Here is a 57,671-nt window from a genome sequence, read left to right on the forward strand (position 1 = left end):
CCGACAAAATGAGGACTCTGCTTTTTTTGTTTTTCTGTAGTTAAGCGTTAGCTCCTGTAACAACTTTGTTGTTATATATAAGAACCAAACTGTTGTAATTCTTTATAAATTTTGCAAGTGCAATCAGCGGCCCCAAACCGATCAGGAATGCACCAAGGATTATCCACAGCAGATATGACGATCCCTTCTCCTTTACAGCTACTCCCTTTGCCATTCCGGAATCGTATAATTTCTGACCCTGCTGATAATACCATATCAACGGATATATACCTCCTGTGAACATGTAAAGTACAAGTGCCAAGCCCGGGCTTGTTTCCGCACTTTCGGCTGCTGTTAATGTATTGATGTCATTGGTCATCTTATAGACAAACACCAATCCATATATTCCGAAAGTTATAATGCAAAGCCCGATGTAACCCCAAAAAGAACGTTGCTTTAACATAATAAAACCTCCATAAAAATTTTTATATAGTTATAAATTGCTATAACTCCATGACAAATACCGATCTAATTTTACATTTTCTGCAGGCATTACTTTGAAATTATATTTTAAGACAAATATTGTGGTCAATAGGAATATATACTCAAAATAGCACTTATTGGTACTATATTTCCTTTTAAAAAAATTTTTTTATATTCGTAAAAATTGAAGGATATTCTATAATTTTACCGAATGTATAATATGGTACAATTTTTTCATATTACTCCAAACCATTATCTCCGATCAATAATTTTTTTTATAAATGCAATGTAATAAATAAATTATGAAAGGGTGTATGTTTTATGTCTGGTCTAAGTAATGCCACAAGCTTTGAAACTTTTGGAATCTGGTGTGTACTGTTGATTGCCTTTCTGGGATTAGGATATGCACTGATGCTTCGCCGTCAGGTTTTAAAGTATGACAAGGGTACCGAAAAAATGCAGGAAGTCTGGGGATCCATCAAAGGCGGCGCCGATGCCTATCTTCGCCGGCAGTTGAAATCAATCCTTCCCCTTATTGCAGTACTTACAGTACTTCTTTTCTTTTCAGTCTACATTGTTCCTCCCAGTGATGAGGCAACAAAAAGGTTTTCAAACTTAAATGCAGACCAAATTAAAATTGTAATCGGTTTTGCAAGAGCCATCGCTTTTGTCATGGGTGCGACCTTCTCTTTACTTGTCGGTCAATTCGGTATGAGGATGGCTGTTGAAGGCAATGTCCGTGTTGCTTCGGCTTCCAGAAGAAGCTTCGGAGAAGCGCTGAAAATAGCATACAGAACCGGTACAATAACAGGTATGCTTACAGATGGCCTGGGCCTGCTTGGCGGAACACTTATTTTTATCATACTTGGAATAGCTGCACCGGATGCGCTGCTGGGCTTTGGTTTCGGCGGAACGCTGCTGGCGCTGTTTATGAGAGTCGGCGGAGGTATATATACAAAAGCTGCCGATGTGGGCGCCGACCTGGTGGGTAAAGTGGAAGCCGGCATTCCGGAGGATGACCCCAGAAATGCCGCCGTCATAGCCGATCTGGTAGGTGACAATGTCGGTGACTGTGCCGGAATGGCAGCAGATATTTTTGAATCCTATGAAGTTACCATCGTTTCCGGCCTGATTTTAGGACTTTCGTTATATTCAATCACCGGAGAACTCAAATGGATAATCTTCCCTCTTCTGGTCAGAGGAATAGGAGTTCTTTCTTCAATAATCGGAACTTATCTTGTAAAAGGCTCCAAAAAGGGTGATGCCCTTAATTCAATAAACAGAGGTTTTTATACCTCGGCAGTGGTAAGTTTGGCATCTTTCGCTATACTGGCAGCCTTCTATATGAATGAATGGAGAGCTTTCCTTTGTGTTGGTGTGGGTATTTTACTGGCTGTTGCACTGGATGAGGTTACAAAACATTTTACAGATACAACCCACCGGCCTGTCAAGGAAATAGCCGGTGCTTCAAAAACCGGTTCGGCCACACTTATCCTGCGCGGACTTGCTGAAGGTTTTGAAAGTGCAGTATGGCAAACAGTTGTAATTGCAGTTACCATATTGAGCTCAGTACTTATTTTCTGGGGACACGATGTGCATTATGTCCTGTATGGAGTTGCAATGACAGGTATAGGTATGCTTACCCTTACCGGAAACAATGTTGCCATGGACTCCTTCGGACCAATTGCCGACAATGCAAATGGTATCGGTGAACTGGCGGGACTGGACAAGGAGTCAAGAAAAGTTATGGACAGCCTCGACGCTACCGGAAACACAACCAAGGCCATTACCAAGGGTGTTGCCATAGGTTCTGCCGTTATTGCTGCCGTTTCACTGTTCGGCTCCTTCCTCACCGATGTTTCAAAGATCCAGGTCGGTATGGGTGTTGATAAAACTATATTTGATACAGGTATAAGAATCTCCAGTCCTACCGTTTTCATCGGTATGCTGATAGGTGCCTGTATCCCGTGGCTGTTCTCCTCCCTCATAATCAATTCGGTTACAAGGGCGGCCTCTCTTATCGTCAATGAAGTCAGACGTCAGTTCAAGATTCCCGGACTTCTCCAGGGCAAGGTAAAGCCGGATTATCAAAAGGCTGTTGATATATGCACCGTAGCAGCTCAAAGAGAATTGCTGGGACTGGCAATCATTGCGGTAGTTTCTCCATTGGTAGTAGGTATCCTTCTTGGCGTCGAGGCCCTGGGAGGTTTCCTTGCAGGAGTAATTATTTCAGGTCAGCTGCTTGCAGTATTCATGGCCAACTCCGGAGGAGCATGGGATAACGCAAAGAAAACCATTGAAGACGGCGCCCATGGCGGAAAGGGCTCGGAGTGCCATAAGGCGGCTGTTGTCGGAGATACGGTCGGAGATCCTTTGAAGGATACGGCAGGTCCCGCACTCAATCCTATGATAAAGGTTATCAATCTCGTTTCCCTTTTAGCTGCACCAATACTCATACAGTATAAGAGCACTGATCCGGGTATGCTGGCAGCACTTGTAATCTGTGCCGTATTGATAGTGGGTGCAATTATTTATTCCAAGAAGGGCGGCTTCAAGAAAACCAAAGCTGCGGATAGTGAAAATATCGCTGCTTGATTATAAATAAAAAAGATACAAAATCCTTTGACGGATTTTGTATCTTTTTTATTTTTTAAGGAAGGAACATCCTGTATTAAATCAATTTAATTATCCTAAACTAGCATTAAAAAGAATTTATGTTTTAATGGACTTATCCGGCTCACGGTAAGTACCGTAAATGCATACATTTTGTGAGCCAGAAAGGCAAGGATGTTTCATGAGAAATAAAAGAAGAAACGACGGCTATGTTTCACAGAGAATAAACAATATTATTAACAGTATCCCAAACAATCCGTTTATAGGCTTCAGCAATACCATCAAACCTATAGATAGAATTGATCAGAATATCGATGATTGGTATGAACCGGAGTTTCACACCAATGAAAATCCCTATAAACCATGAGGGCTGTTGAAGTTATATCCGGGACTGCCGTGTGAAGTTTTGCCACCACTTGCTTTACACTGCAGCCCCATTTGTTTGTACACCAATATTGTTAAAATCACCAATGTATTATAAAATATAAGCTAATGTTAAATTTTAGAACTTTTATTACTTGTGAGGAGTGATTTCAATGACATGGAAAATAGAAACCAAATGTCTCCAGGAGGGCTATAAACCGGGAAATGGAGAACCGCGTGTTTTACCTGTATATCAAAGTACTACATATAAATACGACTCTACTGAGCATGTGGCAAAGTTGTTTGATCTGTCCGTGCCCGGACATATGTACTCAAGAATCAGCAATCCCACTGTGGAATGTGTAGAAAACAAAATTGCAGCCCTTGAAGGCGGCATTGGCGCAGTATGCACATCCTCGGGCCAGGCTGCCTCTCTTCTGTCCATATTGAATATTTGCAAAGCCGGTGATCATTTTGTATGCTCCAGCACCATATATGGCGGAACTCTTAACCTCTTCGACAAAAGATTAAGTGAAATGGGCATCAGCATCACCTTTATTGACCAGGACGCTTCGGAAGAAGAAATTCAAAAGACATTTCAATACAATACAAAAGCCTTATTCGGCGAATCCATCGCAAATCCCAAAATCAGTGTGCTTGACATTGAGAAATTTGCCAGGATAGCCCATAAGAATAAGGTGCCGCTAATAATAGACAATACTTTTGCTACGCCAATGCTGCTCAGACCTTTTGAATATGGCGCAGATATCGTAATTCATTCAACTACCAAATACATGGATGGCCATGCCCTGTGTGTCGGCGGCGTCATTGTGGATTCCGGCAATTTCAACTGGGAAAGCGGCAATTTTCCCGGCCTGACGGAACCAGACGAATCCTATCACGGTATGATTTACACCCGCGACTGCGGCAAGGCTGCTTATATAACCAAAGCCAGGGTTCAGCTCATAAGGGACTTCGGCTGCTATATGTCGGCCAATAATGCATTCCTGTTGAATATCGGGTTGGAAACCTTGCATTTAAGAATGGAGCGTCACTGCAGGAATGCAGAAAAAGTGGCCGGGTTCCTTGCGGGAAGTGACAGGATACTTTCAGTCAGCTATCCTTACCTGAAGGATGACCCATATCATGATATTGCCGGAAAATATCTGCCGGAGGGCTGCAGCGGTGTGGTATCGTTCCGTATCAAAGGAGGCAGGGAAGCTGCGGTCAGGTTTATGGACAAGCTGAAGCTGGCCGCCATAGTAGTTCATGTTGCCGACTGCCGCACAGCAGTTCTCCACCCGGCAAGCTCCACACACAGGCAGCTGTCCGACGAGCAGCTGGTACTGGCAGGCATTGATCCCGGCCTGATCAGATTTTCGGTAGGTATTGAAAATGTTGAAGATATTATAGAGGATATCCGTCAGGCTCTTGAGGACTAAAAAAATCCTAGGCTGCTGGAATATTAAATGTTATAATCATTTTAGATGTTACAGACCATCAGGAATGCACTAAACTGAAGTGTGATAAAATAAGTTGCAATCAACATTGCAGCTTATTTTTTGAATTTTGTTTAATTTAGAAATTTGAAGAGTTATCATCTCATTTAAAAATAGGAGTTTAAACTAAAATGCCATTTGACGGAATAGTAACAAAATGTATTGTTAATGAATTGAATGATTTGCTGGCCGGAGGCAGAGTAGAAAAAGTATTTCAGCCCGAAGCAGACGAAGTTGTCCTTTTGGTTCGTTCAAAAAGCCAGAATTACAGGCTGGTTGCAAGTGCAAATGCAAACTACCCCCGCCTTCATATTACGGCTTCACAAAAAGAAAATCCCCAGACCCCTCCTGTTTTCTGCATGCTCATGAGAAAACACCTGTCAGGCGGCAAGCTGCTGGACATAAGCTTTCATGATTATGAGAGGGTAATTTCCATTAATATTGAATCTGTAAATGAACTGGGTGATCTGTCTGTAAAAAGAGTTGTAGTTGAAATAATGGGAAAGCACAGTAATATCATTCTGCTCAACAGCGAAGATAAAATAATTGATTCGGTAAAGCATGTGGACAGTGATATCAGCAGTGTCAGGGAGGTAATGCCTGCCAGGCCCTACTTCCTCCCTCCCGCTCAGAATAAGGAACTTCCGGAGAATATTGTTCCGGAACGGGTTTTTGAACATCCATTGGTTTCGGAGGCGAAACATGTTGAAGGCTTATTGTTAAATCTCATAAAAGGGTTCAGTCCCTACACCTGCCGTGAAATTTGCCGGGCTGCGGATGTGGCTCCCAAAACACCGGTTGCTGCTTTAAGCCATGCCGACAAGGATAATTTGATTTCAGCTTTAAAAAACTATCTTGCTCGGATAAACAACAATGGCTTTGAACCCTGTATAATCTATCAGGATAAAAATTTCCTGAAACCTCTGGACTTCTATTGTTTTGTTCCTGAACAGCCGGCAATATACAAAAAATATGAGCTTTTGTCCGCAGCGCTGGACGAATTTTATTCCCTGCGGGATACAAATGAGCGCCTGACTCAGAAAATGGGCGATATTGTAAAAGTGATTAAAAACGGTATAGACCGCTGTGAGAAGAAGATTGCCCTTTTCAATGACAAATTGCGCGAGGTTTCAGACAGGGAAAAGCTTCAGCTTTTTGGAGAACTGATTACAGCCAATATCTACTGTATTCCCGCAGGCAGTGAAACTGCACGGGTTTTGAATTATTACAGTGAAAATGAAGAATATATTGAAATACCTCTAAATGAGTATAAATCCGCCCAGGAAAATGCCCAAAGGTATTTCAAACAGTATACAAAGGCCAAAAGCACCTATTTAAATGCAACCCAACAGTTGAAGGATACGTTTTTGGAATTGGAATACCTCCAAAGTGTTCAGACTATGCTGGAGAATTGCAGCAGCAGACAGGAAATTGACGAAATCAGGCAGGAGCTCACAGATCAGGGATATATCCGGGCATCTGCCAGAAACTCAAAAAAGAAACAGGACAAACCCTCCTCCCCTCTGGATTTTACCTCAAGCGACGGGTTTCAGATACTGGTGGGCAAAAACAATAAACAAAACGATCTGCTGACTTTAAAGTTGGCGGCTGCAAGCGATATCTGGCTTCACACAAGGAATATTCCAGGCTCACATGTTATAATAAGAGCAGAGCGGCGTGAAGTGCCTGACTCAACATTACTGGAAGCTGCTATTTTAGCCGCCTATCACAGCAGTGCAAAAATATCTTCCAATGTACCGGTTGACTATACCCTTGTCAGGAATGTTAAAAAACCAAACGGAGCCAAACCCGGAATGGTTATTTACGAGAACTTTAAAACAGTTAATGTAACACCCGGGGAAGAAAAAGTATTTAAAATTACTCAAAATAAAATTAATTTTTAAAAATACGTTAAGGGGGAATTTGAATGATTTCAAACAAGATCAGCAACAGACTGGCTAATTCTTCAATGATACGGGCCATGTTTGAGGAAGGTGCAAGATTAAAAAAAATATACGGAGCAGACAAGGTTTACGATTTTTCTCTTGGAAATCCAGACCCTGAACCGCCTGCAGAAGTTAAAGCCGCTCTCCGGGAGCTGGCCAATTCCAAAGAGCCGGGTATGCACCTTTATATGAACAATGCGGGTTATACCGAGGTAAGAGAAACCATAGCCGGTAAAATCAACAGGGAAACCGGACTGCAGCTAACCTTTAACAATGTGGTAATGACTGTGGGAGCCGGCGGAGCTCTTAATATAGTTTTAAAAACTCTTTTGAATCCTGATGAAGAGGTTATAATTTTTGCACCCTACTTTGTTGAATATACCTCCTACATTGATAATCACGGAGGAAAAGCAGTAATAGTAAATACCGATTCAAGGACTTTCTTACCCGATCCTGAATTGTTAAGATCAAAAATCACACCCAATACAAAAGCTATTCTCATCAACACTCCCAACAATCCTACAGGGGTTGTTTACGGTGCTGATATTTTAAAGGCTATTGCAAATGTACTTGAGGAAAAAGGAAGAGAATACGGGCATACTATTTATATAATATCTGACGAACCTTACAGGAAGCTTGCCTATGACGTTAATATACCAAATATATTGACTATATACAGAAACGCTATCATGATTGACTGTTTCAGCAAATCACTTTCGCTTCCCGGGGAAAGAATGGGTTATATAGCTGCAAATCCGGAGGCAGAAGATATTGATACCCTTATGGGAGGACTTATATACTGCAACAGGGTTCTGGGATATGTCAATGCCCCCGCTCTTTTCCAGAAGGTCATAGCAAGGACAATTGATTCCACGGTTGACATCAATATATACAAAGAAAGAAGAGATTTGTTGTATAATGGGCTGACAAACCTGGGCTACGAATGTGTGAAACCTGACGGAGCCTTTTATCTGTTCCCCAAATCACTTATTGCCGATGATGTGGAATTTAAAAACAGAGCAGTCAAGTACAACCTGCTCATAGTTCCGGGCTCAGGATTCGGCTGTCCAGGCCATTTCAGACTGGCTTACTGCGTAAGTCTTGAAACTATAAAAAACTCCCTGCCTGCTTTTGAAGCCCTGGCCAAAGAGTTTAAATAATTTTTTATGGGTACTCCCTAAAGAACAGAATTCTTTTATAATTTTTGATTAGTCAATCCCCTTCACATGAGGGCCTATTTCGAATTAATGTTCTTTAGGGTCAAACCCAAAAAATTTACAATAACAGACGAATTTTAAATTACGCCGGTAATGTCAAAGGAACCCGGAGTTTTAAACCGAATATGCAGATTAATTTATTGAAACATTGAAGAATGGATAATCAGCATATGTCCTTCCCACGTTGTAAATAACCGCTGTATTTGTCCTGATTTTGAAAAAGCAAATATCATTGATCTAATATTAGCATTTTTTGCCATGACTTGTAAATCGGCCAACAGCATCCCAGCAAAATTTTACACATTTTAACAATATATTCCACCCACTGCACTCAGGATAACATTTTATGATAATCAACCCATCTCAGTATAGTTTAAACCCCAGGTCACCGCATATTTATCCTTCAGAACTGCGTGATGGGCTCCCCAGAAGGTCTTTTGCAGTTCAAATATAATGATTGCATCCTCTTTGGACAGCTCGGCATATACTTTTTCTATCTGTTCCCTGGAATCCAGCTCCAAAACCAGTTGTACATTCGTATGCTGGGCCCTTTCACCAAACAAATCAGTGAAGTACATTATGCAGTTTGGAGCAATATGAAGCTCCGAATGCATTATCTTTCCCTCATGCCCTTTAAACATATCACTGTTATCGGCAGTTTTGACCATTTTTATTTCACCGCCGAATACCGATTTATAAAACTCCAGAGCATCCCTGCAATTTTCTACCGATATATTTGGAATTATACTTTTCATCAATACCCTCCTCTTTATAATTATCAGCAAATCAACTATATATTATGGTATATATTTTCGTTATATATTTCGTATTTTTTGATCTTCATTATATCTTTTCTTCAGCCGTCTATTTCATATCCATAGCCAGTCCATCTCCATACGCGGCCTGACTGAAAATATTTTCGGCTTCCACCAGGGGTATACCCGCTATATTTATATTTTCAACAACGCTTTCTCCTATTTTCTTGTTACTGCATTCAAACAGGTATCTCACAGCCTGGGGTTTAAAGCCTAAAAGCCTGGCTCCGACCGTATCTGCCGCAACCGGATCGCAGCCCGCCACAACCAGCCCCGTATGCCGGGCAATTCCCTTTGAAGGCCCAGTTCCTATCATTGCAGGACTTGCGCTGATGATGGACAAGTCAATGGGAACCTGCTGGGCCATCGCCGATATGAACCCATGGAGCTCAGTGTGTATTCCAAGATTTTTCTTGGGCTGCCCGTGTTCATCAGCCGGAGGCCACCCCAGTGCAATGTTCTTTATTGCCGCAGACATTGTAGCCTCCTCATGCTGCTTTAACTGTGTAAATGAAATTAAAACAGTCACCTCTTCAAATAGTTTATTTAAATTGGTTGCAGTGACAATCGGGTGATTCAAATTAATTCGTACAAAAGGCCCGTGATTCAGATCGACAAACTCTACGCCCTCGTCTGAAATGACCTTTCCAAATCCAACAGAATCCATGACGTCCTTTGTTTCCCCGTCTGCTGTTCCTGTGGCAACTACTATTCTTTTCGGATTTCTGTCCTTAATCATCCTGATAATCTGTCTTAAACTCTCAGGCCCCACAACGGTTGCAGAATCAGGCTGTTTCTTATTCACCCAGTTGGGCGTTATAACCACTACGTCGCTGCTGTTTATAGATTCGGTTATTTTCAGCAGCTCAATTGCCTGTTTGATAGCTGCAGCCTCATCGCTGTTATGTGTAATGGCTACATTTGAATTATTCCATTTTCTCTGCCTCATACTGATTCCTTTCCAACTGCTTTTAGGCTTATTATTCCCAAAATGGTCAAATAAATGAGAGGATACTGGAATAAATTAACCTACTGTGCTAATTGAAATTTTGTTTTGCTTTGCAGATTGATTTAATCATAATCAACTGGTACGCGAGGACAACTTCATGAAATAAGATGCACAGTTAAAAACAATTACGGTAAATTGTCGACGAAGGTAAAGTGGTTTTGACAGCAAAGCAACAGGACGTTGCTTTGAGCTTCAAATCGAGACAGGAGGTCGAGTTTGAGCGACGGCAAAACCGCTTTAAATGAGGCGATACAATTTTCGTAATTGTTTTGGGGGCATCCTTATTTCATGAAGTTAGTACGGAAGTTACCAGTTGATACGAAAAAATTACAAAGGTAAAGATGAATTAGGGATTACTATATAATTTCACAGATACCGTGCTATAATTCTGACCAGTCTTGCAGGGAATTCCTTTAAATCAGTTATGTCTAAAAATCTTTCTTTCCCATATATCCGACAGATAACATCTTTATCCTGTCCGATTGCAGCAGCCAGAAATTTAACTTCCTTACGTTCATATTCGGCTATTGTCTGCTGCATGTCCATAACTGCATACTCTCCGGTATATTTGTCCATTGCTTTGGGCTGACCGTCACTGATGCTGATCAATAATCTGGTATTTTGAGTTAGCGTATTTAATTTTTCTGCAATTATTCTAAGGGCCATTCCGTCCCTGTTATTACTTCTGGCGCTGATCCCCATGAGCCTGAACCGGTCGGCAGAATCCACCCGGTCAATACCGGCATATGCAAAAACCGACATTTGCTCCAATTTGGATGCATCAGCCGTGTCACCGTAAATCAATATGGGAATACGGCATGCCTGACAAAATTCATATACGGCCAGCACTGCACGTTTTGCCGCTTCAAGTCTCCCAAAAGCCGACATGGATGCGGATTCATCAATTCTGAGTCCCACTGCCAGGGACGGAGCTTCGGTGGGAGGACGCTTTTTGGCAAAATACTTTAAATCCCGGTAGGCCAGACTGCCGGCCTGAAATTTGCTGCCATAATAGTGACTTCCCGAAAATTCAGAGGTGATTTCATGTTCCAGCAAGGGAAGTGTTTTTCTCACAATCTCCGAAACAACCGGCATAAGCTCCTTGCTTAATTTAAAGTATTCCTGCTGATTCTCCGGGGTATAATCCGGACGGTGGACAATCAATTTTACTCCTTTATGAATGGAATTGGAAACAATCTCTCTTGCATCCTGATTCAATTTTCTGCGTATCTCTTTCTTCTCTTTTTCTTTTGAAATTTTCAGCATCATGTCGGGGTCTGCGGGATGATATCCGGGTAAGCCCTCCTCGCCTAAATCCGTACTTTCCTCACCGTCCGATTCATTTGGAAAATCATCCGGGGTTTCAAAAGAGCTTTTTTCGCTGTCGGCAGACTTCTTTAATAATATTCCGGTTTCATCCTTGTCACCGCCATGGTCAGCCTGCTTGTGGTCTATTTGGTCCCAGGTCCGTATCTCAAGAGCTTCTGAATTCAGTTTTTTTTTATGGATTTATCAGCTTCCTCTAAATCTTCAAACAAGCCATCACTTTTAAGTGCTTCCTCCAACAGTTTTATTTCTTCCGAATCTGTTGTTATTTTATAAATTACTTTGTGATAAAGTGATTCTCTGACCGAAGCACCTCCCGCAACCGCATCCACCCAGTAAAAAAATGAACGCATACCGGCAACCCCCTTGATGGCATTGGTACGGGCTGTTCTGTCCAGAAGAATGATCACATCTGCCAGTACGTCCAGCATCTTCTGATTTCTATAATTTGTTTTGGCAGCAGCACGTTCTATCATGACTTCCTTTGCAGGCAAATCCATCTTTTCGGTGTGCTGCACCCTGTCCCGCAGTGCTTCATTCAAGGGCCTGCATCCTGCATAACCGCGGTTGGTCGTAATTACAGCTATGAAATCAGGATGTCTGCGAATTATTTCTGTAGGAAGATTTATACTTCCATCGGGCTCCAGGGCCGAGTTAAGCGCCATTAAAACAGCGGCATCCCGAATGACGGTAGGCTCTTGTATTTCAAGCAGATAGCCCTTTTGGTAGGCCCTTACAATTTCCGACGGATAAAAACGGTACTCAATAACATCTCCCTCTGAATTCTCAGCAGCCAGTTTCAGCAATTGTTTCATTTTTAAAACAGCCTGTTCCCGGGTAACACCAAACACATCCATCAATATTTCGGTTGAACTTTTGAAACCGTCATTTTCATATAATGCCTTTAAGGCTGTTTTATCCTGAGACTCCAGTTTTTCCAGCCTTTCAGCTGAAATAACCGGCAGGATGGCTCCAATAATATCGGATTTGTCCATATCGGCAAAACATGTGACTTTTGTATAAGGCAAGCCAAAATCAGCCGACAGGGCTTTGGCCAGCTGAGTTTTGCCGGAACCTGCATCACCTTCCAGCAGGATATTGGCAATTTTCATTTCACCCCGGTCCCAGTTCCGTTTTATCTCCCTGCAAATGCGGAACTCTTCCTCACTGACCTTGTGAGACCGAGGCTTCTTCCAGATCAATTCTTTTTCAACCTGTGTCAATTGCCTTGACGGAGACAAATAATATTCCCGGTCAATGTATTCACATTCATGTTTACATTCATTTTCTCTTATATTCAAAACACTTCCCCTTTCCAACTGCCGCACTATAACTTTATTAGCAGCAGTTTAATTGATAATTACTTATTTAGTAAATTAGTAAATTACTAAATAAGTATAATATGTTTAATAAAGATATGTCAATTATTTTGAGAAAATGTTTTTATTGAGGATTTAAAGCTTGACAATTGACTTTTCAAGGCTTAAGAGTGATAATGTCTTTATATTTGGGACAACTTTCAATAAGAGGAATATAAATGTTCAAACTAAATGGCATCTACCGCCCTGTTACAGCCCAGCCTTTCTTAAGTGACAAAACATATATTGAACTGCAGCCCTGCAAAGCATTAAGCCCTTATGTCTGCTGTTTTTGGGGTACGCCGGAGCACTCCCCTGAGACTGCTTCCGCAGGGGAAAGGATTATCCTTGTAATACCTGATACCTGTATGGATATAATCTTTTATGTAAATATGGATAAAAGTGAGGTCAATGCTCTATTTGCAGGGATAAGTGACAATACCTTCCAGGATAGGACACAGGCCGGCACAGCCTCGATTTCCTGCTTTGCCATAAGGTTTTACTGCTGGGCCGTACCGCTGTTTTCCCATGAGCCCATGAAACATGCCTTTAACTCCTTTGTGGATACCGATGTATACTTTAAAAACTTTAAACGGGATCTGCAGGATATATTAATTGATAATACATTAATTACAGACAGGGCCGCAAAGGTTGAACAATATCTCATTAAAAAACTCGACTCGAACAAACAGAATAATAATGTAATGAACGCTGTTTATAAAATATTGGAAGCCAAGGGCACACCGACTTCTGCTGAAATTTCCGGCTACGCTGCTGTGGGCCAGAGGCAGCTGGAAAGACTGTTTTTGGAATACGTGGGTGTTTCGCCACAAAAGCTTTCAAAACTTGTCCGTTTCCAATACCTCTGGCATGATATTTTATTTGACGGAAATTTCAATATGCACGACAGTGTCTGCAAATATACATATTCAGATCAGTCGCATTTGCTGAACGACTTCAAAAGATACCACACTCTTTCTCCCGGTGACGCAAGAACATTTGCATATAAAACAAGGTAATGTCGGATTTTTTCAATACAGACTCCCTTATTTTCAGTAAAATATTTATGAGGTGATATTTTATGAAAAAACTTTTATTAAAAGACTATTTGGAAATCAGATCATGGATATACCGCAATGCAAGGCAGATCGATCTGGCTGTATGGCGGTATTACTTTGAAAAAGGCAGCAAGGATGCGGTGCTGTCCGCTTTATCATTTTATCAGAATGAGGATGGAGGATTTGGACATGCTCTTGAAGCAGACAGCTGGAACCCAAATTCCTCTCCGTATACAACATTTTACGCAATCAAAATTTTAAAAGGCATTGGCTTTGACGACCTGCAGCATCCTGTAATGCGGGGAATATTCAAATACCTGGAAAGCAATGCTCACTGCTCTGATGACGGCTGGTACTTCAGTATTCCGTCAAATAATGATTTTGCCCACGCGCCCTGGTGGACCTGGGATACGGAAGCCAATGCCACTGAAAGTATAGGCTTGACCGCTGAAATAGTCAGCTTCATATTAATAAATGCCCATAAAAATTCGGAATTGTTTAATAAGGCACTGAGCCTTTCGGAAAAAATTATCAGCAAGCTCGACACAACAGATCAATATGGTGAAATGGGTCTTGGCGGGTATTGTGCATTGCTTGATGCCATAGAGCGGGCAGGGTTAACAAATCGTTTTAACCACAGCCTGCTGTCCGAAAGAATAAAAAAGCTTGTACATAATATCATTGAAAGGGATACGTCAAAATGGACATACCATACCCGGAGACCTTCGGATTACATACATTCACCCGCGAGCGTCTTTTATAAGGAAAACGAAGACATCGTACAAACAGAGCTTGACTATCTTATTGATACAAGACCGCAGAATGGTGTCTGGGATATTACCTGGAGCTGGTTTGAAAATAATGAAAAATACGCAAAGGAATTTTCAATTAGTGAAAACTGGTGGAAAGCAAGTGTGGCTGTTGAAAAACTAAACCACTTGAGGAATTTTAACAGGCTGTCCCAGGAAATCAATAACTGACTGGAATAAATGAAGCCTTTGCTGCTCAAATCGGCAGAAAACCAGTTTGAGCAGCAACCTGAAACAGGATGTTGAGTGTTTTGAGACATACCTTCATTTTTATATCAGGCTTATATATCTTTTAGTTTCAGGAGAACTGCCGAATTGAGAATAACGGCTACCGAACCGGCATTATGTACCAACGCACCGACAACGGGGTTAAGAATTCCGGTTATTGCAAGTATTACCGCAATAAAATTCAAACCCATGGAAAATGCCACATTCAATTTAATAGTTTTCATAGTCTTTTTCGATAATTTCAGCAGGTAAGGTATTCTCTGTATATCATCGCTTACCAGAGCAACATCGGCTGCCTCGACGGCAATGTCGCTTCCTATCCCTCCCATTGCCACTCCGACATAAGCTGTTTTTAGTGCCGGGGCATCATTTACTCCGTCACCCACCATACACACATATTCATTTCTCTTTTGACAGCTGATGATAGCATTCATTTTATCTTCGGGCAATTGCTGTGATTTTACATCGTGTATTCCGGTAAGCTTTGCCATATGATTTGCAGCATGCGAATTATCTCCGGTGAGCAATAAGGTGTTTACACCCAAGGAATGTATCCGTTCAACCATATTGCGGGCGTCAGCTCTTAGTGTATCCGATAATGCGATAAAGCCGGCAGCTTCATTTTCAACACCTATATAGATAATTGTACAGCCATCGTTAACATAATCCTGTGTTGATTTTAGAATTTCACTTGATATGGAAACAGCTTTTTCTTCAAACAACTCCCTGTTGCCGGCAATAACATGCTTATTGTCCACAGTAGCACTTACCCCTCTGCCGGGCAGCAGCACAAAGTTCTGAGGTGCAGGCAGTTCAGCCTTGTTTTTGGCCTGGTTCAAAACTGCACGTCCGAGAGGATGTTCTGAGTATTTTTCCGATGAGGCGGCAATTTTTAAAAGTTCATCTTCTGTAATATTTTGAGAAAAACTTCTAACCGCCACCACTTCCGGCTTTCCATGTGTTATGGTTCCGGTTTTGTCAAAGGCAATACGTTTTATACCTGAGAGGCGTTCCAGTGCATCACCCGTCCGGATCAGAATACCAAACCTGGTGGCATTGCCAATTCCGGCCATGATGGCAGTGGGAGTTGCCAGTACCAGAGCACAGGGACAGAATACTACCAGGATCGTCACTGCCCGTATTATTTCTCCTGTCACAAGCCAGGTAATTATTGCGGAGGTCAGAGCAATTACTACGATCCATGTGGCCCATCTATCAGTTAATGTTACAATCGGAGCCTTATTTGCATCCGCCTGCTCAACCAGCCTGATCATACGCTGCAATGAGCTGTCTTCTCCTACCCTGGTGGCTTTCATTTCAAAGGTACCGAATTGATTGATTGTTCCGCTGGAGACATCATCACCAATGCCTTTGTCCACAGGAAGGCTTTCCCCTGTCATAACGGATTGATTGATGGAGGTTTGTCCCGAGATGATAATTCCATCCACCGCCACGGTTTCCCCTGCAAGTACTCTCAAGGTGTCGCCTGCCTTTACCTGTTCGGACGGAACAACAGATTCAATCCCGTCCCGTATGACCCGTGCTGTCCGCGGAGTAATTGCAATCAGCTTTTCTATACCTTCACGGGCTTTGCGGACAGTCCTGTCTTCCAATAAAGCTCCTATTGTCATGATAAATGCAACTTCACCGGCAGCAAAAATTTCACCTATAAAAACTGAAGCAATCAACGCCATGGCAACCAGCACATCGGCTTTAATATCCAGTTCATAAACCAACCCCAAAAAAGCTTCCTTGATAATTGGGAATCCGCAAAGAACAATAGCTATCCAGGCCAAGTCAACCGGAATACTGCTTGATCTCACATTCAGAAAACTTAAAATGAGAGCTATGCCTGAGATTACAATAAAAATAACCGTCCTATTTTCTTCCTCGGAAAACCACCCTTTTATTTTATTCATAATTTACCCCTTAACTCATCCTTGCGAAATGTTCAACTGCCTTTGCAAATTCAGCTATGGTTTTGTCGGCATCACCATGTTCAATTCCATCCTTGACACAGTGCTGCAGATGTCCCTCCAGAACAACCTGACCCACCTTGTGCAGCGCACCCTTTGCAGCACCGATTTGAATGAGGATGTCTTCACAGGGAACATCTTTCTCAATCATTTCACTTATTGCATTAAGCTGTCCTTGTATTTTTTTAATCCTTGTCTTAAGATTTGGAATATCCATACATGCACGCATTGAAATACCTCCCAAGAATATAAATAATATATACGTATACCCGTATGGGTATATTATATTGATTAATGTTCATATAGTCAAGTGTTCATATGAATATATGAATAATTGGATAAAAAAACAAATAGCCTGGTCATCCAAATGCCAGTTATTATTTGCATGCTCGGCTGGAAAACAGCAAAATAAAATCCCCAAAGTCATTTTGAAAGACTTTGGGGATTTTATCAGTAAATATTAAAATATTGTTATTGACGGCTTAGTAATTCTCTTTTCTCACTTCGAAAAAGCTTTGTGGATGTGCGCAAACAGGACAAACCTGGGGTGCTTTTTTGCCCATTACAAGATGACCGCAGTTCCTGCATTCCCACATGGTTTCTTCCGATTTTTCAAACACCTTCTGCATTTCTACATTCTTAAGGAGTGCACGGTATCTTTCTTCATGAGCCTTCTCAACTTTTGCAACCATTCTGAACTGAGCTGCAAGTGCGGTAAAACCTTCTGCCTCAGCATCCTTTGCAAAACCCTCATACATATCGGTCCATTCGTAGTTTTCTCCTTCTGCGGCATGAAGCAAATTAGCTGCAGTATCTCCAAGCTCACCCAGGGCTTTGAACCATAATTTTGCATGTTCCTTTTCATTGTTGGCAGTTGCTTCAAAAATAGCTGCTATCTGCTCGTAGCCCTCTTTTTTTGCAACCGATGCAAAATATGTATACTTGTTCCTTGCCTGTGATTCGCCCGCAAAAGCTGCAGCCAGTATTTTTTTCGGTTTTAGTTCCTTTGATGTTCATAATATACTCTCCTTATTTTTATTATTTAATTTAAGCTTCTTTTTGAGCTGTTTATTAGCATTAATAAATTTCCGCATACCTGCCAAATCTTAATTCAACCTACAGACGCGCAATTGCTCCTTCTACTTTAACCTATCCATTTTTGCATTTATCGCAGATGTATCTCAAATTTAATTCATAACTCAAAATTTCAATACCTGTCTGCTTTTCCATATATTCTTTCAGGTCAGAAACCGTTATGTCGGTTAGCTCCCCGCAATTCTGACAAATAAGATGTTCATGCGGATGCAGTGATTTGTCATATCTGTCGGGCGCATTCAGAATGCTTATGCGTCTTATTTCACCTGCTTCGGTCATAAGGCCCAGATTCCGGTAAACAGTGCCTACCGCTATGGATGGCTGCAGCTGCTTTGCCTTCATATATATCTCCTCGGCCTTCATATGTTCCTCCGAAGATTTGATAATATCTAAAATTAGCATTCTATGCTTTTTCAAACTACCACCTACTTTATTAAGAATAGGAATTATTCTTAATAAAGAATATAATATTTTTATTGTTTTGTCAAGACTTATTTAATAATTTTTTTATATACAATAAACTAAAATTTACCCGGTTTTATCTTACCGATATTCCGAGCAAGCTTTTCAACCGCAAAAGGTTTGCCGTGGGCGGGAAATATCCGGCGTACCTTATGTGAAATCAACTTTTCCTAGCTTCTGTAGTATTCACGTATATCCGTAACGAATATTACACAGTACTTCGTACCTGCAAATCTTAAAAAATTAGCCGCTGCATCCCCTACTATGCAGTCACCGTCTTCAAAGACTATTGAAATTGAATCAATGGTATGTCCCGGTGTCTCGATAATTTTTCCGGCCAAATTAAGCCCTATATCTACCAGCCGTGTCTCTCCCATGATTTTAATGTCATTGTCCCTGGCTTCATATGGTTTAAATTTAAGATTATCTTTCTTGTTGACAGATTTTTTTAATACCAGTGACAGGTACAGCTGTTTTAATCCGATTAAAAATTCTACCCTTTTGTTAAGCAGACCGCCCCCATGTGTCCGGTCATTTTCGCCCTTTAACAGAAGGCTTTCGGCCTGGTGGGACATGACTACGCGTATGCTGCCGTTTACTTCCAGAATCTTATGTAAAAGCCCGCAATGATCGTCGTGGTGGTGGGTCAGTATGATATGGCTTATTTCCTGCAGGCCCACAGCAGCCTCAGTCAACCTTTTGCGGAATAAATCCCAATCATATTCATAGCCGGTATCCACCATGACATAATTCCTTTGATTTTTTATGAGGAAACAATTTGTTACACTTAGCTTTATCTCTATTATCTCCATAAAATTTCTATCCTTTTTTTGCAACTGTTATAAACGCTCTATTGCCTATCCTTTGCCAATTCTCAAATTTTAAGCCGCATTTGTACATGAGCTTTTTCATTTCCCCCTGTGAATACATTTTTACATCTCCATCGTTGCTAAAAGGCATAAATATATTTAGCAGCTGTCTTAGTGGCGGCGGCATCCAGGCATCTGCTATCACAATTTTTCCGTTTGGAGTTAAAACCCTTTTCATTTCCTCAAGAACAGCTAAAGGATGGGGATAATGGTGAAATGAGTCGGTACAGATTATCATATCAAATGCGGCACTGTCCCAGGGCAAATGCTCCGAGTCACCGCTCCGCAGGTCGGCACTGTTTCCAATGCGCCTTCGGGCTATATCCAGCATTTTTTCCGAAAGATCTATTCCTGCAATATCCACACTTTTTCTCTTAATAACCTCCAAAAGAACATTGCCTGTACCGCAGCCTACATCCAAGACACTTTTGAAATCATACTTGTTCATTGTCTCAATAACACTTTCATATAGTTTTCTGGCATGTTGACCATAATAAGTAGAATCATAATGATCTGCCTGTTTATCAAAGGCAATTTTTGATTTTTCCTTGCTTGTTATTGATTTATTCATATATTGCTCCCCCTGACCTGATTATTTAATACCTTCTGCAATCTTTTTCATAAGGCTTAGAAATAACTCGACCTCTTCATCACTTTCCAGGGTGCCCAGTATTTTATTCCACGTTATCTGCTCTGCCTTTTCATGTTCCTGATATAATTTCCTTCCTTCGTCGGTTAAAATCAGTCCAAAGGAACGCCTGTCTCTTTTGCTTATGGAACGCATAAGCAAATTGCGATTTTCCAAACGGTCGACAGCATTGGTCAACGTGCTGGCAGGAACCTGGAGCTGTTCACCTATTTCCTTTAAAATTACATCCGGACTTTCACCCACAATGCCAAGAATGCTTATCTCAATGCTGGTAACCCCTTGGAAGTATGTAGAATTAATTTCGACATTAAAATTGTTCATTCGTTTGTAAAAAAGATGCATCAAACTGTCAAGCATTTTAATGTGTTCTTTTTTTATTTCCATAATATCATATTACCTCCATCACATATTACCATATCGTAATATCTATATTACTATGTTATTCCATTAATGAATATTTGTAAATACGTTTTTCCTTTTTTCTAAAATTCCTGGAGCAGCAAAAAACCCGTCTTTTCAAACGGGCTTTTTGCGTACGGCAATCATATGGAGCTGTTACTGGTTGGTTGTCTGAGTGACAGCGGATGCACCTGAGCTCACATCAATGGAGTAGGAACCGCTTCCTCTGTAGGAAAGTATTCTGATCTTGTATGTTCCTGCCGTAGTCGGAGTATATTTGATAGTTTCCTGTCTGGTTGCTCCTTCGGAACTTGCTACCTGTGTACCGCTGGGATTGTACAGGAATATATCGAAATCCTGGGAAGATGTCCAGTCAGGTTGTATTAATGTAATAGCTACCGGATACTTTGTGTCGGGTATGGCAATTGTAAATTCATCATATTTATTTGTACCTGCAAGAGAATCAGCTTTATACAGGTGTATAGGAACCTCTATTCCGGTACCTGTAAAGCCGCCTGCTGCCTTAATAGCTGCATAGCTGTCCAGTCTGCCATAGCCGTAATCCAAATCCTGTCCTGCCGTTCCCCAGTCCTGTGCCGTGCCTGTTATATAGGCTACAACCTGAGCGGGTGTCAGATCAGGGTTGGCATCAAGAATTAATGCCACTGTACCGGAGGTGAATGGTGTGGCCATGCTTGTCCCGCTGTATGCCACATACTGATTTGTTGAATTGGCCTTTGCCGAAGTGATATTGACACCCGGAGCACTTATATCGGGTTTAAGTCTGCCGTCTGCGGTAAGCCCTCTGCTTGAGAAATCAGCCAGGAAAAACCCTTTCTCCCCCAAATCTCCGAATGCTGCAACTGTCAATGCCTTTGATGCCGCTCCCGGAGAACCGATGGTGGCCTTTCTCGGTCCGGAATTTCCAGCTGCGACTACAGGTACGATTCCTGCATTAAAGGCATTGTTAATTGCCAGGGATGTGGAATCGGTACCGTCGGAGCTTCCCGATGTCCCGAGACTTAAACTTATAATCCTTATGTTATATGTAGCTTTATTGGCTACAGCCCAATCGATAGCTGCCGTAACATTGCTCATGGTTCCGCTTCCGCCTGAGTCAAGGACCTTCAGTCCAATAAGAGCAGCACCCGGAGCCACGCCCTTGTAATTGGCATTGCCGTCACCGGTGCCTGCAACTGTGGCCGCAACATGGCTTCCATGGCCATTATCGTCATAGGGGGTTGTTTTATTTCCGACCCAGTCCTTCCATGCTATAACCTTACCGCCATCCAGGTCTACATGGTTTCCATCAATACCTGTGTCGATGACTGCAACTACAATGTCATTCTTTGTATACGTTGTCGGAGCACCGTCATGATCTCCGTCTATGCCTGCAAAGTCTGCTCTTGCCTTGCTGACGCCAAACCAGTTGGAGGCTGTATCAATTGTGGCATGTACCTCTTCATCATATTCCACCTGCTTGACCAGGTCGGACTTTTCCAGCTTGCTGATTTGATTTTTGGTCAGGTTTAATGCAGCTCCGGGTATAATTTCAAATTTGTGTTTGATTTCCGGATTTCCAAGCAGCTTTTCTATAGATGCGAATTCATCATCAGTGAGTTTTTTATTGAATACGACTGTAACAGGAACTTCATCACTGTCTTTTGCTTCGTTAATCTTCTTTTCCAGATTTACGAACAGTTTGCTGTTTGGACTTTTTGTGATTTCATAGGTTGGTTTCTCAACCTGGAAAACCTCTGTTGAAGGTTTGGCAAATACCAATGATTGTGTCCCTATTAATATAATTGTAAGTGAAAAAACAATAAAGGATTTTAAAATTCTGTTTTTCTTCATAGATATATCTCCTCTCGACTCTTATGTCTGGTTTTTTAAGTAATTTAACAAACTGTGAATTTAAAACTACAGTTTGGATACGTTTGGAGACCTGATTTTATTCATAGTTTCACCCGCCTTTTTTTATCAGCATGCCAAAAGACACGCTGCCAATAATGCAATAATCCAATACATACTTGCATTTTTTGCATCATATATAAAAACAGGATGGTGTTTTGCCGGAATTCATTACTGACGAATAAGCTTATTCAGACCTGTCGGATAACTGCGTCCAAAAGATCTTTCCTTTGAAAACTCTACACAGCATTGTGTAAAGGATAGTCGTACCCAATTGAGTTTGACTGAGAGAGAAAATGAATGAGCATGCTTTATTATTCATTTTTAATAATATAACATATATGTAAATATATGTCAATAGTAAAAAGTAAATTAATGGGAAAAATTGATATGAAACAAAGATAACGTAAATAAAATGTTATTTGGAAAGAGCAGGTTTCTTATTTAATACGAAAAAAACAGCTATGCTCGCAAACAAGGCCAGACATCCGCCCAGGACAAATGGGGCGGCCTGACCTGCGGCATCCCACAAAAAACCCGCGATGAGAGAAGCCGGTAACAGCCCTATCCCCACAATTGCGGAATGAAGTCCCAATGCGCTGCCTTTCAAGTGCGGAGGGGTGATTTCTGCAATCAACGCTCTTTCTCCCCCCGCAGTGAGCGCCGTATACACGCCATATATGGCAAATAGTCCCCAAAAGGCAAAATTCGAATTTGATAAACCGATTCCAAGATATACCGCTGCATAAAAGAAATATCCCGCACACAAGGTATATTTGCGCCCGATTTTATCCGACAGCTTTCCAACAGGATATGATAAAAGTGACGCAATAAGATTATATAGAAAATACAAAAGAATGGCCTCACGTTCAGAAAATCCGGCGTTATAAGCTCTGAGCAGGATGAAGGAGTTTGATGAATTTCCAAGGGTAAATATGAAAATAATGACTAAAAACATCTTTAATCTTTTATCCAGTGATCTCCATTTAAAATCCAGTTTTTTAACTTCCGTTGCTTTTTTGCCGTTTCTGACAAAAAGCACACATAAGGGTCCTATCAGAGCCGGAACTATTGAAATAATAAAAATATTGCGGAAGTTACTTTCATCAGCAGATACCATCAAGAAAAATGCAAGCAGTATACCGACAGAAGCTCCTAACATATCAAAAGCCTTATGTAATCCGTATGCTTTGCCAAAGTTGCTGTTTTCGGCAGACTCGGCAATCAGCGCATCCCTGGGTGCTGTCCGTATTCCTTTTCCAAAGCGGTCTATAATGCGTGCAATAAAAATCCCACCCCATGAGGCAGACATCAAAATAATGAATTTGTTGAAAAAAGAGGCCAAGTAACCCATAAAGGCTAATTGCTTTTTGTTATTGTACTTATCGGCAATCATACCCGAAAACAATTTCAATATGCTGGCCAGGCTTTCAGCAATACCCTCAATCACACCAATAATGGCAGGTGACGCACCCAGAACAGTACTTAAATACAATGGTAGAATCGGATAAACCATTTCGGTGCTTATATCTGTAAAAAAACTGACCAGGCCCAACAAAACAATATTTGATATAAAAAGCTTTTTCTGTGCCTTCTTCCGGGACATAATACTCACCCATTCTTCATTTACTATTTTTTATCTACTATTTTCATATGCTATTTTTCATCAAACCAAAAAATTTTGAAGGTCAATTTTTCAAGACCGCGCTGACGCTTATAGCTTACCCGTAAGTTTGCATCAGCAGGCAAAAAAATATCTTCCTCCAACTCAGGCAATAATTCACGTATATTTGTGCCATTGTCTTTCAGTTTCTCTATTGCCTGTCCTATCTGTGATAAAACTTCCGGAACTCGGGCTTTTGTGTCGGTTGCTACTCTAAATAGTTCCATCTGGTTTAAATAGTCAGTTGAAACGCCGGTGCCCAACCAGTCCAGTAATGCGCTTTTGCTGAATCTCCATTCACGGCCTATCTTTCTTGCCGGAATCCGTTCTTCCCGCAGCAACTTAATCATGGTTCGTTCGCTAACACCGAAGAGCTCCATTGCCTGTTCAAGATTTAGAATGTCATTTTCCATAAGCATCCTCCTTTACTATCACTTTTTTATTATTACACATAAGTGATGTTTAATCAACTTATAATATGAATATAACACTACTTTAACTGCAACATGCAAAAAAAAAGACATGCCGTATTTTTATGGCTTGCCTTTTTTATAAAAATTTTTTGTGTGAAATTGTAAAATGAGTATAAAAATTTATTCAAACATCATACAGTCAACATAGCAGTCATTAAACTCCTTTGAAGCCGAAAGTTCTATATACCGTATCTTTTTGCTGATAATTACCGCGTCTGAAAGGCTTTCCGACGATAATAAAGCTTCAATTGCACCCTGTCCGGCGGCATTTCCAACCGATTGTATTTTCCCCTGCAGTTCTGCCGGAATAAGCCCTATTCGAATTGCACTGCCGATATTTAAATAAGTACCGAAACCGCCGGCGAGATAGACATTTTTAATATCCTCGAAGCTGATGCCCGCTTGCCCTACCAGTATATGAATTCCGGCAGCAATCGCCGCCTTTGCGTTTTGAAGCTCACGTATATCCTTTTGCGAAATTGCGATATCCCCCTCAAGCACAAAAACATTCATACCCTCAATTGTCATTATGTTTTCAGCCAAACCTGCCAGCTGTTCCGAATCCGGTTCCCACCCGGTATCCAGCCTCCCTGTTTCATCTATTATGCCTGCTTTCAGCAATTGGGCAACGCCGTCAACTATACCGGTACCACAAATTCCAACAGGCCTGGCATTCCCGATTGTGGTGTACCTTACCCCCGCTTCAAGTGTAATGCTGTTAATTGCCCCGCTTACACTGCCCATGCCATTTCTGATATTGGCTCCTTCAAATGCAGGACCTGCAGCCGAAGAACAGGCGTAAAGTCCGTCCCTGTTTCCAAGCACTATTTCTCCGTTTGTACCTATATCAATCATAAGAGACATCTCCGCCTGCCGGTACATTCCGGTTGAAAGCACAGCTCCTACGGTATCCGCACCAATGTAGGCCGAAACCGAAGGAAGTATGCACGCAATTCCAAATGGATTGATATCAAAATTCAATTCTTTTACATTTATTTTAAGAACTGAGGTTACGGCGGGTATGAACGGAGCGGCAGCAATATTTTTTGCCGGCACCTTGAGCAGAAAATGTATCATTGTGGTGTTCCCTGCAAAAGTTACCGCATACACCTCCTTGTTTGATATACCGGCTTCCTGGCACAACTCTTTTATACAGTCATTCAGTTTTCCGGTAATTAGTAAGTGCAGTTCCTCCAGCCCTTTATCATTATCGTTGGTATGCTGGATTCTTGAAATAACATCTGCGCCGAAGGTTTTTTGAGGATTCAGGAATGAATGTACTCCCACTCTTTTACTGCTGTTCATATCCAATAAATATACTGCTGCCGTGGTGGTCCCGATATCCACTGCCACACCATAGAGAGTTTTGGCCGTATTGCCTGCTTCAACCCCCAGCAGCCGGTTTCCGGATTTTATTAGTGTAATCATGTAATTATTCTGCCTGATCAGACCCGGAAGAACTCTTATGAGTTCCAGACTTGAACCGTCTGCATCCAAGCCGCCCAAAACCCGTTCAAAATCGGCGGTCTGATCTGACAAAGAGGGCTTTTCAAGCGTTCGGACCTCTTTTGTTACCAAGGGCGATAATGTTATCTGCCGCTGCCTGCCCTCAACTACTATTTGTGCCTGGGCCCCGGTATCCCGGAGGATTATTTCCATATCTGCTTCAACCTTACAGCCGCAGGAAAGCCTGTATCCCTCCTCCACGGCCTTAATTCCAAGTATTTTCATCTCATTTTGAGAGGCAGCGGGAAGCATTCCTGATGAAATTTTCACCTTGCATTTACCGCAGGTACCATTGCCATTGCATGCAGAATCAACTTCTATATTTGAGTTTCTAAGGAGTTCAAGTAAATTTTGACCGTTTTCTGCCGGTAATTCATATGACTTTTTATCTGTTTTAATTGTAACCTTTGGCATTTTTCCTCCAACTATTTTACTCGTATTTATTGTCCCTCCGCGGGCCTTCCGGTAAATACCTGTGACCTTGCACCGGCCTCATTTTATTATTTTGTCATCATAGGCCGGGCTTATGGATGAATTTGGCGGAACAACAAGCACTTCATCACTGTTAAACTCGCCGTTAATGATTCTTTCCATCAAAGAGGGACTGCCGGCAATCTCAATAAAATCCCACTTGAAAAAATCTGCCGATTTTTTTGTAAAGTCTCTATAATAGTCGTTATTATTGAAACAGTCCCAGGAAATAAACCCGGCACTTTTGTACTCTTTCATCCAGTTTTGTTCCATTTTAATTAGAAACTCTGCATTATCCTCACCATATCTCTCGGTATAATCCTTTAAAATAGCATTATATTTAATTTCGCCGGGCTGCCAGCCCCTTTCGATCCAGCCTGAAGAAAACCAGTAGATTCCGGGATATTTTTCAAAATAGCTTTTAAATTTTTCCTTAGAGCCAATAAATAAGGTTATGCAATCATGTGCTCTGGGTACCACAATGGGAATTTTACTGCTTGTAAGCCCCACTATCCCATTGCTGCATAAGCCATAGCCTAAAATAATGTAATCATAATGAGGACATGTATTGTAGTAATTATAAGGAAAGCCTTCATTGGCTCTGTCAATCTGAGCCTGAACCATTTCCCTCAGTCTGTCAGGAGTATCGTGCAGACCCTGATGTAAAAAGGTTATATCGACATAATGCTTCGACTTTGCGGCCAGGTATGAAATTTCTCTATTTAATACGTCACAGGCTATTACTTTTAGCTTTAACATATTGTTTTTCACCTTTAAGTTATTTATATATCTCAAATAATATCAAACTTTGACTTCATAGTGTAGGAATTATTTTTATAAAATTATATTTTAAGTATCACATATGATGCAAAAAAAGTACAATACAATCCGTGAACCTGACTATTATTTTCGGCAGAAGCGTTGTCCATCTTATTTCCAGCAGTGAAAAGCAAGCTATGGGTAGTTTATCCTCTTTCAGGAGTCCCGACTCCGTTTTACGTTTCGGTCATTACGCCACCGTTGACATGAAGTACCTGTCCCGTAACGAAGGAGGAATCCTCCGACGCCAGATAAACATAGGTCGGTGCAAGCTCAAAAGGCTGCCCGGCGCGTTTCATCGGCGTTTCCAAACCAAACGTTTTTACATATTCGGCAGAATAGCTGGATACAATGAGTGGGGTCCAAATCGGTCCCGGTGCCACAGCATTGACCCGGATACCCTTCCCAACCAATTGGAGCGATAATGAACGGGTGAACGATACAATGGCACCTTTTGTTGATGAATAATCGACCAGCAAAGGGGCACCTGCATAAGCTGTTACCGATGCTGTTGATATAATGGAGCTCCCCGGCTTGAGGCAAGGAAGAGCGGCCTTCGTCATGTAGAAATGCGGAAAAATGTTGGTTCTGTATGTATTTTCGAGTTGTTCGTCAGATATGTCCAATATGCTTTCCTGAGGAAACTGGACCCCCTGGTTCAATACAAGCACATCAAGCCTTCCATACATGGCCAGCGTCCTTGTTACCACTTCTTTGGAAAAAGCGGGCTGGCGCAGATCGCCTTCAATAAGCAGGCAGCTTCGCCCGTAGTCCTCCACCATCTTCCTGGTGGCTTCGGCATCTGTGCGTTCATATAAATAAACAATTGCCAAATCCGCCCCTTCTTTGGCAAAACCGATTGCTACGGCACGGCCAATACCGCTGTCACCTCCGGTAATGATGGCGACTTTCCCTGCCAGTTTTCCGCTGCCCTTGTATTCGGGATTGTCGGATATTGGAACCGGACTCATCAAATACTCTAAACCGGGCTGCGTATCCTGATGCTGAGGCGGAAAAGTGATGGGCACCTTTTTACATCGCGTCTCATAGCTATAATATGGATACATCGGGATCATGGTAAATCCTCCTTTTTAATTCTTATGACCTTGGAATGATCTCCTGTTCCGGAGCGGTCAAGGCCATTTTGAATTCTGAATTAGCTCTCATAAAGGCTAAAGTATTTTATGCAAACTTTTATTCTATTGTTACTTATTTATTTATGCTATTTTGAAAAGTGAATTTGACAGCAAAAAACATCTTATCCGCAAAATCAGCGGAAAAGATGTTTTTTATCAATACACGGCTAAATCTTAATCCTGTCTCAATGCAATTATCGGATTTAGGCGGGATGCCCTGTATGCTGGGAATATTCCAAATATTAATCCAACCAGTACAGCAAACCCAAAGGAAATACCTACTACATTAAATGAGTATGCAAAGTTAAATCCCAGAAGACCGGCCGATTTTCCCAGTCCCAGACCGGCCGCAATCCCGATAAACCCGCCCAGAAGGCTTAGTACAAGAGCTTCAATTAAAAATTGTATCAATATATTTCCTTTTGTTGCTCCTAGAGACTTTCTAATACCTATTTCCTTTGTTCGTTCAGTAACTGATACAAGCATTACATTCATTACACCAATACCGCCTACTATAAGAGAAATACTTGCAATTCCGCCCAGAAGCAGTGTCAATGTATTCTGAATTGATGACAAACTGTCCAGCATGGATTGCTGTGTGGATACCTCAATATCGTCACTTGAGGCATTCAAATTTGACTTAAGATAATTCTCTATGGATAGCTGTGCCAAACTCACATTATTCTCATCAGCAGCTTTTATATAAAGTGAGGTTATATCATCTGTCCCAGTAATGTATTTTGAAGTGGTTATGGGCATCAACACCATGTTATCTGCATTTGTGCCCATTGAAGAACCCTGGCTTTCCAGTTCACCGATTACTGTGTAATTGTCACCTGCTATTTTGATAGTTTTACCGACAGGACTTGAATATCCGAAAAATGTCTGGCTCAATTCAGACCCGATAACACATACTTTATTCTTATTATCCAGGTCTATAAAGGAAATTCCTCTGCCATAGGAAAGCTTGTAACTCCTTATTCCCAGATAATTTTCATCTACTCCCAGAACAGATACCATGCCTGCAGTCGTGGTTCCGCTGGAAACATTTCCGTTGACACTTGTATAAGGTGCCACGCTTTCAACACCGGAGAGCTTATTAATATCTCCAACCCTGTCATATTTAAGTTTATCCTCGGTATTAATTCTGACAGTAAGGACATTTGTACCCAGTGAGGATACCTGCGATGTAACATTTTGGGTTGATCCGGTTCCTATACCTACAAGAACAATAACCGAAGATATGCCTATGATCAGTCCCAGCATTGTAAGAGCTGACCTTAATTTACTGCTCCTGATATTTTTAAAAGCCAGCTTGATTGTCCTAACAAACAACATATTTATCACCTCGTTTCATCTATAAGCTGTCCATCAACAATACTTACGCTTCTCTTCACCTGTTTTGCGATTTTGGGATCATGTGTTATGAGCACAATTGTCTGTCCGCGCCCATTCAGCTCATTTAATATTCCCATTATTTCCAATCCGGTTTTCTGATCCAACGCTCCGGTCGGCTCATCGGCAAGTATTATCTGAGGTTCACAGGCCAGAGCCCTGGCAATTGCAACACGCTGCTGCTGTCCTCCTGAAAGTTCCTTGGGAGTATGCTTCTCTCTTCCCTTCAACCCTACCTTATCAAGATAGTTATATGCTATTTCCTTTGATTGCTTCGCCGAGAGACCCCTGTACATTAAAGGCACTTCTACATTTTCAACTGCATTTAATTTAGATAAAAGGTTGAAATTCTGAAAAACAAAGCCTATTTTCTTATTTCTGATATGTGCCAGCTCTAAATCATTTGAATTATTTATATCTATTCCATCAAGAAAATAATCACCGTCATCGGGTACATCCAGACAGCCTAATATATTCATTAATGTTGATTTTCCAGAACCCGAAGGCCCCACTATTGAAACGAATTCGCCTTTATCCATATTAAACGTTACCTTATTCAATGCCTTCACTTCTGTATCACCCATCTGGTAAGTTTTAGTTATTTCCTTCATTTTAATCATTCATGTTCACTCCTTAAGTTATCTGCATCTAAAGTACGGATAAAAATTATTCGATTATTTTAATTTTGAGGCCTTGCCATATTGCCTCCGCTCATTGAACGGCTGCCGCTGCCATTCCCATTACGGCCCTGCATTCCTCCATTTGTGCTAAACACACCGCCTTCAATGCCACCGAAACCAGACATCATTCTGGTACTGCTGCCTGACTGAACTGTATATTGAATTACATCACCTTCAGATAATCCGCTTACTATTTGAACATAAGCCTGGTTGGCAAGTCCAAGCGTTACCGGGACAGATGAAGCGCTTCCATCGCTGTTTACCAGCATTACAGACGCATTATCCCCTGACCCCCTTACTGCTTCTATTGGAACGGCAACCACTCCTGTCACACTTTTAACTGTTATATCCACAGCAGCTGACATACCTATTTTAACGTTGGTTGTCTTATCAAGTTTTATTGATATCTGAAATTTTGAGCCGCCATTGTCATAGGTTCCTGTTTCAGAAATGCTTGTAACTTTTCCTGAATATTTTGTATCGGGAAATGCATTAATTGTAATATCTGCGCTTTGACTCACCTTAATATTATTCAGGTCAGTTTCGTCCACAGACAAGTTTGTTACGAGGTTGTCGGTACTCATAATGACAATACTGTCAGTAGCTTTTGATGCATTCTGCTGATTGCTTTCGGTGTCATCGGCAATGGTAACTTTACCGATTACTCCATTAAAAGGTGCAGTTATGGTAGTTTCATCCGTATATGTCAAAAGTACTGCTCCCTTTTTTACAGCCTGTCCTTCAACAGCTTTAACTGTATCTATTGTCTTATCTGAATCGGCCTCCAATGTTTCCTCATCACCTGACACTATCTCACCCGAACCTGTAACAGATTGTTTAATATCCTGTGTATCCACCGTTAATGTCCTTGTTTGAGCCGAAGTTTGTCCGGCAGCTGTTTTGTTGTTTTTTGCGTTTACAATACCTGGAACCGTCAATACTCCTGCAATAATTACCACTAATAAAACAGCAATAGAAATTAATACCTTTTTACCTTTTTTATTTCTTGATTTCGCACTCATAATTTGCTCCTTTCACGGCCTGCCGCTTCGATTGCGGACTAAATTCAAAGTTTAGTTCAGTTGTTTTTATCTTAACTACAAATGTAATTATAAGTGCAAAACCTTAATCAAACTTTAAATAAACCTTAAGCAAACAATAAAAATTGTTACAAATTTTTGAACATATTTGAACATAAAAATAACGTATAAAAATTTAAATACGTTATCTTTAATGCTGCTTATTTTTACCCTTTGGATAATTTTATAGTAAATATGCTCCCCTTGGGCTCATTATGTGTGACTTTGATTGTGCCTCCATGCCTGCCCACAATCCAGTCGGCAATCGACAGCCCCAGACCCATGCCTCCCCTTTCCCTGCTGCGTGCCTTATCCTCTCTGAAAAAACGGTCAAATATTTTATCAATATTCTCATCGCTTATACCCATACCCGTGTCTGAAACCGTTATTACAGCTTTATTGTCCTTGATATTGGTATCTACTGATATCCTGTCCTTTTCATCGGTATACTTGAGTGCATTGTCCAAAAGAATAACCAGAAGCTGGTGTATCCGGCTTTTATCTGCATTGATATTCATCGGACAATGTAGATTTACTTCCAAAACCTTATTCTGGCTTTCGGCCAAATCCATATAGGGCTGACAGACCGTTTCAACAAGAGCATCCAGCGAAAACAGATCTTTGTGTATTTCGGTCATCGTAGAATCAGATCTTGCCAGTGTCAGCATATCTGTAATCAGCCTGGAAAGCCAGGAGGTTTCATCCAAAGCAATAGCTATGCTCTCCGATCTGTCAATTATTTTATCCTCCGGTGAAGTAAGAAGTAATTCCAGTGAGTTCTGAATTATGGTAAGGGGTGTTCTTAATTCATGTGACACGTTCTCAACAAACTCCACCTGCCTGCTCCAGGACTTTTTTACAGGCTTCATGGTTATTTGAGATAAAATCAGACTTGCCAAAATGGACATTATGCTAAAGATAATTACACCAACAATCAGAATAAACGAAGTATGCTGCAGCAAATTCCTCTCACCATCTGAATTTATTACCAGCTGCATATACAGTTCTTCACCGGCATCGGTCCCGACATTGGTAGTAATACTTCTAAAATAGTATTGATCTCTTATACTTATGGAAACAATACGGTTAAGTTTTTCTTTATCAAATTCTATATACTTCAGGTATTGATCATAATATGAGTCGTTTACACTCCCAAAATTTATGATGCTGCCGTCCCTGGCTCTTAAAATAGGTATTATTCTGGGACTTCTTATGTTTATTGCCGCATTGCCCCTTGGTCTTAAGCCTTCGTCAGGTCTTTTCAAATTAAAATTCTGATCCAGTACAAAACTTTTTATGGTACCAAGTGAGTTGTATAATTCAGAATCCAGCTTTGTATAAACTGATTCCCTTATCTGGGCGAAAATGATCAATCCAAACGAAATAAAGATAATTGTAAAGGCAATTAAATTATATTTCATGTTTTGCAGCTGCTGCCTTCGGATTATATTGTGCTCATTCATTCTCTTCTCCGCTGTCAGTAATCATATAACCAATTCCCCGCACTGTTTTAATATATTTATCATACCCGCTGCTTTTCAAAATTTTGCGGATATTACTGGTATAAACATCAACAACGGTCATTGTCGTGTCTGAATCAAAGCCCCATATCCTGTCAAATATCTGTTTTTTAGTTAGAATAGTGTTTTTATTGCTTACGAGATATTCCAGAACATCAAACTGCTTTCCCTGAAAAGCCAGTTCTTCATTCCCAACCCGTGCTGTTCTGTTGTTGAGATTTAAAGTCAGTCCCTTAAAACTTAGAATATGTTCCTTCAATGCTCCTTTGGAGCGTCTCATTAATGACTCAATCCTTACTAAAAGTTCCTGCCGGTGGAAGGGCTTGACAAGATAATCATCAGCTCCCAGCTTGAAACCTTTCACCTTGTCATCAATTCCATCCTTTGCAGTCAGCATGATAACAGGCGTTTTAATTCCCTTGTCCCTTAAGGCAGCCAGGACGTTGTAACCATCCCTTTTGGGCATCATAACATCCAGAATCACCACATCATATATATTCTGTTCTGCCAGATACAGCCCTTCTTCACCGTCAAAGGCCTGCTCATAATCAAAGGTACCGCCTATATTACTGCAAATTGCATTTGAAAGCAGCTTATCATCCTCAATCACAAGTGCACGCATAAATTCTTCTCCAAATAAGTTTAGTATGCGTTTTTCAGAGGAAAACATTCATTTACTACTGTTAATGCCCTCCCGTGACTGAATGAAATCTACTCTATAGCAAAGCACAGACTACTTTGCCTCGTCCTGCCTCAATTTCCCCAGAGCACCTCCAGGATGCCATTTGATATATTGCTTTGGTGTAATATTTTTTTTATTTTGCAGCATTATACTGAGGCCCTGCAGGACAATAATTTCAGCAATTATTGATGCTCTGGGGGCCCTGTTCAGGGAATCCCCCTCGTTAACAACCCCGGCAAACAGAAAAACATCCGAATTTTCAGCCAGCCAGGAATTTTTTTGTCCCGTTACACCTATAATCTTAGCTCCGTTGCTTTTTAGTGTCGAAACCGTCGCTTTCAACTCTGCGGTTTCTCCGCTGTTTGATATGGCTATTACGACATCTCCGTCCATTACCTGGCCCGATGAGCCGTGAACGGCCTCAGTACCGTGCAGTTCGTAGGCAGGTGTTCCCGTGGAAGACAGCAGGGATGCAATGTAGCCGGCAACATGCCCCGGCTTGCCAATCCCGGTAATATGAACCCTTTTTCCCTCTTCTTCGGCATCCCCTATCAAGCTGACGGCAGCCTCGTAAAAGTCATCGCCTATTTTATCTATTAAATCTTCCGTCTCGCTTATAACGGTAGAAAGGAAATACTTCAATACGTCCTTTTCATTCATAGCTGTTCCCGCCTTTGTTATAAATTATTTTTATGAGCTTCCATCAAAGCAAGCACTTCTGCCCTGAAGGGAAGTGACGGCTGTGCACCCATTCTGGATACGGTGATTGTGGCAGTATAGCTTGCAAACAAAATTGCTTCTTCCTCAACCATATCCGAGCATATTGCCGTACAAAACGCTCCGATAAATGAATCTCCCGCTGCGGTGGGATCCTTGACCTCCACAATATCAATACACGGCTGGTATATGAATTTTTCTGCATTTATCAGTGCCGCTCCGTTACTTCCCAGAGTGATGATTACATTTTTGACGCCTTTTTTTAAAAGCACTTCAGCAGCAGCCTTTATCGTTTCAGTATCCACACCGCTTTTCGAAGTGTTTACTTTAATTCCCGTGAGATCGGCGGCTTCATGTTCATTGGGGGATATGTATGTCAACTTTTTCAGGAGAGAATGGCTTAATGGCGCCGAAGGAGCGGAGTTCAGCATGATGGGAACATTCTTTTCATAAGCCATATCCGCAACTGCCTCATTAACTTCCATAGGAATTTCCAGTTGAAGCATCACCATATCATAATTTTCTATCTCATCCCTCAGAAATTCCACGTCTTCTGTTGTAAGTGCCATATTGGCACCCGGTATCAGCAGAATCCTGTTTTTTGATTTCTGCCCCTCCTTCAATTCCAGCATTATATTTCCTACACCCGTCGGTGCGTCCGGGTCCCTGATAACATGTCTTATATCTATACCGGCTTTGCCGGCTGAACCAATCAGCATTTCACCAAAAATATCCTTCCCTACCTTTCCCACCATCGTTACATCTGCTCCCAGTAAAGCCGCCTGTACTGCCTGATTTGCTCCCTTTCCTCCGGGTGCTGTGCTAAAATCAATACCTATTGTGGTCTCTCCTTCATTGGGCAGCCTTCCGGTGGTTGAAATAAGATCCATAATAAAGCTCCCGACTATGAGCAGCTTGGGCTTGTTTTCCATAAATTTGCTCCTTTCTTCGTACAGTTTCTGCAATCGATTCTACAAGGATCAGACTTTTAACTGCCCGGGATTGTCATGGGCAAAAACCTTTTTAAAGTTTTTTTCATTGAAGCCGTTGATGTCGGGCAAAGGAAGTCTGTCTTTCACCTGGGGCACAGGTATCTGTTTTTTATGAGGCTCGGTCTGATACCAGTATGCCGTTGATGAAATGTCATCACTGCGGTGGTTGTTATGTCCGTGTTCAATAGTCACTTTTATGCTTTTCCTGAATACGATGGGATCCAGAATATGATACCTGTAAGTGGATATTTTTCCGCCCCAGTTTGGACCTCCTCCCATGATCAGCCCGTGATACGGGGTGCATATTTCCTGCTGGGGGCACCATGCGGTATTGAAATAGTCTTCTGTTCCTGTCCCGTGAAGTGACGGCGGCCATTTCTCCCCGTCAATGAAAATCATATCGTCTCCCTCGCCATACCAGTTCCATTCCTTTGTAAATCTCAGGTTATGCACATTAAAGTTGCAGCCCACATAGTGTCCTTCTCCTTCTGCATCAAGAATTACATAGTTCCCTTCCCCGGTGGTATTTTTACCGCCGAATTCAAACTCTGCGTTATCCATATCCCTGTCCGGGACTCCGTCGGTGGGACATTGTCTTGACCAATGGGCGTGGAACCTCAAATCATTGGTTTTTATTTCACATTCCTCGTAATTCACATAGAAATAAAACTTTATGGCGTTATTTGCGTCACTTGTTATTTCTATTCTGGCCTCACTTTCAAAGGGCATGGGGAAAAAGCAGTTAAAGGCTTTACCGTCTTCCGGACTCATCATAAGATATTCGGAGGTAAAATTCCTTGTTATGCCGTGCCCCATTCCGAAAAAGTCACCTATGGGAACCTCTATACTTGGATTTTCCTCTTTGTCCCAGTATGCCCTGATCACAATTTTGCGCGGCAGGAACTCCTCTTCGGCTACTTCCATTCCGTCTGTAGCCATAGTCATCCAGATATGTCTTATATAGCCCGAACCTTTTACATTAAATATTTCAGTTGACGTACCCGGCAGCAGAGTATAGTAATCCTTGTTCCCGCCTGTTCTGTCATAGCTTGAAATTCTTCTGGTGGTACCGTTTTTCTTCTGACAAATACTTAAACTTCTGTTATCGTTAAGCATAGGATCCTCCATTTTTTTACCATTTAGTGTGTGAAATCGATTCCATATACATTTGAGATTATCCTGCCGGGCTGCTGCCCTTTAATTTATTGCAAATAACACTCAGAATTATTACAAATTTATATGGCTGATTTCTTTTGAATTATTGTTAAGAAAATTATGAACTGTTAGCCTAGCTGCACGCTTGAATCCCGGACTACCAGCCTGGGAAGCAATCTGACCCTTTTCTTTTCACTGCTTTCGTTCAGGATATTATCCATGAGTATCTGTGCGGCATTTCGCCCTATTTCCTCCTGCATCATTGCCACAGAAGACAGCTTGGGAGTCACCCTGATTGCCGATTGTGTATTATCCATGCCCACTACTGCCATATCGTCGGGTATCCGCAGGCCCGACTCCTCCAAGGCACTCATGGCACCTATGGCCATAAGGTCATTTGCTGCGACTATGGCAGACGGAAGGCTTTCCCGCTTTAACAATTCCCTTGTGCACATATAGCCTCCGCTTTCAGTGTAATTTGATTGCAGGATGTATTTCTCGTTGATCCTTAACCCCGCGTCAATAATCGCATCCCTGTATCCTAAAAAACGCTCGTGGCCGGTTTGTTCCTCCATATTTCCGCCCATAAAGGCAATTTTCTCATGTCCCTGCTTCAGTAAATGCTCGGTAGCCATTTTAATGCCAAGATAGGTATCAACATGAACATAGTCGAAGCTGTCATTTTTATGTGCAGATTCATACTTATTGGTTATGACCACCGGTACATTCAGAGAATTGATTGCCTTTATATTTTTTTCACAAAAATTGAAGGAAACCATTATCATGCCGTCTGCAATTTTTCCCTTAACATTTTGTATTGCCTTCAATTCCTCATCCAGACTGTGTTTTGTATAAATAAGTATCATGAGATAATCATATTTCTCAAGTATGCTGTTGACACCGTATATCATATCAAAATAAAAAGGATTGCATATGTCGGGTATTGCCAGAACTATTCTTTTTGTCCTTTTGGAGCGCAGCATCTTGGCTGAAGAATCCGGTATATAGTTCAGTTCCTGTGCAACTTTTTGAATCTGGCTTTTTGTTCTTTCATCACAATATCCACTGCCATTAAGGGCTCTTGATACTGTGGAAGCCGATACACCTGCTTTTTTTGCAATATCATATATTGTACTCATTCATATTACTCCCGTATCATTATAATTTGTCCTGGCTAATATCATTTATATAATACTATACCTTGCCTCTTCACTACAACAATACGGAGGATATTTACACCGGGTATCCAGGCTGCCGGCGGATGGGCTCCAGGTTTAAACCAATCCCGTGTTTTTACTTGAGCCCGCTCATTTTTATCCCTTCCACCAGATGCTTCTGCAGTGCAAAGAATATTATTATGATTGGTATTACGGTGATGACTCCGGAGGCCATGATTGCATTCCAGGGCGTATCCGAACGGCCTACAAAGTTTGCAAGAGCAACCTGGAGCACCCACATGCTTTGTTTTTGGGTTACAATTAAAGGCCAGAGATAATTATTCCAGTTTGCTATAAAGAATGCCACTCCCAAAGTCACGCTTATTGATTTTGACAAAGGCAAAAATATTTTTGTGAAAATACCCAGGTACGAGCATCCGTCTATTGTTGCGGCCTCTTCCAAATCATCGGGCATTGTTATGAAAAACTGTCTGTAAAGGAATATCCCGTATGCGTGCGGGATTGCCGGTATAATAATACCTTTGAATGAATTAAGCCAATCAAACTGCTTCATTAATATGAACAGAGGTATGGTAATCACGGAAAAAGGTATCATTAAAGTACTTATGATCCAAAGGAACATACCCTTTTTGCCAACAAAATCGAGCCTGGCCAATGCATATCCCGACATAGCATGGAATACCAGGGCTACCAGTGTTACAACCGTCGAAACAAAAAGAGAGTTTGAAAAATATCTCCCAAAATTCTCATTTAATGCAGTTGTATAGCCATCCATGGTAAATGTGCCGGGTATGATTTTCATATCAAACACATCTGATTTGGGCTTTACGGATGATATGAACATCATGTAGATGGGAAAAACCACCATTATTCCTAAAATCGCCGCAATTACGACTTTTGTAATATATATCTTTCTATTTCTTTTTGCTTCCAGTGTTTTACTCATCTGAATTCCCCTTTGTTATCCTTAACTGGATTAAACTAAATACGAATATGATGGCAAACAATACAAATGCCAGTGCAGATGAATATCCAACCTTCATATATTCAAATGCATTTTTATATATATAATAAACCGATACGTTGGTCGCATCAGCAGGTCCTCCGTTTGTTAAAATCTTGATTTGGTCAAAGACCTGAAATGAAGCTATGGTAGTAACTATGAGCACAAAAGTGTTTACCTCCTTCAGCAGGGGAAAAGTGATACTCTTGAAAACATGAAAAAAATTCGCCCCATCCAGGTATGCTGCTTCGTAATAGCTGACAGGAATGTCCTTCAATGCCGCCAGAAAAATTATCGAATAGTATCCTATAAGCATCCATGCCGAAATAAATGCGATACAAAAGAGCGCCTGTTTCGGGTTCCCCAAAAAATCCTGGGCGGGAAGCCCGATTGCCCTCAAAATATCATTGATGAAACCCCTCTGAGGGTCCATCATAAATCTCCATATAAGGGAGGCTACAACAGTAGATATGGAATATGGGATAAAATAAAGAGTTCTGAAAAATTCCTGTGCCGAGCCCGGAATTGAATTCACAAATACCGCAAGTAAAAGTGAGATGCAAAATACCATGGGCACAAACATTAATGTATAGAGAAGGGTAGTCCATACCGAATGCCACCATTGTCCATCCGAAAGCAGGTTTTTATAGTTTTCCAATCCGATATATTTCATTGGCTCCAAAACATTCCAATCATGAAAACTGACATAAAGAGCTATTAATATAGGGACAAATATAAACAGGGCTATACCGATGACATCAGGTGCAAGCATAAAATATGCGAACAGATTTTCTTTTACCTTTTTACTTTTTATACCATATTTTTTTCTTGTGGTCATTGTTGAAATTGATAAATTGTTCATGGTAATCTCCTCTGGACTGTTTTATACCGCCCCGGCCCCAACTGAACCGGGGCGGCATAAAATTACGTTTTCCTTATTACATGGCACCATTGTAAGTCTTCAGGAAATCAGCAATCTTATCATTTGCCTTTTTGGCTTCCGACTTTGGATCTCCATTATTGAACATAACATTCTGAAGTGCATCACCTACTGCATTTACGATTTCAGAAGGATATCTGGGCTCGCCCACTGCCGAATCATATATTTGATTGGTAAATACCTCTCTCAGACCTTTTGTGTAAATATCCTTACCGGCTTCAATAACTGATTTTCTCGGGGAGTAAGCGAATTTGACCTTTGTACACCATTCCAGAGGGATACTGGTATCCTCGGCAAATGCCCACATTGCAAATTTTGCAGCTGCATCGCTATTCTCACTTTTACCGTTTACCATAAGCTTCCATCCGCCGGCAGCTGTGGCAGCTTTGCCGCCCTCCGGAACCGGCAGCGGAACAAGACCTATATTGGTGTCCTGGTAATTGTTTTCGAGGCTGGCTACAGCCCATGTGCCGCATACCTGCATGGCAGCCTTGCCGCTTCCAAGGAGTGCAATTTCATTGGTCAATGGAATGGAAAGCTTTGAAGGTGCACCGGCCTTTATAAGATCTCCCCAAAGTTTCAATGACTTTTCAACACCTTCACCTTCAAAGGTAGCTGTTTTTGTGCCTGAATCTATGACATTGGCACCTGTCTGCCAGAGGAAGGGATACCATGTGAAATTCTGATAATAGCCTTTGCTCGGTTCAACTATCAAGCTTGCAATATCGCCTTTCTTCAACTTTTTAGTCGCATTTATAAGTTCGTCCCAGGTTTTTGGAGCCTCAAGCCCTGCGGCCTTGAACATGTCCTTGTTGTAATACAGGCCCAATAATTCTATTTCAAATGGAATTGCAACAATTTTTCCATCTACGGTTACCGCGTCAATGGCACTTGGCAAAAAGTCCTGTTTCATTTCATCAGTAAAGTATGATGTCAAATCCTTTGCTACGCCGCTGTTTGCATATTTCAGGAAATCACCCGGGCTCATTACGAATACATCCGGACCTGCATTGGCCGCAAAAGCAGTTGTCAGCTTTGTGCCCATGTAATCAGATTCGGGGAAATTCTCATAGGTGACCTCAACGTTTGGATTTACAGCCTTGTATTTCTCGGGCAGAGATGCCATAAACTCCTTTTCTGCGTTTGTATGGAAAGTCCAAAATGAGATTTTTGATTTTCCTCCAGAGCTTTCGGTTGAATTTACAGCGGTATTTGTGGTGTTTGAGGTATTTGTGGCTTTTGATGAATCATTTGAAGCACTTTGACCTGAGCCGCAGGCAGCCATACCCAATACCAGGCCTGCCGCAACTGCCAGGCTTGCCAATCTTTGCATGTTCCTTTTCATTTATTAAATCCTCCTTAAAGAAATATAATTTATTTCATCCAAATTATATTGCCTTTGGCAAAAAACCGTAATGTAACACTTCTTGGATTATGTAATCTATTTTTGGTAAGAATAAATGCTGCCTGATAAACCGAAAAAATTTTTTTTAAAATCATCAAAAAAAAAGGTACAAAATCTAAGATTTGTACCTTTTTTATATTTATAAAGTTTTTCTTTCATATCAGAATATCTGACTTTCGCCCCCAATATACCCGTGAATTTGGTCTTCGGCAAATTTGGCGATATCGTCTATTTTCTTGTCCGAATACATGGCATCCTGCAGAGCCTTGCTGATAGTGCTCGATATCTCCACCGAATATCTGGGCTCCGGTATGGATCTGGACATGACTTCCTGCATAAAAAATGTATTTTTACCCTTGTAGAAAATGTCCCTGTTGTTATCTATGACAGACTTTCTGGCAGGAACCTTTGAACTGGCCTCGGTACACCATTCCAAAGGCCTTGATGTATCCTCCCCCCACATCCATAAGGTAAACTTGACGGCATCTTGAGCAAACCTGCTATTTGAATTGACAGCCTGGTACCAGCCTCCGTATACGCTGACACTACTACCCCCGTCGGGATGCGGGACCGGAACTATACCATATTCAAGATCAGGATAATATTTTTCCAGCATGCGTACAGCCCAAAAGCCGCATATCTGCATTGCCGACTTTTCGGTAGCAAAGGGATAAATATCGGAGGGTATCTGCACACTGGTTTCCTGGGTATAATTATATTTGGCCAGGTTCCTCCATAGGCTTAATGCCTTTGCTCCCCTTGTTCCGAATTGTGTTGCTGCCATATAGCTGTCAGTTGAACCGGTGGTCTGCATGAGAAAAGTGTAAAAGATGAAATTCTGATAATCATTGATTTGAGTTGGCAGACAAATGCCGGATATAGCATCGGATTGCACTGTTTTCGCACAGCTTTCCAACTCGCTCCAGGTAGTCGGCGGCTTCAGGTGCTGCCTTTCGAAAACCTTTTTATTGTAATAAAGTGCCACAGGTTCCCTTTCTATGGGTATTCCCAGTACTTTTTTATTATATGTGGCAATCTCCAGGCTCTGAGGATTTAAATCCTTTTTCAGACCGTCGCTTATGAAATCATCCAGAGGCAGCATATACCCCGCCTTGGCATATTTGAGAAAGCTCCCTGCCGAAATCATGTAAATATCAGGTGCACTGTTGGTGGCAAATGCAGTAGGCAGCCTGTTGGTCAGATAATCGTTATACGGGATTACCTCGAAGTTTACCTGAATACCTGGATTTTCTTCATTCCACTGCTTGACCCATCTGCTGATTACGTAGTCCTCTTTATTTGATCTGAATTTCCACATCTCCAGATTTTTCACATTCTCGGTATGATCTGCCTGGGATATCTCAATCCTGGGTGAGCAGCCGGTAATATTGATAAGCAGCAATATAGCTGTCAGACAGGCGATACATCTTGATATTACGTGTTTAACCATTGTTAAGTATCCTTTCTCTGTATTCCGAGGGTGACATGCCGGTCAGCTTCCTGAAAACCTTTATAAAATATCTGGAGTTTGCATATCCCACCATTTCGGCAATGTCCTGGGTTTTAAGATCCACCTGCATCAGTAGGACTTTTGACTGATCTATCCTCACGGTGCTGAGATACATGGAAAAAGACTCTCCCGTTTCCTTTTTAAAAAGATCGCTCAGGTAGGATTCATTCATATAGAATTCCCTTGCAATCTGTCTTAAGGTTATATCATTAAAATAATTTGTATTGATATAGCTCTTTATATCACTGATAACCTTTCTGCAAGCCGTTTTATTCTTTTCATTAAAATATTCCGATATTTCCCTTGTATAAGTAATAAGCATGTCCTGGATATCATTTTTGTTATCAAGTCTGCTCAGCATTTTATACATCTCGTTTGTCGTGGGGAATTTCATTTTTTCAATAAAACGGTCTTTAAAAAGGTTATGCATGACTACTATGACAAATTCCATGATATGGCTTTTAAACTTAATGGGGTCCATATTTGAAATTTCAGCAACCTTGTCAACAAGCTCGGTCAAAATACCCACCGCCTTGTCAAAATCGGCAAACTGTAAGGCCTCAATATATTTGTGTTCGGTATCCAGTGGATACTCCGCCGAGCTTTTTTCAACATTCAGTTCATCAAATAGTATTATACTGTTTTTTTCATAAAACACCTTGTTTCTTAAGATATACAGGCATTCCTTAAAGGCAGCATTGATCCTGTCAGGGCTGCTGTAGCATTTGCTTATTCCGATTGTGATACTGTCGAGGCCGCTTTCAAGCAGTTCTCTATGTATTTCGCCTGCCACTGTCTTAATGTAAGCCGGGCTTTCATGGGTTTGGTTCAACAGGCAGCAAAAGCTTCCGTCGAATAAATCAACTATGCAGCCGCCTCTTTTATAAACTGAAGCCTGTACTTTTTGTCTATTTGCAGACAGCATATCCATTTCCTCTTCGGTTTCATGAAAAACTGAAATGGAAAAGTTGTCCAGCCTTATGATAAACAAAGCAAAGGTTTTGTAAAAGCATTCATTTTCCGGAACCTTTTTCGGTGAATGTCCGGGAGCTGTTTCATACAGCATGTCCATGAAAAATTTATCTTTAAGCTGCAGCAATGCTTTTTCTTTAAATAGCTTAAGCTCACCCTCCTCTTTGATTTTGCTGTCTCTTTCCATCAGCATCTGCTCGATTTTTTTCAGGCTGCTCATAATGTCCCTGTAGTCAGGTGGCTTTAGAATATAATCCACCGTTTCAAGCCTGATTGCTTTTTGTGCATAGGAAAAATCAGGGAACCCGCTCAATATGATAAACTTTATATCAGGCGTTATTTCCCTGGCCCTTTGAACCAGCTCCAGACCATCCATGCATGGCATTTTTATATCGGTGATAATAACATCCGGTTTCTGATTAATAACCGCAGCCAGGGCCTCAACACCGTTTTTATATTCACCCGCTATATACCAGTCCTCGCCCGACCTCTCAATCATGGAACGCAATCCTCGCAGTACTTTTGGTTCATCGTCCACAAGCATGATATTAAGATTCATAAATGCCTCCTTAATGCCTCCTTGAAACTTAATGCATCATTGTTAAAGATATTTCTACAATCACTTTTGTTCCGAAACCCTTCCGGCTTTCAATTTTTACTCCGTATTTCCCGCCGTAATAATATTTTATTCTTTCATGCACATTGAGAACCCCAATACCCCCATGGCTTTCCTTGACATCCTTCTTTTTTATGAACAGTTCTTCTATTTCTTTTTCCGTCATTCCCGTCCCATCATCTATAATTTCAAAAATCAAATTTTCTCCGTCTCTGAACCCGTTTATTGTGATATTGCCATAACCCTTGTCCTGCATGAGCCCATGATTGATTGAATTTTCCACAAAGGGCTGGATTATGAAACTCAGCATTTCACATTCCATTATGGATTCATCAATGTTTATCTCATAGTTCAGGCAATCCTCAAAACGTGCCTTTTGCAAAAACAGGTAGTTTTTGATTTGCTGGACTTCCTCCCTTACGAATACGTTCGTACTGCCCTTTTTTATGCTATACCTGAGGATTTCCCCCAGTTTGGTTACAATATCCGCAATTTCATAATCATTTTTATCTATCAGCATCCAATAAACGGTATCAAGGGTATTATACAAAAAATGTGGCTGAATCTGGGCCTTTAACGCTCTGAGCTCCGCATCCTTTTCCTTCAGTCCCTCATTGTAAACCTCTTCCAGCAGGCTCTGAAGCTGCATGGTCATATGGTTGAAAACTTCGCTGAGTTCTCTTACTTCCTCTGTTGCACCTCTTGTCAGGGACAGGTCTGTTTGAGCATTCAAATCCCCATTGGAAACCTTTCTCATGGTAAAAATCATGTTCCTTATGGGCCTTGTGACATTGCTGGATATCAGCACCGATATATAAACGGCTACCACAATTGCTGCTATTCCTATTATTAAGATAAATTTCTGAATATAGTAAAAATTTGCATTAATCTCATGGATGGCCACAGCATTCATCAATACCCAGCCTGTCTGCTGGTTATACAGGGTATTAACAACAAGATCATTTGTGATAAAATGCCCTTTTGAAGATTTAAGCTTCTCTGAAGCAATGGAACTGCCCAGCTCTGCCGTCACGTTTATGCCTATGCGGTCCTTGTCCTTGCTGGATATGATCTTCCCGGCACTGTTTGCAATATAAAAATCTCCTTTTTCGCCTTCCATATAAGTGTCTTTCCATAAAAGCGATTCCCTGACAGCCATGATCATTATACCCAGATCCTCAAATGTATCAATACTCCTGAGCTTCCTGGCAACAAAAAACATGTAGTCGCCGTGATTATCCGCGGCATAATGAATAAACCTGCTGTCCAGGAAAACCATCTCTCCGTTGGTATCAGCTATTTCAGATTTAATCTTTTCAATATTCCTGGAAAAATATTCTCTCAATTCATTGTCCGATTCGCTGAAGGTATTCCCTGCATTAGAGAAAAGGAATACTGCATCAATGTCATTTGACAGCACATACTGCATATCCCGTGATATTTCGTCTTTGGATACTTCGGTATTGTTGTTTTTGAAAAGCAGATCCAGGGTCTCTCTGTCTGAAATTATGGTTTTGGAAAAATTATCAATTTCTTTTACAAAATTATTCAATTTCTCATTTTTCTGCCTTAACTCTACCTGAATAAAATTATTGTTTATTTCATTTATAGTAGTTTGCATTATATAATATGTTGCGGCTTCCATAAATATTAAAAGCACGAGTATGAGCAATAAAAAATTAGTAAAAATTCTTTTACTTAGGCCTTTGAATTCTATATTGAATTTTTTCATAATATCTTCTTTCGATTCATGTTTTTAAATATAATATGAGATATTAAACCATAGATTAATACTTCGCAATTGCATGCAAACTGCTTCTTGTATTATGTGGCTCTTCCATATTGCATAATACAAATACATATGACGCTCATAGCCATGCCTGTACTGCAATGATATATGTGTAATCGATATCACATTTTAATTATATTTATAAGTATTGATTATGTCAAACTGTCTCAACAAAAAAACCATCATTAATAAAATAATGATAGTTTTTTAACATTACAGATGTTTTTGATTTTGTATTTTTTTATATAAAAATAATTGGTGGAAATCAATGTCAAGCTACGCCGATAGTAAGTAGAATATTGGCATATATTCTTTTTTCACCGGTTGAAATAGCCAGGCGTACATTTGATTTGCAGCAGGCGTCGTAAAAATCAAATCTTTCCATGCCGCTTAAATCCATCCCGCCAAGAATTTCTTTAAATTCACCGAATATTGGCGGCTGCTCACTTCCGGGAAGCATAACCTCTGCTTTCTCAAAATTAACAACCTTTTTTAAAACCTCAAGCACCTGGGTTACTTCCGGAATACCGCTTGTCAGCCCAAGATAGACTTTTTCCGCAGCCCCGCTTTTGGAGCTGAGAGGATAGTTGCCATCTGCAATTAGTATTTTGTCGCCATGCCCGCAAAATGAAAGAGCTTTCAGAATATCCGGATGGATACATGATGTTGTTAACATAATTAACCTCCCTGATTTAATTCTCGTTTTCCCTGAGCTGACCTAGAGTTCCGCCAGGGTGCCACTTTACATATTCTTGCGGAGTAATTTTTCTTATACTTTGAAGTACTATACTCAAACCCTGAAGTACTAAAATTTCTGCAAGAATTGACGCGCGCGGAGCCCGGTTTAACAGGTCACCCTCCGCTTTAATTCCGGCATACAGGAAAGCATCGCCTTGTTTTGCAAGCCATGAATCAGGATTTCCCGCAACTGAAATTACCTTGCATCCATTATTCTTAACGGCTTCCACTGTTGATTTTAATTCAATGGTTTCACCGCTGTTTGAAATACAAATTACCACGTCCCCCGGAATAAGCTGACCGCAGGAACCATGGACAGCCTCGGTCCCGTGAAGGAAATAGGTGGGTGTTCCGGTGGATGATAATAGTGATGCAATGTAGTTTGCAACATGTCCGGGCTTGCCAATTCCTGTAATGTGGACGCGGTTGCCCCTTTTTTCGGCATCAAGTATCAATTCAACCGCCTTTTCATAACTTTCAACTTTGATTGTTTTTAAGATTGCATCATATTCTTCTTTGGCTATGCCAATAAAAGATGCTAATGCACTCTGACTTTCCTTGTCTATCATTTTAACCTCTCCCTTTGGTTAGTTATCTCTTTAGTCCGTCAAGCAGCGAAAAATCGAATCCTGAGTGACCTTCTTTTTTCATTAATTCCACAACATCAGACAGATGTGGCAATGAAGGCTGTGCGCCCATTCTTGAAACAGTGATGGCAGCGGTATAGTTTGCAAAAGTTAAAGCCTGGCTGTGATTCATTCCCAGGCATACCGCACTTGTAAAGGCAGCTACAAATGAATCACCCGCAGCCGTTGGGTCCTTTACTTCTACTACATCAATACACGGCTGATAAACAAATTCATTTTGGTTTGCCACCGCTGCCCCTGCATTCCCAAGTGTTACGACTACATTTTTTACCCCTTTGGAAAGCAGGGCGTTAACAACAGCTTTTACATCATCCTGATTAACCGCTTTACCGGCCTTACGTATCTGTATACCCGTGAGGTCGGCTGCTTCATGTTCATTTGGGGATATATATGCCAGGCATGAAAGCAGTTCCGGGGAAAGCGGCGCAGAAGGAGCTGAATTAAGCATAACAGGAACACCTTTGTCAAAGGCATACTTGGCTACAATTTCATTGATGCTCATAGGGATTTCCAACTGCAGAATAACCATATCATACTGGTCAATAGTATCCTTTAAAAAAGCTACATCCTCATCAGTGATAGTCATGTTGGAGCCCGGTACTACTATTATTCTGTTTTTTGCCGAGTTTGATCTGTCAACCTCAAGCAATACATTTCCAACACCGGAGGGGACTTCCGGATCAGTAGCAACGAATTGAGTATTTATCCCCGACTCCAAACAGGAATTGACAAGAATTTTTCCAAAATCGTCATTTCCAACCTTGCCAACCATGGTGACGTCAGCACCCAGTCTGGCCGATTGTACAGCCTGATTTGCCCCCTTCCCCCCAGGTGCTGTCCGGAAACTTTTACCCAGAAATGTCTCTCCCGAATTCGGAAAATTTTCAGTACTTACTATTAAATCCATGACAAAGCTTCCGACTACAAGGATTTTTGGAGTTTTCATCATTTTATTTCTCCTTTTAATAAAACTGTGATTTTTGTCACTTGTGGTTATTTGGAAGCGTACTTGCTTGCAACTGTACTAAGAGCCACAGCACCAACCAAAATTGCACCCTGAAAAATATACTGGAAGAATGTAGGAGCACCAAAGATGGCCAATCCATTAAATCCTATCTGGATTATGAATACTCCGATGAAAGTTCCGAGAATATGGAACTCACCGTCTTTTAATGTTGCAGAACCCAGGAATACTGCCGCAAATGCGTTTATCATATAGGTATCTGCCGCACCGGTAGTACCGCTGCCAATGAGAGATGCCAGCAATATTCCGGTGATTCCGGCAAAGAAAGAACTGATCATAAAGGAAATTGTCTTTACCATATCAACGTATATTCCTGACAATCTGGCTGCATTCTGATTGCCGCCCACTGCCTGGATTCTTTGCCCCAATTCGGTACGGTTTAATACAACCCAAAGTATGACAAGGAGTACTACCATATATATGATATCTGCAGGTATAAGGCCGAATAGCTTAACTAAAGTTAAATTCAGAAACTGATCAGGAACACCGGTTGCAATAGGAGCACCGCTTGAGTAAGCATAATTCAAACCCACTACAATACCGCCGATACCAATTGTGGTAATAACCGAGCTAACCTTTGCCTTTGTGATAATTAAGCCGTTAACAAAGCCTATGAAAAGACAAACAATTAATACAATGGGAATTGCCACACCTATGGGAAGTTTTTGATTGACCATCAGACCGGTTACCAAAACACCAGCAAAGCTGGCTACGTAGCCGATACTCATATCGAATTCGCCAACAATTACAACAGCAGTCAACCCGCATGCTATGATTGCAGATAAGGAACCCTGGTTAAATATGTTCAGAAAGTTGTTAAATGTAGCAAATGAGGTAGGTTTTAATATTGAAAAAACTAAAATCATTATTAATAAACCAATTAAAGTTCCATACTTGGAAGTAAATCTTAAACTTTTCCGTCTTCTTTCATTTAATGATATTTGATTATTCATATGCAAATCCGCCTTATTCTAATTTGATTTTAAATTTATTTAGCATGAGCATAACTGAGCTTTAAAATTGAATCCTTGGTGATCATGGAATCTGTCAATTCTCCGGTTATCCTTCCTTCATTCAAAACAATCACTCTGCTGCACAAACCTGGAAGCTCTTCCACATCAGATGAAATTATTAAAAAGGAAGTACCTTTTACAGCCATTTCTTTTATAATATTATAGATCTCAGCACGGGCACCAACATCGACACCCCTTGTCGGTTCATCCATAATAATCAACTCGGGAGAACGTTTAAGCCATTTTCCTATAACAATCTTTTGCTGATTTCCGCCACTTAAGTTCAATATGTTTGTATGTTCACTGCTGGTTTTTACAAGCAGGCGCTTTATAATATCTTTTGAAATTTCAGCAGATTTCTTTGAATTCACGAATGACAACCACTTTATAGACCTTGTATGAGAAAGATTCGGAAGATTAATATTAAAATTGACACTTTTATTTGAAATAATACCTTCGGTTCTTCGATCCTCAGGAACCAATACAATTCCTTTATCAATAGCATGTTTGGGATGTTTCGGGCTAAATGGCTTTCCCTTATATAACATCCGGCCGCTTTTAATCCTGTCCGCACCGAAAATCATTCTAGCAAGCTCGGTACGGCCTACGCCTACCAAACCGGTAAGACCCAGAATTTCACCTTTATATAATTCAAAGCTGACATCTTTTACTTTCTGATTTGCATAAATATTTTCAACCTGCAGTAAAACATCTGTATTTTCAACTTTTTTTACTTCTGCTTTTTCAGACGATAAATTAAACCCGGCAATAACATCTATTATCTGATCTTTTGTTATTTCACCTATACTCGAATAAAAAACCTTTTTCCCATCTTTCATTACTGTGATTTCATCACAAATTTCCATGATCTCATCAAGGCGATGCGATACATAAACTATAGAAATTCCCTGATTCTCAGTTAAATCTTTAATTACATTAAATAGAAGTTCAACTTCCGATTCGGACAGTGATGCTGTCGGCTCATCCATGGCTATAAGTTTGGCATCCTGATACAGTGCTCTTGCAATCGAAACAAGCCATTTATTTGCAACACTCAATTCTTTTAATTGAGTATTAAGCGGGATATTCAGTTTCAGCCTCTTCAGAACCTTTTCAACATCCCTGTGCATTTTTCTCCAGTTAATCATGCCCAAAGTTGTCTTTTTAGGCATGCCAAGCGTAATATTCTCAATGATATTAAAGTCTTCTACAAGACTCAGTTCCTGATGAATAAAGCTTAACCCTAACTCTGTCGATGTGTGTGGATTGGGGATTTTCGTCTCTTTGCCGTTGATAAAAATTTCTCCGCCGTCCTGTGGCTGAACACCTGCCAAAATCTTTATCAAGGTAGACTTACCGGCGCCGTTGGCGCCGATAAGTCCATGAACTTTACCCTTTTGAAAGCACAAACTAACATCATCCAGAGCTTTAACTGCAGCAAATGATTTTTTAATTCCCTTCACTTCCAAAAATGGAACTTCAATTTCTTCATTTTGCTCAATTAAGTTATCCATATGTTTATTCCTTCTTTGAGTAAATATATTTTATTTACAATAAAATTATTTTATTGCTTCGGGATGATCTTTTATAAACTGATCTACAGTATCTTTTGTAACAACAACCGGAGGTACTTCGGCAGTTGTTGGCTTCCAATTATCATAACCTGTATCAATTACCTGTTTAAGAATTTCAACGGCTTTTGCCGCCTCAGCTGCTGCATCCTCCCAGGCTGTTGCTGTCATCCATCCGTCTTGAACTGCTTTTATAGCATCTGCGTTTCCATTTTGACCAAAAACAAGAATATCTTTTCTATTCTGTTGTTTTAAAGAGGAGATTGCACCCAGGGCAGGATCATCCCATGAACCCCAAATTGCAAGCTTGCCGGAGTTTTCGGGATGAGAAGCCAGCCATGCGTTCGCATATTGGGCACCATCCTGTAATGTACCTGGTATTTTAACTTCATTTTTAGTTATTTTAATACCCGGCATGTCTTTAAATACTTTATCAAGTTCGGCTTCTCTTTCTCTGGCAACTTGTCCTGTGTGATAAGTAAGAGCAAGGATATCGGCTTTATCCCCCAATTGTTCCTTCATCATTTCAACAATGGGAACAGCGAATAATCCGCCTGTACCATTGGTAACAACCACTCCATCGCCCATTCCGCCGCCCCAGGTAGCAACGGGAATTTTAGCTTCTTTTGCTGCACGAAGGCCTGTAGCAAGAGATGTTGTCGGGAATACCATGTCGATAATGGCATCGGCGCCCCTGGTCACAAAGTTCTGGATCGCTGCGTTTGCTTCATCCGCACTTCCGTGGGCATCTGTTACACTCACAGTCCAGCCGTATTTGGCTGCTGCTTCTTTTAAGCCCTTGATATAAGTTGCATTATTCGCATCCGAGGGTGAAATTGAAACCACTGCCAGGTCAAATTTACTGTCTGAAGAGCTGCCTGCAGCACTTGAGTTGGTTGATGAATCACCTGTAGATGCTGAACCACAACCGGTAAGTAACATTGAAGCCACCAATAAAGCTGATGAAAGACCTATAAATGCTTTTCTCATAAAATAAATTCCTCCTTTAATCTATTGAATTAATTAATTAATTCCTAAATTGTTTTGGGTATAAGACTCTTAATACCAGGTGCAAGACAAAGTTCCGCAACCTGTAAGTTTTCTTTTGTAGTCCATGAATTGTACTTTGTCCAATTATTTGATTCATGGCCAATTACAATTCTCTCCATTCTTCCATGAGCTCTTTTTAGAATTTCATCATAGGTCTTCATCATGTTGGCTGGCGAGCCCACGCCTAATCCTACCGGAACATATATACCATCATTATTGATTCCTGTGAGGTTCTCCTCTACATATACCAGGTCACCTGTCACAATCCAATTATCAGTTTTTCCGTCCGCCTCATTTTCAACTTCAATCATTTGTGAACCATAGGTATGTCCGTCATAGGCAGGATATAGATTAATACCCGGCAGAATGTTCCTATACTCCCCGTCTATTAACGTTAAACGGCCTTCTGCCAACTTTTTGACGGCATTAACAATATCATCGGGGTTTAATGCCATTTGCAGGCTTGAGTATTTTTTTTCCATACTCATTGCAGAAATCCAGCCTAAAAGTTCTTTGGACTGCATATAAAAATGTGCATTCGGGAAAGCATCCATATTGTTTATATGATCATAATGTGCATGTGTAAAAATTACAGTATCTATGTCTTCAGGCTTTAATCCGATATTGGCCAGGACCTTCTCCGGAGGCTGCCAATTTGTTATACTGTCTCTTTCAGATAACTTCCTTGTGTACTCATTGGAATTATCAGTCCCCACATCAATTAAAATGTTATGGCCTTCACCTATAATCGCCAAATACGTAAATGCCAATTTACATGTTCCCTTGTTATGTTGTCCTGCCAATACGCTGCTGATTGCCTGAACCGGAACATAAGCATATTCAAGCAGCCACATGGAATAATTCGCCATTTTCATTCTCCTTTTCATTATTTATTATGTTAACTGTATGTTTAAAAATTATGCTATATGCTGTTTTCATCGGTTTGAAATTTACGTAAACGTTTCCGGAAAAGTCATTAAAAAATAAATTTACTTATAATATTTTAAAAATTTAACGGGCCTGTAGATTTGCGAACAACAAGCTCGGCATGCAATACTGCCGATGTGCTGAAGGATTCATTATTTTCGTTGATTTGTCCCATCAATATCTCAACTGATTTTTGGGCTATCTCCTTTTTAGGCTGCCTCATGGTAGTAATAGACGGATAAATCATAAATACATCATCATGTCCGATCAATGAAATCTCCTCCGGAATAGCAATCTTTGCCTCGGAAAGAGCTTGATAGCAGCCTAATGCCAAAAGATCATTTGATGTAAATATAGCAGTTGGAAGTTCCTTACGTTTAAGCAGTTCCCTAGTACAGTCGTAACTTGATTCTCCGGTATAGCCGGCTTGTATCAGCCATTCCGGCCGGAACTCTATATTATGGTCCTTTAGTGCTTGTTTATAACCTTCCCGCCTTCCAATAAATGTATTCAATTCAGGAAGACCGGTTATATGGGCAATCTTTTTATGTCCTAAATCAATTAAATGCTTTGTTGCGTTGTAGCCTGATTCAAAATTATCAATCGTAACAGATGGAAATTTTCTAAACTTTTTATCGTTTCCAAGCATGCCGATCAATACAAACGGAAAACGTTCCTTATGCATTTTAGTAAGTAATGACAAGCCCTCTTTGCTATCCATGAAAGAAGAGATAATAATACCATCCACTTGCTTGCTTCTAAGAAGATTTATCATTTTAATTTCGTTACCCTCTATATCGTCTGTATTAACGTAAATTGTGGAGTAATTATACTTTTTGGCTTCATCCTCCACATTCCTCAGTAATTCAGGAAAGTAAGGATTACATACATCCGGAATAATAAACCCTATTGTAGAAGTCTTCTTTAATACCAAACCTCTTGCTATAGTACTTGGGTGGTATTCAAATTCTTCAATGATGCGTCTTATTTTTTCTACTGTATCTTTTCCCACGTCGGGCTTATTATTTAAAACTCTTGAAACTGTCGTAGTAGAAACATTTGCTTTTTGAGCGATATCCCTGATTGTAATTTTCATTCAGATCCCCTAACCCGATAATTCATTGTGTTGTCTCATCATGTAACACTTTACGGCATCGATACCGTTATCGTTGACGGTATCGATGCCGTAATCGTTTACGTTAATTTAATAATAATACTATCCTTACTTAAAGTCAACATAAAAATAATAAAATTGAATGTTATTTTGTTGCTTGGCTCATAATGACCTCCATATACTTTACATTAAGCTTGAATTATATTTTCCCTTCTCAACCAATCAATTGTATCCTCAACGGACTCAGCAAATGGGCGTGTGCGATAGCCAAGTTCCCGCTTTGCCTTTGAACAATCAAATACATTATTCCGGATCAGATTGTATACTGCAAAACTCGTCATACGCATTGGTTTTTTTGTTATTTTTTCTCCCAGGTCGCACAGTTTCCCAAGAAGTTTGGCAATTCCCACAGGCAATATCATCTTAATTTCCTTTGTACCGGTTAATTTACTGAGCAGATGAAACATTTGCCGCATGGTCACACATTCATTTCCCAAAATATAACCATGGCCCTTTCTTCCTTTTCTGCAGCAGGTCACTATTGCATCTGCAAGATCTCTTGCATCCACTGCATTGAAGCTGCCTTCCACCCCAGCCGGCAATTTTCCTGCACAGTAATCGATGAGAAAGCTTGCCACAGGCCCAAATGCATAGTCATCCGGCCCGCAAATGCCGGTTGGAAATACGATGGAAGCATCCAAATCGTGTTTCTCTGCCATATCCATTACAACCTGAGATGCCTCAGCCTTGGTTTTACCGTAAAAGCCGATAACGGCATCAGGGTTATAATGATCTATCTCGGTAATAGCCTGTCCAGGGGATAATTCGGGAATCGCACTGATGGAGCTGACATACACCAGTTTTTTAACCTTTCTCTCAATACAGGCATTCAGTATATTTTTAGTTCCGCCAACATTCACATCATACACTTTCTGATTAAAGTTTGGATTGACCGTTACAATAGCGGCGCAATGGATAACTATTAATTCCGTACCCTCTTCTGCATTAAAGAAACTCTCCAGGCTTCGGGTATCGGTCACATCCCCGATGCAAATATCAACCCCTTTGGGAAGGCGCGCAGCTGCAGGATCTCCTTTTAATACAAGCCCTCTCACTTTTTTGCCCTCTTCCAGCAGCCTGGCCGCTACGCTGCTTCCCAGATTTCCGGCAGCTCCGGTAACCAGATATAATTCATTTGTTTGCATATTTTGATTACTCATGTACATTTTCTCCTCTTTGATATGACTTGTTTGTTCTTTTTGATATGCTTATATTAAGGGTAAAATGTTTATGAGATGTAAAACAATTGTTAAAGAAATATTAAAAAAGCCTTTCCTGATGAATTAATCAAGAAAAGCTTATAAAAAGCATTAATCTACAAATTTAACCGGACTGTAAAAGTTGTTCCGTATCCCGGATTACTATTTACTTTGATTTCGCCTTTAAAGATTTCAATTACCTTCATAACAAGTGTAAGCCCTAGCCCGTTCCCCTGTTGTGAATGAGAAGTATCTCCCTGAAAGAACTTGTCAAAAATATGTTTGACGGTTTCTTCATCCATGCCGCAGCCATTATCTGATATGGACACTATAGCTGCTTTATCATCTGTTTTCAGTGTCAATGCTATGGAGCCGCCTTCTTCGGTAAATTTTAAAGCATTTGAAAGAAGGTTATTCCATATAATTTCCATCATACTTTCATCATAAGTTACAATTACCTCCTCATCCAGGTCTGCGGTAAATATTATATCCTTCCTTTCCCACAAATCCTCAAACGCCAGAGCACAGCATCTAAGCTGTTCGCTCAAGTCATAAGGCCCGGATAAAGGTATAATCTCCTGATTTTCAAGCTTGTTCAGCTTAAGTATGTTTGTTACCAGCTCAGAAAGCTTCTGTGATGCTGCTATAATGGTACTTGTATATTCACTTCGTTCCTGCTCTGAAAGATTGCTACGCTGGAGTGCCATAGCGTAACTTTGGATTATTGAAAGTGGTGTCTTGATTTCATGGGACACATTGGCAATAAAATCGTTTTTCAATGTTTCGATACTTGAAAGTTCCTCAACCATTTTATTAAAATCTTCAAACATCACTTCAACATAATCCTTCCTGCCGTCTTTACGTAATGGTTTAACCCGTACCGAAAAATCGCCCTGTGCTATCCGCTTTGCTGCTTCACCCAGCTGCCGCATGGGACGGCTGAAATAATTATGCCGAATGCTTCCGCTGATGATGGCTATTATAAGAGTCATTGTGCAAAGATAACCCAGCATTGGCGGAGCAATATAATTAATAGTGCCGTTTCCCCTCTGTACATATGTCAAATATATCATTACATAACAGCCGTTTACCACCATTAACACCAGCAGTATACCAACAAAATCCTTAATTGATATAAAACCGGTATTAATTCTCTTATCCTTTTTCCACCTCATTTAAGCACCGCCTTATACCCAAGACCGTGTACCGTAGTTATTTCAAAATCCATGCAGTTGGCGAACTTGTCCCGCAGTTTGGTAATATAGACATCAACGGTCCGCGGTGTACTTTCGGAGTCCATTCCCCAGAATTCATCCATCAACTGCATACGTGTGAAAGTCCTTTTAGGATAGGATAACAGTTTAAAAAGAATATTGAATTCTCTTATGGACAATGGAATATCTTCACCGTTCAAAGATACCGTCCTCTCATCAGCATTCATGGTAAGTCCTCCAATAGTCAGTTTTTTTTCATTGGCTATATTTGCCCTTCTGAGAAGTGCACCTACCCTGAGAACAAGCTCAGCCATATCAATTGGCTTGACCATATAATCATCAATACCCAAACGGTAGCCCTTTTGCTTTGAGACAATATCATCCCTGGCTGTCATAAATAAGATGGGTATTGTTTTATCTTGATTTCTGACCATTGCTGCAAACTCAAACCCGTCCATATGAGGCATCATGATATCCGAAATGATTAAATCAACACTATTGGCTGCCATGTTGTCAAATGCTTCCATTGCAAATTTGCATCCGATTGCATTATATCCGTTATCTTTAAGGTAAGTACAAACAATCTCATTGAGTTTTATATCGTCTTCTACTACCAGAATATAAATCATGCTTTGAAACCTCCCTGCCATGTATCAGAAGGACTATAAATCATTTTTATTTTCAATAAGTTTCCGCAGTTTCACACTTGAAGCATTAATTCTTCTAATCGATTCAGCTATAACTTCTATACTGGAATTCTGCTCTTCAGTGGTTGCCAGCATTTCTTCGGTCGCTTCCGAATGTTTAATTGAAATATCGGATATATTCAGGGATTGTTCGCGTATTTGCGAAAAAATTCCGCTTACATGCTCTGTTTTACTGAACTCTAATGCAATATATTCATCAATATTTTCAAAAGACGATTTTATGTTCTCAAAGCCGGCTAAAACTTTCCTGGATATATTCTCACCTTCATTAACTGCTGCAGAACCGTTATTAGCCTTTTCAATAACAAGTTGTGTCCTGGTCTGAATATCGCCAATAATTTTATTAATATGCTTCACGGTATTGGAACTCTGCCCGGCGAGCTGCTTTATCTCATTTGCAACCACTGAAAAGCCTGCTCCGGCCTCGCCGGCTCTTGCCGCCTCAATACTGGCATTCAGCGCCAGAAGATTAGTCTGGCTGGAAATCTGATTTATAGCAGAAAGAAAACTGTTCACTTCCTCCATACATTCATTAAGCTCTTCCACTGTGGTCAAAGATTCCTGCACCGCATATTTAATTATATTCATCTGTACTTCCATTTGATTTATACTGTCAGAACTTTCATAAACAACATGTTTTGT

Annotated in this window: 51 protein-coding genes and 1 pseudogene (1 of these 52 running past the window's edge); 7 read left to right on the forward strand and 45 right to left on the reverse strand. The window is 40.8% G+C overall.

Annotated features, from left to right (window positions below; genetic code table 11):
- Nucleotides 1–40: 40 nt before the first annotated feature.
- Nucleotides 41–442: a DUF4234 domain-containing protein gene (locus CTER_RS04090; RefSeq protein WP_004623922.1), complete on the reverse strand. Its 402-nt coding sequence runs from the start codon at nucleotides 440–442 to the stop codon at nucleotides 41–43.
- 341 nt (nucleotides 443–783) lie between these two features.
- Between CTER_RS04090 and CTER_RS04095 the strand changes: the two genes are divergently transcribed.
- From CTER_RS04095 to CTER_RS04115, 5 genes are all read left to right on the forward strand, one after another.
- Nucleotides 784–3,057: a sodium-translocating pyrophosphatase gene (locus CTER_RS04095; RefSeq protein WP_004623913.1), complete on the forward strand. Its 2,274-nt coding sequence runs from the start codon at nucleotides 784–786 to the stop codon at nucleotides 3,055–3,057.
- Between the two features lie 199 nt (nucleotides 3,058–3,256).
- Nucleotides 3,257–3,442: a hypothetical protein gene (locus tag CTER_RS04100; RefSeq protein ID WP_004623943.1), complete on the forward strand. Its 186-nt coding sequence runs from the start codon at nucleotides 3,257–3,259 to the stop codon at nucleotides 3,440–3,442.
- Between the two features lie 169 nt (nucleotides 3,443–3,611).
- A complete protein-coding gene (locus CTER_RS04105) occupies nucleotides 3,612–4,880 on the forward strand; it encodes an O-acetylhomoserine aminocarboxypropyltransferase/cysteine synthase family protein (RefSeq protein WP_004623891.1) in 1,269 nt (422 codons plus the stop codon).
- A 188-nt stretch (nucleotides 4,881–5,068) separates the two neighbouring features.
- Entirely contained in the window at nucleotides 5,069–6,841 is a 1,773-nt protein-coding gene (locus CTER_RS04110; RefSeq protein WP_004623868.1) for an Rqc2 family fibronectin-binding protein, read from the forward strand.
- Between the two features lie 23 nt (nucleotides 6,842–6,864).
- The gene (locus CTER_RS04115) at nucleotides 6,865–8,043 is read left to right on the forward strand and encodes a pyridoxal phosphate-dependent aminotransferase (protein ID WP_004623931.1); all 1,179 of its coding nucleotides are present in this window, start codon (nucleotides 6,865–6,867) and stop codon (nucleotides 8,041–8,043) included.
- Between the two features lie 410 nt (nucleotides 8,044–8,453).
- On the opposite strand, the gene CTER_RS04120 is transcribed toward CTER_RS04115, so the two are convergent.
- From CTER_RS04120 to CTER_RS29125, 4 genes are all read right to left on the reverse strand, one after another.
- Entirely contained in the window at nucleotides 8,454–8,855 is a 402-nt protein-coding gene (locus CTER_RS04120; protein WP_004623947.1) for a VOC family protein, read from the reverse strand.
- A gap of 109 nt (nucleotides 8,856–8,964) precedes the next feature.
- The gene (locus tag CTER_RS04125; protein ID WP_004623870.1) at nucleotides 8,965–9,864 is read right to left on the reverse strand and encodes a DUF362 domain-containing protein; all 900 of its coding nucleotides are present in this window, start codon (nucleotides 9,862–9,864) and stop codon (nucleotides 8,965–8,967) included.
- Nucleotides 9,865–10,290: 426 nt separating this feature from the next.
- Entirely contained in the window at nucleotides 10,291–11,193 is a 903-nt protein-coding gene (locus CTER_RS29120) for a vWA domain-containing protein (RefSeq protein WP_004623959.1), read from the reverse strand.
- A gap of 221 nt (nucleotides 11,194–11,414) precedes the next feature.
- Entirely contained in the window at nucleotides 11,415–12,551 is a 1,137-nt protein-coding gene (locus tag CTER_RS29125; protein ID WP_004623909.1) for an AAA family ATPase, read from the reverse strand.
- Between the two features lie 236 nt (nucleotides 12,552–12,787).
- On the opposite strand from CTER_RS29125, the gene CTER_RS04140 reads away from it, so the two are divergent.
- Both CTER_RS04140 and CTER_RS04145 read left to right on the forward strand, forming a co-directional pair.
- On the forward strand, nucleotides 12,788–13,627 hold the full coding sequence (locus CTER_RS04140) for a helix-turn-helix domain-containing protein (protein WP_004623938.1): 840 nt from the start codon (nucleotides 12,788–12,790) through the stop codon (nucleotides 13,625–13,627).
- Between the two features lie 62 nt (nucleotides 13,628–13,689).
- Nucleotides 13,690–14,646: a hypothetical protein gene (locus tag CTER_RS04145; RefSeq protein ID WP_004623880.1), complete on the forward strand. Its 957-nt coding sequence runs from the start codon at nucleotides 13,690–13,692 to the stop codon at nucleotides 14,644–14,646.
- Between the two features lie 110 nt (nucleotides 14,647–14,756).
- Here CTER_RS04145 and CTER_RS04150 read toward each other — a convergent pair whose 3' ends face one another.
- The 40 genes and pseudogenes from CTER_RS04150 to CTER_RS04345 form a co-directional block, all read right to left on the reverse strand.
- Entirely contained in the window at nucleotides 14,757–16,622 is a 1,866-nt protein-coding gene (locus CTER_RS04150; RefSeq protein WP_004623867.1) for a heavy metal translocating P-type ATPase, read from the reverse strand.
- A gap of 10 nt (nucleotides 16,623–16,632) precedes the next feature.
- Nucleotides 16,633–16,908, reverse strand: coding sequence for a metal-sensing transcriptional repressor (locus tag CTER_RS04155; RefSeq protein ID WP_004623898.1), 276 nt, complete (start codon nucleotides 16,906–16,908; stop codon nucleotides 16,633–16,635).
- Between the two features lie 253 nt (nucleotides 16,909–17,161).
- Nucleotides 17,162–17,696, reverse strand: a pseudogene (gene rbr, locus CTER_RS04160) (rubrerythrin).
- A gap of 132 nt (nucleotides 17,697–17,828) precedes the next feature.
- Nucleotides 17,829–18,191, reverse strand: coding sequence for a Fur family transcriptional regulator (locus CTER_RS04165; protein ID WP_004623912.1), 363 nt, complete (start codon nucleotides 18,189–18,191; stop codon nucleotides 17,829–17,831).
- A 215-nt stretch (nucleotides 18,192–18,406) separates the two neighbouring features.
- Nucleotides 18,407–19,048 (reverse strand): MBL fold metallo-hydrolase, encoded by a 642-nt coding sequence (locus tag CTER_RS04170; RefSeq protein WP_004623954.1) that lies wholly within the window; start codon nucleotides 19,046–19,048, stop codon nucleotides 18,407–18,409.
- A 7-nt stretch (nucleotides 19,049–19,055) separates the two neighbouring features.
- The gene (locus tag CTER_RS04175) at nucleotides 19,056–19,676 is read right to left on the reverse strand and encodes a class I SAM-dependent methyltransferase (protein ID WP_004623884.1); all 621 of its coding nucleotides are present in this window, start codon (nucleotides 19,674–19,676) and stop codon (nucleotides 19,056–19,058) included.
- Nucleotides 19,677–19,697: 21 nt separating this feature from the next.
- Nucleotides 19,698–20,138 (reverse strand): MarR family winged helix-turn-helix transcriptional regulator, encoded by a 441-nt coding sequence (locus tag CTER_RS04180; RefSeq protein WP_004623892.1) that lies wholly within the window; start codon nucleotides 20,136–20,138, stop codon nucleotides 19,698–19,700.
- A 171-nt stretch (nucleotides 20,139–20,309) separates the two neighbouring features.
- A complete protein-coding gene (locus tag CTER_RS04185) occupies nucleotides 20,310–22,007 on the reverse strand; it encodes a S8 family serine peptidase (protein ID WP_004623886.1) in 1,698 nt (565 codons plus the stop codon).
- A gap of 475 nt (nucleotides 22,008–22,482) precedes the next feature.
- Nucleotides 22,483–23,670, reverse strand: a complete 1,188-nt coding sequence (locus CTER_RS04190) for an MFS transporter (RefSeq protein WP_004623875.1) — start codon at nucleotides 23,668–23,670, stop codon at nucleotides 22,483–22,485.
- A 50-nt stretch (nucleotides 23,671–23,720) separates the two neighbouring features.
- Complete coding sequence (locus CTER_RS04195; RefSeq protein WP_004623915.1) at nucleotides 23,721–24,140, reverse strand: helix-turn-helix domain-containing protein; 420 nt, start codon at nucleotides 24,138–24,140, stop codon at nucleotides 23,721–23,723.
- A gap of 180 nt (nucleotides 24,141–24,320) precedes the next feature.
- Nucleotides 24,321–26,120 (reverse strand): ASKHA domain-containing protein, encoded by a 1,800-nt coding sequence (locus CTER_RS04200; RefSeq protein WP_004623885.1) that lies wholly within the window; start codon nucleotides 26,118–26,120, stop codon nucleotides 24,321–24,323.
- Between the two features lie 78 nt (nucleotides 26,121–26,198).
- The gene (locus CTER_RS04205) at nucleotides 26,199–26,936 is read right to left on the reverse strand and encodes a DUF1638 domain-containing protein (RefSeq protein ID WP_004623951.1); all 738 of its coding nucleotides are present in this window, start codon (nucleotides 26,934–26,936) and stop codon (nucleotides 26,199–26,201) included.
- 236 nt (nucleotides 26,937–27,172) lie between these two features.
- Entirely contained in the window at nucleotides 27,173–28,072 is a 900-nt protein-coding gene (locus CTER_RS04210; RefSeq protein WP_004623927.1) for an SDR family oxidoreductase, read from the reverse strand.
- Nucleotides 28,073–28,306: 234 nt separating this feature from the next.
- Nucleotides 28,307–29,470 carry an ABC transporter permease gene (locus tag CTER_RS04215; RefSeq protein ID WP_004623888.1) on the reverse strand — a complete coding sequence of 388 codons (1,164 nt, stop codon included), beginning with the start codon at nucleotides 29,468–29,470 and terminating at the stop codon, nucleotides 28,307–28,309.
- Between the two features lie 5 nt (nucleotides 29,471–29,475).
- On the reverse strand, nucleotides 29,476–30,147 hold the full coding sequence (locus CTER_RS04220; RefSeq protein WP_004623872.1) for an ABC transporter ATP-binding protein: 672 nt from the start codon (nucleotides 30,145–30,147) through the stop codon (nucleotides 29,476–29,478).
- Between the two features lie 59 nt (nucleotides 30,148–30,206).
- Nucleotides 30,207–31,229 carry an efflux RND transporter periplasmic adaptor subunit gene (locus CTER_RS04225; protein WP_004623950.1) on the reverse strand — a complete coding sequence of 341 codons (1,023 nt, stop codon included), beginning with the start codon at nucleotides 31,227–31,229 and terminating at the stop codon, nucleotides 30,207–30,209.
- Nucleotides 31,230–31,453: 224 nt separating this feature from the next.
- Entirely contained in the window at nucleotides 31,454–32,749 is a 1,296-nt protein-coding gene (locus CTER_RS04230) for a sensor histidine kinase (protein WP_004623962.1), read from the reverse strand.
- Nucleotides 32,742–33,428, reverse strand: coding sequence for a response regulator transcription factor (locus CTER_RS04235; RefSeq protein WP_004623903.1), 687 nt, complete (start codon nucleotides 33,426–33,428; stop codon nucleotides 32,742–32,744). The genes CTER_RS04230 and CTER_RS04235 overlap by 8 nt, the downstream gene beginning before the upstream one ends.
- 111 nt (nucleotides 33,429–33,539) lie before the next feature.
- Complete coding sequence (locus CTER_RS04240) at nucleotides 33,540–34,148, reverse strand: KpsF/GutQ family sugar-phosphate isomerase (protein ID WP_004623901.1); 609 nt, start codon at nucleotides 34,146–34,148, stop codon at nucleotides 33,540–33,542.
- A 17-nt stretch (nucleotides 34,149–34,165) separates the two neighbouring features.
- Entirely contained in the window at nucleotides 34,166–35,137 is a 972-nt protein-coding gene (locus CTER_RS04245; protein WP_004623961.1) for a ribokinase, read from the reverse strand.
- Nucleotides 35,138–35,185: 48 nt separating this feature from the next.
- Nucleotides 35,186–36,313, reverse strand: coding sequence for a glycoside hydrolase family 172 protein (locus CTER_RS04250; RefSeq protein ID WP_004623929.1), 1,128 nt, complete (start codon nucleotides 36,311–36,313; stop codon nucleotides 35,186–35,188).
- A gap of 167 nt (nucleotides 36,314–36,480) precedes the next feature.
- Nucleotides 36,481–37,491 (reverse strand): LacI family DNA-binding transcriptional regulator, encoded by a 1,011-nt coding sequence (locus CTER_RS04255; RefSeq protein ID WP_004623894.1) that lies wholly within the window; start codon nucleotides 37,489–37,491, stop codon nucleotides 36,481–36,483.
- Between the two features lie 154 nt (nucleotides 37,492–37,645).
- Nucleotides 37,646–38,476: a carbohydrate ABC transporter permease gene (locus CTER_RS04260; protein ID WP_004623939.1), complete on the reverse strand. Its 831-nt coding sequence runs from the start codon at nucleotides 38,474–38,476 to the stop codon at nucleotides 37,646–37,648.
- Nucleotides 38,469–39,395, reverse strand: a complete 927-nt coding sequence (locus tag CTER_RS04265; RefSeq protein ID WP_004623916.1) for a carbohydrate ABC transporter permease — start codon at nucleotides 39,393–39,395, stop codon at nucleotides 38,469–38,471. Before CTER_RS04265 ends, CTER_RS04260 begins: the two co-directional genes overlap by 8 nt.
- Nucleotides 39,396–39,471: 76 nt before the next feature.
- Nucleotides 39,472–40,818 carry an ABC transporter substrate-binding protein gene (locus CTER_RS04270; protein WP_004623910.1) on the reverse strand — a complete coding sequence of 449 codons (1,347 nt, stop codon included), beginning with the start codon at nucleotides 40,816–40,818 and terminating at the stop codon, nucleotides 39,472–39,474.
- 220 nt (nucleotides 40,819–41,038) lie between these two features.
- Entirely contained in the window at nucleotides 41,039–42,328 is a 1,290-nt protein-coding gene (locus CTER_RS04275; protein ID WP_004623905.1) for an ABC transporter substrate-binding protein, read from the reverse strand.
- Nucleotides 42,321–43,919, reverse strand: a complete 1,599-nt coding sequence (locus tag CTER_RS04280) for a response regulator (protein ID WP_004623890.1) — start codon at nucleotides 43,917–43,919, stop codon at nucleotides 42,321–42,323. The genes CTER_RS04275 and CTER_RS04280 overlap by 8 nt, the downstream gene beginning before the upstream one ends.
- A 28-nt stretch (nucleotides 43,920–43,947) precedes the next feature.
- The gene (locus CTER_RS04285) at nucleotides 43,948–45,708 is read right to left on the reverse strand and encodes a sensor histidine kinase (RefSeq protein ID WP_004623925.1); all 1,761 of its coding nucleotides are present in this window, start codon (nucleotides 45,706–45,708) and stop codon (nucleotides 43,948–43,950) included.
- Between the two features lie 328 nt (nucleotides 45,709–46,036).
- The gene (locus CTER_RS04290) at nucleotides 46,037–46,441 is read right to left on the reverse strand and encodes an RbsD/FucU family protein (protein WP_004623944.1); all 405 of its coding nucleotides are present in this window, start codon (nucleotides 46,439–46,441) and stop codon (nucleotides 46,037–46,039) included.
- A gap of 16 nt (nucleotides 46,442–46,457) precedes the next feature.
- On the reverse strand, nucleotides 46,458–47,072 hold the full coding sequence (locus CTER_RS04295; protein WP_004623897.1) for a KpsF/GutQ family sugar-phosphate isomerase: 615 nt from the start codon (nucleotides 47,070–47,072) through the stop codon (nucleotides 46,458–46,460).
- A gap of 22 nt (nucleotides 47,073–47,094) precedes the next feature.
- Nucleotides 47,095–48,099 carry a ribokinase gene (locus CTER_RS04300; protein ID WP_004623907.1) on the reverse strand — a complete coding sequence of 335 codons (1,005 nt, stop codon included), beginning with the start codon at nucleotides 48,097–48,099 and terminating at the stop codon, nucleotides 47,095–47,097.
- Between the two features lie 44 nt (nucleotides 48,100–48,143).
- The gene (locus CTER_RS04305) at nucleotides 48,144–49,127 is read right to left on the reverse strand and encodes an ABC transporter permease (protein ID WP_004623896.1); all 984 of its coding nucleotides are present in this window, start codon (nucleotides 49,125–49,127) and stop codon (nucleotides 48,144–48,146) included.
- A gap of 35 nt (nucleotides 49,128–49,162) precedes the next feature.
- Nucleotides 49,163–50,701 (reverse strand): sugar ABC transporter ATP-binding protein, encoded by a 1,539-nt coding sequence (locus CTER_RS04310; protein WP_004623893.1) that lies wholly within the window; start codon nucleotides 50,699–50,701, stop codon nucleotides 49,163–49,165.
- A gap of 45 nt (nucleotides 50,702–50,746) precedes the next feature.
- Entirely contained in the window at nucleotides 50,747–51,748 is a 1,002-nt protein-coding gene (locus tag CTER_RS04315) for a sugar ABC transporter substrate-binding protein (RefSeq protein WP_004623877.1), read from the reverse strand.
- Nucleotides 51,749–51,792: 44 nt separating this feature from the next.
- A complete protein-coding gene (locus tag CTER_RS04320) occupies nucleotides 51,793–52,677 on the reverse strand; it encodes an N-acyl homoserine lactonase family protein (protein ID WP_004623924.1) in 885 nt (294 codons plus the stop codon).
- Nucleotides 52,678–52,811: 134 nt separating this feature from the next.
- Nucleotides 52,812–53,831: a LacI family DNA-binding transcriptional regulator gene (locus CTER_RS04325; RefSeq protein WP_004623883.1), complete on the reverse strand. Its 1,020-nt coding sequence runs from the start codon at nucleotides 53,829–53,831 to the stop codon at nucleotides 52,812–52,814.
- A gap of 206 nt (nucleotides 53,832–54,037) precedes the next feature.
- Nucleotides 54,038–55,069, reverse strand: a complete 1,032-nt coding sequence (locus CTER_RS04330; protein ID WP_004623879.1) for an NAD-dependent epimerase/dehydratase family protein — start codon at nucleotides 55,067–55,069, stop codon at nucleotides 54,038–54,040.
- Between the two features lie 155 nt (nucleotides 55,070–55,224).
- On the reverse strand, nucleotides 55,225–56,283 hold the full coding sequence (locus CTER_RS04335) for a HAMP domain-containing sensor histidine kinase (RefSeq protein ID WP_004623956.1): 1,059 nt from the start codon (nucleotides 56,281–56,283) through the stop codon (nucleotides 55,225–55,227).
- Complete coding sequence (locus tag CTER_RS04340; protein ID WP_004623957.1) at nucleotides 56,280–56,951, reverse strand: response regulator transcription factor; 672 nt, start codon at nucleotides 56,949–56,951, stop codon at nucleotides 56,280–56,282. The genes CTER_RS04335 and CTER_RS04340 overlap by 4 nt, the downstream gene beginning before the upstream one ends.
- 33 nt (nucleotides 56,952–56,984) lie before the next feature.
- On the reverse strand, nucleotides 56,985–57,671 hold the final stretch of the coding sequence (locus CTER_RS04345; protein ID WP_004623914.1) for a methyl-accepting chemotaxis protein. Its footprint extends 774 nt past the window's final position; the window shows 687 of its 1,461 coding nt (coding positions 775–1,461); its start codon lies beyond the right edge, outside the window; its stop codon occupies nucleotides 56,985–56,987.

The sequence above is a fragment of the Ruminiclostridium cellobioparum subsp. termitidis CT1112 genome, assembly GCF_000350485.1.
In the GTDB taxonomy this organism is placed as follows: domain Bacteria; phylum Bacillota; class Clostridia; order Acetivibrionales; family DSM-1351; genus Ruminiclostridium; species Ruminiclostridium termitidis.

Bases quoted from the DNA above. Each gene is read 5' to 3' on its own strand.
- CTER_RS04090 (WP_004623922.1), bottom strand. From the start codon at position 442: ATGTTAAAGCAACGTTCTTTTTGGGGTTACATCGGGCTTTGCATTATA.
- CTER_RS04095 (WP_004623913.1), top strand. From the start codon at position 784: ATGTCTGGTCTAAGTAATGCCACAAGCTTTGAAACTTTTGGAATCTGG.
- CTER_RS04100 (WP_004623943.1), top strand. From the start codon at position 3,257: ATGAGAAATAAAAGAAGAAACGACGGCTATGTTTCACAGAGAATAAAC.
- CTER_RS04105 (WP_004623891.1), top strand. From the start codon at position 3,612: ATGACATGGAAAATAGAAACCAAATGTCTCCAGGAGGGCTATAAACCG.
- CTER_RS04110 (WP_004623868.1), top strand. From the start codon at position 5,069: ATGCCATTTGACGGAATAGTAACAAAATGTATTGTTAATGAATTGAAT.
- CTER_RS04115 (WP_004623931.1), top strand. From the start codon at position 6,865: ATGATTTCAAACAAGATCAGCAACAGACTGGCTAATTCTTCAATGATA.
- CTER_RS04120 (WP_004623947.1), bottom strand. From the start codon at position 8,855: ATGAAAAGTATAATTCCAAATATATCGGTAGAAAATTGCAGGGATGCT.
- CTER_RS04125 (WP_004623870.1), bottom strand. From the start codon at position 9,864: ATGAGGCAGAGAAAATGGAATAATTCAAATGTAGCCATTACACATAAC.
- CTER_RS29120 (WP_004623959.1), bottom strand. From the start codon at position 11,193: ATGATGCTGAAAATTTCAAAAGAAAAAGAGAAGAAAGAGATACGCAGA.
- CTER_RS04140 (WP_004623938.1), top strand. From the start codon at position 12,788: ATGTTCAAACTAAATGGCATCTACCGCCCTGTTACAGCCCAGCCTTTC.
- CTER_RS04145 (WP_004623880.1), top strand. From the start codon at position 13,690: ATGAAAAAACTTTTATTAAAAGACTATTTGGAAATCAGATCATGGATA.
- CTER_RS04150 (WP_004623867.1), bottom strand. From the start codon at position 16,622: ATGAATAAAATAAAAGGGTGGTTTTCCGAGGAAGAAAATAGGACGGTT.
- CTER_RS04155 (WP_004623898.1), bottom strand. From the start codon at position 16,908: ATGCGTGCATGTATGGATATTCCAAATCTTAAGACAAGGATTAAAAAA.
- CTER_RS04170 (WP_004623954.1), bottom strand. From the start codon at position 19,048: ATGGAGATAATAGAGATAAAGCTAAGTGTAACAAATTGTTTCCTCATA.
- CTER_RS04175 (WP_004623884.1), bottom strand. From the start codon at position 19,676: ATGAATAAATCAATAACAAGCAAGGAAAAATCAAAAATTGCCTTTGAT.
- CTER_RS04180 (WP_004623892.1), bottom strand. From the start codon at position 20,138: ATGGAAATAAAAAAAGAACACATTAAAATGCTTGACAGTTTGATGCAT.
- CTER_RS04185 (WP_004623886.1), bottom strand. From the start codon at position 22,007: ATGAAGAAAAACAGAATTTTAAAATCCTTTATTGTTTTTTCACTTACA.
- CTER_RS04190 (WP_004623875.1), bottom strand. From the start codon at position 23,670: ATGTCCCGGAAGAAGGCACAGAAAAAGCTTTTTATATCAAATATTGTT.
- CTER_RS04195 (WP_004623915.1), bottom strand. From the start codon at position 24,140: ATGGAAAATGACATTCTAAATCTTGAACAGGCAATGGAGCTCTTCGGT.
- CTER_RS04200 (WP_004623885.1), bottom strand. From the start codon at position 26,120: ATGCCAAAGGTTACAATTAAAACAGATAAAAAGTCATATGAATTACCG.
- CTER_RS04205 (WP_004623951.1), bottom strand. From the start codon at position 26,936: ATGTTAAAGCTAAAAGTAATAGCCTGTGACGTATTAAATAGAGAAATT.
- CTER_RS04210 (WP_004623927.1), bottom strand. From the start codon at position 28,072: ATGATCCCGATGTATCCATATTATAGCTATGAGACGCGATGTAAAAAG.
- CTER_RS04215 (WP_004623888.1), bottom strand. From the start codon at position 29,470: ATGTTGTTTGTTAGGACAATCAAGCTGGCTTTTAAAAATATCAGGAGC.
- CTER_RS04220 (WP_004623872.1), bottom strand. From the start codon at position 30,147: ATGATTAAAATGAAGGAAATAACTAAAACTTACCAGATGGGTGATACA.
- CTER_RS04225 (WP_004623950.1), bottom strand. From the start codon at position 31,229: ATGAGTGCGAAATCAAGAAATAAAAAAGGTAAAAAGGTATTAATTTCT.
- CTER_RS04230 (WP_004623962.1), bottom strand. From the start codon at position 32,749: ATGAATGAGCACAATATAATCCGAAGGCAGCAGCTGCAAAACATGAAA.
- CTER_RS04235 (WP_004623903.1), bottom strand. From the start codon at position 33,428: ATGCGTGCACTTGTGATTGAGGATGATAAGCTGCTTTCAAATGCAATT.
- CTER_RS04240 (WP_004623901.1), bottom strand. From the start codon at position 34,148: ATGAATGAAAAGGACGTATTGAAGTATTTCCTTTCTACCGTTATAAGC.
- CTER_RS04245 (WP_004623961.1), bottom strand. From the start codon at position 35,137: ATGGAAAACAAGCCCAAGCTGCTCATAGTCGGGAGCTTTATTATGGAT.
- CTER_RS04250 (WP_004623929.1), bottom strand. From the start codon at position 36,313: ATGCTTAACGATAACAGAAGTTTAAGTATTTGTCAGAAGAAAAACGGT.
- CTER_RS04255 (WP_004623894.1), bottom strand. From the start codon at position 37,491: ATGAGTACAATATATGATATTGCAAAAAAAGCAGGTGTATCGGCTTCC.
- CTER_RS04260 (WP_004623939.1), bottom strand. From the start codon at position 38,476: ATGAGTAAAACACTGGAAGCAAAAAGAAATAGAAAGATATATATTACA.
- CTER_RS04265 (WP_004623916.1), bottom strand. From the start codon at position 39,395: ATGAACAATTTATCAATTTCAACAATGACCACAAGAAAAAAATATGGT.
- CTER_RS04270 (WP_004623910.1), bottom strand. From the start codon at position 40,818: ATGAAAAGGAACATGCAAAGATTGGCAAGCCTGGCAGTTGCGGCAGGC.
- CTER_RS04275 (WP_004623905.1), bottom strand. From the start codon at position 42,328: ATGGTTAAACACGTAATATCAAGATGTATCGCCTGTCTGACAGCTATA.
- CTER_RS04280 (WP_004623890.1), bottom strand. From the start codon at position 43,919: ATGAATCTTAATATCATGCTTGTGGACGATGAACCAAAAGTACTGCGA.
- CTER_RS04285 (WP_004623925.1), bottom strand. From the start codon at position 45,708: ATGAAAAAATTCAATATAGAATTCAAAGGCCTAAGTAAAAGAATTTTT.
- CTER_RS04290 (WP_004623944.1), bottom strand. From the start codon at position 46,441: ATGTTAACAACATCATGTATCCATCCGGATATTCTGAAAGCTCTTTCA.
- CTER_RS04295 (WP_004623897.1), bottom strand. From the start codon at position 47,072: ATGATAGACAAGGAAAGTCAGAGTGCATTAGCATCTTTTATTGGCATA.
- CTER_RS04300 (WP_004623907.1), bottom strand. From the start codon at position 48,099: ATGATGAAAACTCCAAAAATCCTTGTAGTCGGAAGCTTTGTCATGGAT.
- CTER_RS04305 (WP_004623896.1), bottom strand. From the start codon at position 49,127: ATGAATAATCAAATATCATTAAATGAAAGAAGACGGAAAAGTTTAAGA.
- CTER_RS04310 (WP_004623893.1), bottom strand. From the start codon at position 50,701: ATGGATAACTTAATTGAGCAAAATGAAGAAATTGAAGTTCCATTTTTG.
- CTER_RS04315 (WP_004623877.1), bottom strand. From the start codon at position 51,748: ATGAGAAAAGCATTTATAGGTCTTTCATCAGCTTTATTGGTGGCTTCA.
- CTER_RS04320 (WP_004623924.1), bottom strand. From the start codon at position 52,677: ATGGCGAATTATTCCATGTGGCTGCTTGAATATGCTTATGTTCCGGTT.
- CTER_RS04325 (WP_004623883.1), bottom strand. From the start codon at position 53,831: ATGAAAATTACAATCAGGGATATCGCTCAAAAAGCAAATGTTTCTACT.
- CTER_RS04330 (WP_004623879.1), bottom strand. From the start codon at position 55,069: ATGAGTAATCAAAATATGCAAACAAATGAATTATATCTGGTTACCGGA.
- CTER_RS04335 (WP_004623956.1), bottom strand. From the start codon at position 56,283: ATGAGGTGGAAAAAGGATAAGAGAATTAATACCGGTTTTATATCAATT.
- CTER_RS04340 (WP_004623957.1), bottom strand. From the start codon at position 56,951: ATGATTTATATTCTGGTAGTAGAAGACGATATAAAACTCAATGAGATT.